The organism is Nostoc sp. DedQUE05 (assembly GCF_034530955.1).
Lineage (GTDB): Bacteria > Cyanobacteriota > Cyanobacteriia > Cyanobacteriales > Nostocaceae > Nostoc.
On record NZ_JAVRCB010000013.1, the window covers coordinates 59,791 to 117,461 of the forward strand.

The following is a 57,671-nucleotide window of genomic DNA, read 5'->3' on the forward strand; positions in this document are numbered from 1 at the left end:
TGCCAATACATCGGTCTGTTATGCCAATACATCGGTCTGTTATGCCAATACATCGACCTGTTATCTTAAACTATCCTTTATAACCTTGCTCTATCTGAAAATTTCATCTTACTGATAACTTTTTTTGTTGTAATGGGTACGTTAAATGTACAACTTACTAAGTATGCATATATGCCTCCCCAAAATACAACAAACCGTTTGCGCCCTCAACTGATTAGTCAAGATATTGACTCATTCCACGGTTTACAAACCGTCAGCACTTACAACACAACTCGTGCTGATGCTTCATCTGCTAATTTACAAGAAGCTTATCAGGCAATGTTAATTTCTCAACAAACCGAAACCGAGAAATTAGCTTTATACCGTGCTGCTGCTGATGCTGCGCGATTAGCAGAGTGGGAATTTCATAATGCCGTATTAGCGATGAAAGAAGTTGTACGCGGGCAATATGGTTCAGATAGCGATCAAGCTCAAGCTGTGGGATTGAAGAAAAAATCAGACCGCAAGCGTCCTTCCCGCAAAAAGCAAGTTGCAATAGCGTAACCGCCTGCTGGAAGCGATCGCATTTGCAGTATTCGGCGTTGTATGCAATTAATCTCTTGCGCTCATATCTTGCATTTGCTGATTGCTCGAACGCTCTAACTCCAAATCTTCCCAAGAAACTGGATCTTCTACAGGTTCCAAGTGAGTTGTAACGTGGGTTGAAGGCAGCACCCGAACAATCGCAAGCTCAATTGCTTCGCATAAATCATGCCCTTGTTGCACTGTCCAAGATCCAGGTACAAGAACATGAAAGGAAACAAAGCGACGGGTTCCAGCAGCGCGGGTTCGCAAGGCATGAAACTGGATGTCTTGACCTTTGTACTCGTTAAGGATGCTCTTGATTGCGTCAATTTCTTTTTTAGGTAAAGCTGCATCCAGTAAAGCGCTACTGGTTTCCCGCAGTATACGAAATCCTGTCCAAGTAATATTTGCTGCTACTATCAGTGCAATAATTGGATCGAATACGAGAGCGCCTGTTAGCTTGACGAGTAAGATTCCAACTACCACACCAGCCGAAGTCACCACATCAGTAAACAGGTGGTGAGCATCAGCCCTGAGTGTGATGGAACGCAACCGTCGCCCTGCCCGTAGCAAGATAAAGGCAACAACGCCGTTGATTGCGGTTGCAATGAGGGAGAGTGCCAACCCTAATCCCAACTGTGTTAACGGTTCTGGATGCAGCAAGCGTCCCCAAGCTTCAACAGCAATGCTGATAGCGGCTATTACAATCAACGCACCTTCTGCACCACTGGAAAAGTATTCGGCTTTAGAATGCCCAAAGGCGTGTTCGGCATCGGCTGGTTTATCAGCATAGGTCAATGCCCATAGAGCAACCAATGCTGCGACGAGATTTACAATTGACTCAATAGCATCTGAAAGCAAACCTACTGACCCGGTTAGCAGGTAAGCGCCAAATTTCAAGGCAATAGTGATGATTGCTGCTGCAATCGATAAGAAAGCGTAGGATCGGGCTGTTGGACTACTCATCTCGGTCACGGACGTAATTACAGTGATTCCGAGCTAAGAGTACCAAATTTTACTTGAGCGGTCATCAATCTTGAGTCTTCTACTGATTGGTATTTCAAGACGCGATAAATTTAAGACGCGATAAATCGCGTCTCTACAAGTGTTGCGATCGCCATATCTACAGCAGCTTGTCTAAGGTAATTGGTAAATCGCGGATGCGCTTACCGGTGGCATGATAGACAGCATTAGCGATTGCCGCCGCAGTGCCGGTAATGCCAATTTCACCAATTCCTTTGACACCGAGCGGGTTGATATGTGGATCTTGTTCATCGACAAACAACACTTCAATATCAGGAACATCTGCATTCACTGGTACGTGATACTCAGCTAAATCATGGTTGACAACGCGTCCTCGGTTGGGGTCTGTTAGCGTATGTTCCATTAACGCCATGCCAATGCCATAAATAATCCCACCGATCAGCTGACTGTTAGCTGTTTTAGCGTTGAGGATGCGTCCTACGCCAAAAGTTCCCACCCAGCGCGTTATTCGCACTTCGCCTAAATCAGGCTCAACGCGTACTTCGGCAAACTGCGCTCCAAATGAGTGCATTGAGAACTTTTTTTGTTCCTCTCCAGGCTTGGCATCTGCACGCGCTTCGAGCATTTTCATCCCATGTCGTGCCAAGATTGCCTGATATGTTTCGCTGGCGGAGGATTTATTTTTTAAGAAAAAGCTGCCATCTTGAGCAATCACATCCTCAGCCTTTGAACTATAAAGCGGCGATTTTTGATCGGCAAGTGCTAGTTGCAAAAGCTGACTGCGTGCTTGATTTCCCGCTAAATGCACGGCTGAACTGACACTGGCGGCAGTTTGGGAACCACCAGAAATAGGGGTTTGTGGCATCTTGGTATCACCTAGTTCAAACCGCACTTTCTCAACTGGTAAACCGAGTGCTTCAGCTGCAACTTGAGTCATCACAGTATAAGTTCCCGTACCAATATCTTGCGAACCGCTTCGCACCACGGCTGTACCGTCTGCCATAATTTGAGCGATCGCTGATGCTGGGGAACGGTTGGTAGGATAAGTAGCTGTCGCCATACCCCAACCAATCAAATAATTACCATCTCGCATCGAACGGGGCTGAGGATTGCGCTTTTGCCAGCCAAACTTTTCTGCCCCCAATTTGTAACACTCTCTCAGTGACTTGCTCGACCAAGGTATTTCTTTACTAGGATCGACTTCAGCATAGTTACGCAAACGCAACTCTACCGGATCGATATTGAGTGCATAAGCCAGTTCGTCCATTGCCGATTCTAAGGCAAACGACCCAGAAGCTTCGCCTGGGGCCCGCATATAGGTTGGTGTTCCTTGATCGACCTGAACCAGATGGTGGCTAGTTTCGATATTCGGGCTAGCGTAGAGCATTCGGGCGCTTTTACCAACAGGTTCGATAAATTCATCGAAAGTTGAAGTTTGCGAAATCCCGGTATGTCGCAAAGCAGTCAATTTGCCATCGCGGGTTGCGCCGAGAGAAACTTGTTGAATTGTCTCCGGTCGAAAGCCCACAGGCCCATACATCTGTATCCGTCCCAGAACTAATTTCACTGGGCGATTAACCTGTCGTGCTGCCATCGCCGCTAGCGGGACGTGCGACCAAGCCGACCCTTTGCAACCGAAGCCACCACCCACAAAGTAAGACATAATGCGAACTTTCTCAGGCTCAATTCCTAATACCCCTGCAACTTTTTGTTGAGCCTGAAAGATGCCCTGAGTTGCGTCATACAGCAGCAGTTCATCGCCTTGCCAAACTGCTGTTGTAGCATGAGGCTCCATCGGATTGTGATTTTCGACTGGCGTGGTATAAGTTTGCTCGACGCGGACAGCTGCCGCCGCTAGTCCCTGGCTGAGATTGCCATGCTCTAAATCGGGCGGTTCCTCTCTAGGGATTTTACCTTTAGGCAAGTATGCCTTAGCGAGATTGTCCCGCATATTAATGGTTGGTTTCTCTTCGTCATAGCGAACTTGCACCAGCGAAGCAGCATACATCGCTCGTTCAAAGGTATCAGCAACCACAACACCAATATGCTGATCGCTATACAGCACAATGTTATCTTGCAGGACTTGCAGCTTGCGACCGCCGCCCTTTTCTCCAGAAGCTTTGGGCGCGTTGAGGTGGGTAATTACTGCTAATACACCCGGTACTTGTTCCGCCGCCTTGGTATCGATTTGGGCTATTTTACCTTTGGCGATCGCACTTTGAATTGTGACGCCATAAGTCATTTTGGCGACCGGAAACTCAGCCGCGTAACGTGCGCCACCAGTCACCTTCAGGTATCCATCAACTCGATTTAGCGGTTTGCCGACAACTATATTTTTATCCCCAGTATTCATGCCATCCCTCCCACCGTTGCCAGCGCTTTAACAATTGTGCGTTTAGCCAGTTCGACCTTAAAGCCGTTGTATTTTTGAGGTTTAGCACCGGCGATCGCAGCCAATGCTGCTGCTTGAAATGTTGCTTGGTTTGCCGGCTTGTTCAGAAGCACTTTTTCCGCTTCCAAGGCACGCCAGGGCTTTGTGCCAACGCCACCAAGGGCAATGCGTGCCGAGCGAATAATTCCATTTTGAATATCTAATGCTGCTGCAACCGATGTCATTGCAAAGGCATAGGAGGCGCGATCGCGAACTTTTAAATAGTGCGATCGCCTTGCGAAGTTTAAAGCAGGTAAATCAACGGCAACAATTAACTCTCCGTGTTCTAAAACCGTCTCCCTTTCTGGCGTTTCGCCAGGTAGAAGATGAAAATCTACCAGCGGGATACTGCGCTCTCCTCTCGGCCCGCGGGTTTGCACAACGGCATCGAGTGCCACCAATGCCACAGCCATATCAGAAGGATGGGTGGCAATACAGCGATCGCTACCGCCAAGAATTGCATGGATGCGGTTATAACCCTCAATTGCCGGACAACCTGAACCAGGAACGCGTTTATTGCAGGGGAAAGCGGTATCGCGGAAGTAGTAACACCGAGTACGTTGCAGCAAATTTCCGCCGACACTTGCCATATTTCGCAGTTGCGGTGATGCCCCAGACAGCAACGCCTCCGCCAACACCGGGTAACGCTCCTGAATTATCGGATTATAAGCAACCTCGCTATTGCTTGCCATTGCTCCAATCCGCACACCGTTACCCTGCATTTCTATCTTGCTCAGTGGGAGTGGGTTAATGTCAACCAACTCTCTTGGATTCTGGACATTCAGCTTCATCAAATCGATGAGGCTAGTACCACCAGCGAGATACGAAGCTTGGGCATCTGGAGTAACCAACGCCACGGCATTTTCTGCCTGTCCTGCTTTCTTATAGCTAAACGGCTGCATCTTTTTTTCCCTCTAAGACATCGCGGACAGCAGCCACGATATTTGGATAAGCACCGCAACGGCAGATATTGCCGCTCATCAGTTCGCGAATGTCGGCATCTGACTTGGCGTGTCCCTCGTTGACTAAACCCACTGCCGAACAAATTTGTCCTGGCGTACAGTAGCCGCACTGAAACGCATCGCGGGCAACAAACGCGGCTTGCATCGGGTGCAGATTATTTCCTTGTTCCAACCCTTCAATAGTTGTGATTTTTGCGTCGGTGTGCATAATTGCAAATGTCAGGCAGGAATTAATTCGTTGCCCATCAACCAGCACCGTGCAAGCACCACACTGACCATGATCGCAACCTTTTTTAGTACCAATTAATCCTAGATATTCCCGAAGTGCATCAAGTAAGGTAACACGCGGTTCAATTTGCAAACTATGAGGTGTTCCATTCACTTGTAGCGTCACCTTCACAGTTTCAGAAGTGGAAGTTGCCAGCATTGGGGTAGTTTTTTTTACTTGAGTTTCTGCTACAGCTTTCTCTACAAAATTAGCGATCGTAGCCGCTACTGTGCTGAAGACCATCAATTGACCCAGCTTGCGGCGTCTTAAGACAAACCTCATTTGTTCGCTCCATTCTGTTTTTGTTAAAAATATTGAGTAATTATCTATGCTGAAATTATTGATAGAAAACCAGACTTACCAAAAAGCATTTTCTCTAAAAAGACATTGTTAATAGAATACAATTTCGTCTTGTTATGTCTCTCTATCAGAAGATTTATGCCATAAGAGGTTGTTTGAAAAGTCATAGTTGATGTATTGAATATTTTTACCCCACCCTAACCCTCCCCTTAGAAAGGGGAGGGAACTAGATTTCTTTTTCCCTCTTTCTAAGGGGGGATTAAGGGGGATAAAAATGTGATAAAATCATAGCCCAACACTTTAAAACAACCTCTAAAGTGCAAAGCACAGTAAAAAGGAGAACAATATTCTTGTTCTCCTACGAATGCTTTATATTCCATGTCATTGAAAGCGGCTATAGGTTTTTAGCGAGCGATCGCAAATCAGTTTTCGTCTCGCCCGTGAACTTGCGCAGGTGGACTGGTTGCTTCAACAGCAGTAAATGATTCTAAAATTTTATAAGTGTGGCTGGCTCCTTTTGGTACTATCCAAGAACTGCCAGGTTCTAGTAAAATCGTTTGCCCTTCAAGATGCAATTCTGCACGACCAGTAATTACATAACCAACAGTTTCATATTCTCTTGCTGTTGGCTCTTTAGGTTCGTTCGGTTCCTCATTTTCCCATAGGCGCATGGAAATGGTTTTGCCAGATGCAAGATATTTCTGACCAAGTTGGCCTTTAGGAGAATTGCTAGAGTCTACTTTGATAACGGTTGTATCAGACATATTTTTTGCCTCTTTTACTTTTAAACTTTGATTGTTTTGCCAGTGCGAGCTGCCTGGTAAATTAGTTGCATCAGCCTGACATCTTGCAAGCCTTCTTCTCCAGGAGTTTTGGGCTGTTTATTCGCCATGATGGACTCGGACAAATGATCCATCTCTAGGGCGAATTGGTTCTTTTCCTGAATATTCTGTTCTTCACTGCTGTTTTTGCGTTTGATTGTCAAGCGATGTTGGTAGTAGTCGGTAGCTGGATCTAACTCTAAGACTGCATCTGAACCAAAAACTTGGATACGCTTGGTATCTGCATAGCCGTAGCTTGACGTGCAGTTAGCAAGCACACCACTAGGAAAACGCAAAACGAAGTTGACATTTTCCTCAACTTCCCGAAAGCGGGGGTCGCCAGGGGTGCTGTACATCATGGCGCTAATTTCTTGTGGTTCCTCGCCTGTAATGTATCTAGCAGCATTCAAGCTGTAGATGCCTATGTCATAAAGAGAACCGCCGCCAGCTAGTTTTTTTTGTGCCCGCCAACGATCTGCGGGATCTTTGGGGTCGAGGTTGCGTCCGTGGTCAGAGGTTATGGTTTTTAGTTTACCGAGTTTGCCGCTTTGTGCAAGTTCGATCGCAGCCAGGTTGTAAGGTTCATATTGAGCGCGGTAAGCAATCATCAATTTGCGATCGCCTTTTTTGGCAGCATCAATCATTGCTTGGCATTCCTCGACAGTAATAGCCATTGGCTTTTCGCACATGATATGCTTACCAGCTTGGGCACCACGAATACTGTATTCGGCGTGTAACCCATTAGGTAAAATGATATAAATAACATCAACCTCCGGGTTATTGCGGATGGTGTCGTAGTTCTGGTAATTGTAGATATTTTTCGAGTTAACCCCGTATTGCTGGGCTATGCCTTCAGCTTTGGCGCGATCGCCACTGACTAGTGCTACCAACTTTGAACGCTTACATTCACCAAACGACGGAATAATCTGTTGCGTAGCAAATTTTCCCAAGCCAACAATAGCCCATCCTAACTTTTTTTCAGGAGACATAGATGGTTCTTTGCCTGGTGCTGGCCCAGCTTGGGCTAAGGTACGATTAGGTTTAAAAATAGTACCTGCTACCCCAAAAGTACTGAGTGTAATTAACCCAAAACCTGCTTTGTGTAATATAGTACGACGCGTAAATTGTGATTTTAGTAAATCAAACATGGAAGGTTAGCTATTGGGGATTGGGCAAGGGGCATTTGTACTGCCCTTCAACTACGCTCAGGAACCGCGACTTGTACTGAGCGTAGTCGAAGTATGGGGCATTGGGCATTGGGCATTGGGATACTCTTGCCCATTCCCTATTCCCTACTCCCCACTCCCTATTAAGGTTTGAGTACAACTTTGATGCAGTTATCTTTCTTGTGTTTAAAAATTTCGTAGCCGTGCGGCGCTTGTTCTAGAGGTAAAGTATGGGTGATAATAAACGTTGGATCGATATCACCGTTTTGGATGTGTTCTAGCAAAGGTTTTAGATACTTGTGGACATTCGTTTGTCCCATTTTGAAGGTTAATCCTTTGTTCATGGCAGCACCCATTGGGATTTTATCTAAAAAGCCACCGTACACACCCGCAAGTGATACATGACCACCTTTAGCAGCAGATACTATTACTTGCCGTAATGCCGTCGGACGGTCTGTTTCTAAACGTACTGCTTGCTTTACCTGGTCGTACATCGCCATAAAATCTGTGCCGTGTGCCTCCATTCCTACTGCATCAATGCAAGCATCGGGGCCACGACCGCCAGTCATTTCTTTGAGTGCTTCGCCAATATTCACTTCTTCGTAGTTGAGAACTTCAGCTTTGCCGTATTCTTTAGCCATTTGCAGCCGTTCGGGAACGCGGTCAAAGGCGATTACCCGTTCCGCACCTAGCATATATGCGCTTCTGATGGCGAATTGTCCAACTGGGCCACAACCCCAAACGGCGACAATATCGCCGGGTTTGATGTTGCAGTTCTCAGCTGCCATATAGCCAGTGGGAAAAATATCTGTTAGAAATAGCACTTGCTCATCCGTTAAACCATCGGGAATTTTGAACAAGCCTACATCGGCAAAAGGTACTCTTGCATACTCTGCTTGACCGCCAGCGTAACCGCCGAATAAATGAGAGTAGCCAAATAGACCTGCTGGCGAATGTCCCATTTGCTTTTCGACTAACCAAGCATTGGGGTTAGAGTTATCGCACAGCGACCATAAATCCCGATTGCAGAAAAAGCAGCTACCGCAAGATATAGTGAAGGGAACAACAACGCGATCGCCTACATTCACATTTTTAACTGCACTTCCAAGTTCTACGACTTCCCCCATAAATTCATGACCAAGGATATCGCCCTTTTGCATGGTGGGAATATAGCCGTCGTAAATATGCAAATCTGAACCGCATATTGCTGTGGAAGTAATTTTAACAATAGCATCACGTGGGTTAAGAATTTTAGGGTCGGGAACTGTTTCCACCCGCACGTCGTTTGCTCCATGCCAGCAAACTGCTTTCATAATTATTTAGTCCTTAGTTATAATTCCTGGATCGTTCGTATCAAGATAAATCCTGGATTTGTCTTAATTTTGAGACGCGATAACTATCGCGTCTCAATAACCGCTAAAAAGTTATTCAAGTATTCGACTCAAGATTTACTAACCGTTTAGCTGCTATCTCTGAGTTAGTTACTAGAAGGAGTGCGATAATAACCTTCTCTACTTCCTTCATATGATGAAGTTTTATCTGCACTTCTATTTGTACTAGGATCAAAAAACTCTTTTGTAGCTTCAGGAGGTTTTTCATCCAAGTTTAATTTTTCGCGGATATTATCAACAGCACCTTTTATTGGATTTTGTGATTTTTGGGTATTATTGATTTGGGTATCGTTTCTAATTTCACCTTGCCCATTTGGCGTTCCTTTGTAATAAGTACCCTCTGGACTTGTAACATCAGCTTGTGCTACATCAACGTAGCTAAAAGCCTGACCCAGTAAAAATATAAATCCTGCTAAGAAAACTACAAGGATTTGAGAAATACGAATATTTCGTAACCAAGAACTTAGTCGATTCATAAACAACCTCAATTGCATTATGTAAGGTGGACAAATTCAAAACACTGAATGACTATTTGCCATTTAGGGTTTAAGAACAACTTTGATACAGTTATCTTTTTTTTGTTGAAAGATGTGGTAGGCGTGGGGTGCTTGTTCTAGAGGCAATTGATGGGTGACAACGAAGGATGGATCGAGTTTTCCATCCAAAACCATCTGCAATAACAAATGCATATATTTCTGTCCATGCATTTGTCCCATTCTGAAGGTTAAGCCTTTATTAAAGGCTGCACCCAATGGTATTTTGTCTACAAAACCACCATAAACACCCATAATTGAAAGAGTCCCGCCTTTACGACAGGCGACCATCATTTCCCGCAGAACGTGGGGACGGTCGGTTTCCAATCTGAGCTTTTGTTTTGTCTGGTCGTAGAAGTCTTCTAAACCAACGCCGTGTGCTTCTAAACCAACAGCATCGATGCAAGCATCGGGGCCACGACCACCAGTCATCTCTTTCAACGCTTCGCCAGCATTAACTTCTTCGTAGTTAATCACTTCTGCTTTGGCAAACTTTTTCGCCATTTCCAGGCGTTCGGGAAAGCGATCTATTGCGATCACTTTTTCGGCTCCCATCATGTAGGCGCTAATCATGGCAAACTGTCCAACAGCACCGCAACCCCAAACGGCTACAGTATCACCCGGTTGGATATCGCATAATTCTGCACCCATATAACCTGTGGGAATAGCGTCGGAGATGAATAACAACATCTCATCCGGCAAATCTGGCGGAACTTTGACGACACCCACATCAGCAAAGGGTACACGGATATATTCGGCTTGTGCGCCTGCATAACCACCCAACATATGGGAGTAGCCATAAATAGCTGAGGTGATATTGCCAAACAATTTTTCTTGAATCCAACCTTTCGGATTGGAGTTATCGCACAATGACCACATATCACGTTGGCAATAATTGCAATTACCACAGCCAATTGTGGAAGGAACAACAACGCGATCGCCTATTTTTAAATTGTTGACTCCTCTGCCAACTTCCACGACTTCCCCCATGAATTCGTGACCAATAATGTCACCCTGTTGCACTGTGGGAATATAGCCGCCATAAATATGTAGATCGGAGCCACAAATCGCCGTGGAAGTAATTTTAATAATTGCATCACGCGGGTTAAGAATTGTCGGATCTGGTACTGTCTCTACCCGCACATCATTAGCACCGTTCCAGCAGACTGCTTTCATAATTATTAATCATTGGGCATTGGGCATTGGGCAAAGGACAAAGAACAAATAACTACTTACGTCCAGAAGGTTGACCTTCAGTTGTGGCGATTTCGCCTGCTTCCATTAGCATTTTGAAGCGGCGCAATTCATCACCAATTTGCTGTTCTGGTTCTTCACCAAAAAGTTTAGCTACGGTAGCTGCCAATGCTCCGCCTGGTGGGTTATACTCCAAAACAACCTTGACTTCCGTGCCGCGATCGCCTGGTGCTTTTTTGAAACGGACAAAACCAGAATTATCAATGTCTGCACCTTCTACTGAAGCCCAAGAAATAAATTCATTTTCCCGGTCTTCGAGAATATCTGCATCCCATTCTACGGTATTATCCAAAGGTGCATTGGCAATCCAATGAGAACGTTTTTCGTTGTACACCTTGACAGATTTGAGATGCTTCATAAATGTGGGCAAATTCTCAAAGTCGTGCCAAAAGCGATACAATTCTTCTGGCGATTTATTGATAGTTACCGTCTTTTCAACTTTGATCGGCTGGTTTAGACCTATTGCTTCCTGTGCTTTCTGGATTGTGCTTTGCTTGGTTGCACCTTGATAAACCAAACCACCACCAGCTAAAGCCGTCAGCGCTCCTCGCAATGAACCTTGTCTTAAACCCATCAGCACCATCGCACCGCCACCGATAAGGGAAGCCCAACGCTCTACTTCACTAGCCTCTGGCTGGTTTGTACTTGATTTATCCCCTGATGTTGAAGTCACTTTTTATATCTCCATTACTGTAAATTCACCATAGAGGCGCAAATACCCTCTTCTTTCTTGTGTGTTATTTGCGCCTTTTCGGTAGCCATCTACGTTCAAAAAACCTTACATTGACACAGCAGCCCCTGTTGTCGGCTTAGGAGGCTGAATCTGAGCGCCTATCCGCGCTCGATATAGTTCTACCAATCGTTGCTCATATTTCGATGAATCTTGGTAAATTTGTTTGAAAATAGCTGTTGCTACTGGGTCAGTGTACATTGCACACAAATTGCCAATATCGCCGATACCGGTTTGCACATCACCTAGAGCAGAACGTAACTGATATATATCATCACTTCCTGTCATGGCTGTTTTCACTTTGGCATACTGATTGGCAATATTTGCCCCTAAAGAGGGTTTTTCACCCAATCGGTCAAGATAAGTTTCTAGTTTTTCAATGTGGCGCTGTTTATGAGCAATTATTTCTTGGAAAACTGATTTTACTTCGTTATCTGATTCCTTTTCAAAGTAGTTCTCAAATGCTTCTAAAGAATAACGTTCACCAGCAAGAGCAGTATTTAAACCTTTGGCAATATCACCTTTAGTTGAGCCACCCCAAGCATCAGCCAACTTCCACCATTCAGCACTTGTGTCTTTTTCATTTGGCAATGCAGCATCTTTGCCACCATAACCCAAACGGCTCAAAATAGCTGTAGTGAAAATTGGCAAGTCTCCAGGTTCACGAGATGTAATCAAATTTCCGTCAACTACCACTGGCTCATCTAGATAATTTGCACCAGCGTTAATCATGTCTTTGGCAATAGCGCTAAAACCGGTGGCTTGCTTACCTTTGAGCAAGTCACCTTCAATCAAAACTTGTGGGCCGTGACAAACAGCAGCGACTAATTTTCCTTGTTGTATAGCTTCTTGGACAAAGCGGACTGTGTTGATGTTTCGCCGCATTTGATCGGGAGCCATACCACCGGGAATCACCACTGCATCGAATTGGGCTGCGATCGCTTCCGTTGTGGTACCATCGGCTTGTATGCTAAGTTTGCCGCGTTTCCCCTTATATTTTTCATTCATTCGGGAACCAAGGACTACTACCTCTATTCCTGCTTGTTTCAATCCATTATATGGAACTGTAAATTCTGCATCCTCTACTGCTTGTTCAATGAGGATAGCAACTTTTTTCTTACCGGAGTTATTGTTATGTTCAGTCATAAAATGGTATTACGTTTGTATTCTCTAGTCTTTAACTAACTACAACAAAAGTTAAATAAACAGATTATTTTTTGAATAAATAATCTTGAATTACTTATCATATTATCTGCCTTCACTACTCAAATAAGTTTGAGTATTCAATTGGTTATTTAGCATTCAGATATTTAAAAAGTATGAAAACGAGTTAAAATGCTAAACTTATCATCAAAATTTTATTTTGGTTGCCTATTTTTGCCAAACAAGAAATAGTTATGAGTGAAAAGTTCGCCAATGAATAATTTTGGTTTGATAACTTATAACTCATAACTTCAACTACAAGTTCCTTGACCATGAATTCATAGCTACAATCTTATGGCGCGATCGCTAGTTTAGCTTCGTACCCAGGGGATAGATTATTTTCTTAGCTATACACCTCTAGTTAGACAAATTGCTGACAAGAAAACGTTATTGTGAGAATGCAGAAAAGAGCTAGGATCATGGCAGAAAAAAATCATAATGACAAAATTAAAAGTAATGATTTGCCACAAGAGATTACCGAATCCTACGGTACTGGTGTAAAAGACTTGCCGGGATACAACATTGGCGGACGCTCAATAAAAGCAGAAAGAGACGAGTACACAGAAACTAGTCCTGAACTGACTGGTGGGGATGTTGATGCTTATTGGCAAGATGCAGATGCAGTTGGAGATGAAGCAGTTGGTGGTAGTACTTCCACTCCCGATCAAAATGTCACAGAGGACTTAGAAGCAGCAGTGGGGCTAGAAATGGCTGATTCTGAATTTCTGCATACCAACGATATTTTAGAGGATCGTGATGGCGATCGCTGGGAGTTAGATCCAAAATCTTCTGAAGATTATCAAGACCGAAGAGAATAACTACCAATTACAAGAAGCAACCAAATTAGCTACTATCTCAACTAGTTCTTCTGGAGCGATCGGTTTAGATATATGAGTGTCAAAGCCAGCTTCCAAAGCACGGATACGAGCCTCACTATCAGCAAAGGCTGTTAAAGCAATAGCCGGGACTCGTCCACAATTATTTGCTTTCAGCGCACGGAATTTGGAAATGAAAGTGTAGCCATCCTCCCCAGGCAACCCGATATCACTAATTAAAACATCGGGTTGCAATTCAGACAATACATTGCGTGCATCTGCTGCTGATATCACTGCTATAACTGTTGCTCCATCCATTTCCAAGACAGTAGTGATAAAAAAGCGAGTATCATCATCATCCTCAACTACCAAGATATCTAAACCAGTAAGAGTTCCAGAAGTTTGCATAATAAATGACATTTTATTTATCCTTACTTGCTATATTCGTAATTCGTAATTAAGAGAGTACAGAGCAAGCAGTGATTACAACTACGAATTACGTTAGCGAGTCCGCAAGCGTCATTATCAATTACGAATTATTATAACTTTTATACCCATTAGAGCTTCTTTTAGAGCAGATTTTAGATTTACAAAAGTAGATTGATGTGTTCAGAATATTGATGAGATACCGAAGCAGGCTCTTTTAACAAAAAATGATTTAATACCATAATTTCAAACATATAGCTTGATGGTTACTACTCCTTTATCTATTTTCCTACTGGAAGACCACTTCGCACAAATGAAATTCAAGTGTCGTTAGAAAAGTCCTCACTTATCTTGATTTTCAGCATAATTCAAAATTCAAGAGTCAGGAGCGATGCCCTGAGTCTGCTGTTCGCGGAGCGTCTGAACAAGAGGGTTTAAAACCCTTATTAAATCAAACGCGAACAGCGTCTCTAAAAGAGAAGATTTAGTCGTTTTCAATCAACGGCGGGTTTGTAGCGAGATCCCGCAGGGTATGCCCCACTCGTAGCGCGCCCATAGTCAAAGGCGGGCAAGATGCCCACCCTACAAGATTGGATAATTTATTTCTTGGAAGTCCCTTAAAAGATATATTTATGTTTATGTAGGTTGGGTAGAGTGAAACGCAACCCAACATTACCACCTTATTTATATGTTGGGTTACGCTATCGCTGCATCCAACCTACAAAACTATGGTTCTCAAGGTAGACAAGGTTTAGGAATTAGTGAGTTGAAGTAAAGCTATCCGTTTCAATCGAGGATAAAAATGATAAGGGCTGACTCATATTAGCAGCAAAGCCTAAAATTCCTGGATCTCGATGTTCGTAAAGTAACTGGCCTTTGGTATCAAACAGAAAAGTTCCACCACGCTGAGTTAAGTAGGCAGAATTAGGTACATAAGTATGCCAATTGCTGAGAACTTCAACCATATTCCGTAGCCGTAGAGTAGCCAATTCAAAGGGACGTTGAAACCCACTTCCGCCAGCTAATTGGAAAAACGAGCCTTTAAAAGCAGGTAGAGGAGTACCTTGAATAATTTCATCATCTTCAATAAGTTGAGGGGCTTGACGATCTCCCCTGTATCCCCGAAAAACTTCTTTTAGCGTTCCAGGACTTCCAAAGCCTGCACACATTAACACTAGATTTAGCCAAGCTTTCTGAGCAGGGGAAAGTCCAGGGAGAGGAAAATTGAGACCTGAATAAAGTTTGAGTTGGTGATGTAGTTCTCCATTAGGTTCAACAAATAAATTTTCCGGTGGAAATCCTGTATATTCACAAAATCTTATTCCAGAGGCGCGATTACCAATTCCCACTGCACGAATAGCGAGTTTTTCATCTGACAATTTTTTAGCTTCGCGCTGTAACCACCACGCATATTCAAGACTATCAAAATCCCCAAGTTGGGGCCAGACTAAAACCAGGGTATATGAGGCAGGCTCGCAATTTTCTAGTAGGGGGCGGATCATGCCATCACTAACACGCTGAAGTCCTGTCCGATCGAGGATAGTGTAAGGATTCATGACAAATGATTACTCGGATATCTGGGGTATCAGTGACACAGGATGTACTAAAGTATTAATATGCCATCATCTCAGGTTTGTGAATATTTTGTTATACTAGTTAACGGAAGTTCATATTTAGTTTGATACCGCTAAGTCAGGCAATACTTAGTAGGTCGCTTGATGAGTGTATTACTACTAACAGCAGCTAGGTATGAAAGCTTCTTCTAAAGATTGTCAACATTGACCGATAAGTAATCCCATCTACTACACCATAAGCATTTACTGATACCCCAGCCATTCTCTGTCTTGCCTAAATTCCCGGTATATTGGCGAGTCACGTAATCTGTTAATTTTCCCTTTTTCTTGTCTCCTATTTGTCAATAGATAAAATTATTTCTCTTTCTCCAATCAACATTTTTGTTAACCACAGCCTCATTTCTTTTAATTTTTTGATATTCCACAGTGCATCTCTGGTAAAAATGATGACGGGAATTGACCATCTTTTAATCCTGCTATTTTCGCTATCTCTGGTAGCGATTTGGCTCGGATTTCTGATAACATTCTCAAGTGTAAATACTTGAATGCCTCAAAATGTCTCACATCCTCAAATATTGAATAATAGTGTTGACAATAGTTATCTATGAAGCCGACTGTATTTACTGCTTCCCTGCGCTACGTAACCATCAGAGTTACTTACTGTTTCGGTTTTTCTTCCTGATTATACTCTCCCCGTAGTAACAAAAGAGGGATTAGTAATAATAGAATTTTTAACAGAGTCTATCAAAAATTAAAGAGGTTGATAGTCAAAGTAGGTATTTTTTGAGCGCTATTGATTGCCATGTTTATCTTCAATAAAAAATATTTTTACCTGACACTTTTACTATTTTTAATAGAGGTATGTATTGCAGTTTTTATAAATGATAGTTTTATTCGTCCTTTTATCGGTGATGTTTTAGTAGTTATATTAATTTATTGCTTTGTCAAAGCTTTTTGGAATATACACTCATCGATAGTCGCTTTATCAGTTTTTGCCTTTTCTTGTGCAATTGAGATTCTGCAATATTTTAATTTTGTAAATAATTTAGGATTACAAAAATACAAGATTCTGGCTGTTGCTTTGGGAAGTGTATTTGATTGGAAAGATATTATTGCTTATGCAATAGGTATCATAATAGTTCTATGGTTGGAAAATAGGACATGATTACTCGATCGAGTATTTCGCGGCGTTCAATAGGGAGAGTAAATTCACGAATAATATTCTAAATTCCATCATGTCCATCTCCAATACAGGTCAGTATAGGAGCTATGATTTGGCTGTTAACCAAATTAGACTACAAGATTATTTTCTTGGAATGAGGCTGCGTAGGCGCAGCCCGCCGTAGGCATCGCAACCAAGTTAGAAGACGTACAGCTTTATAATCTTTATAATCTTTCTAGTCACAGGGTTGTCCGATTACTCCCTTACCTCATATTTTTGTAACAATCTTTTGGTCTTACTTATTTATTATTTTTGGAAGAATAAAAATTGGGATGCGTTGATTTTCTTCGTTTTATTTGGAGATTATAAGGCATTTCAAAAACTAATTTATTACCCATCACATAGTATTGAAATCGACGTTTAATAATATTGTTACATCTAGAAATAAAATCATAAAAAACGCTCGGTTTTTTTGTGAGTTCTTTCAATGCTAATAACCAATTTCCTTGCTTGAGAGGCAATAAAACTTGATAGTAAGCTAAAGTTCTGTTGTAAACTGCAAGATTATAAGACAGAGCACGCATTAAAGCTGGATTTTTTTCCACAACTTTTTGCTGCATGAAAGAATCAGTAGATATGCAAGATTGATTTAGACGTTTTAATCGGCTTTCACGTACAAGAGAAGAAGAGCGTGAACGGTAGAAATAATAGGCTTCTGGCACTAGAAAAAAGCGAGCGCCATTAATTAAACATTTCATATCAAGCCAAAAGTCCTCAGCTATGCTTAGGCTTTCATCGTACTCAATGCTGTGTTTAACCAAAAATTCTCGTTTGAACAGGGGCTTGCTTAAACCAAGATGTAGTCCTGCTTTTCCATAAACATCAGTTTTTACAAAATAAACGATATCAATTTGGAGAATTTTATCTATATGTTCTCCACTTTCTTGAATCAATGTACTCCAAGGAGATGTTGCACCATCTTTGATAAAATAAACATCATCTGCAATCATATCTGCATTTGCTTGTTCTGCCAGCAACACAAGCTTTTCTAATCTTTCATGAGCATACCAGTCATCTGAATCAAGAACAGCAATCCATTCTCCTTGGGCTGCTTTGATAGCAAGATTACGCGCAGCAGAAACCCCAAGGTTTTGTGGATTAACTATCACTTTGAGACGTTCATCGGTAAAACTCTTTGCAACTTCTACAGTTTTATCAGTTGACCCATCATCGACAACGATAACTTCAAGCTCAGTGAGTGTTTGATTTAAGACTGACTCTATTGCCTTCTTAATATAAACTTCAGTATTGTAGGCAGGGATAATTACAGAGACTTTAGGATTCATCAAACTAAACTCCTGACTAATCGCTATATGCTTAGATTACAATGTTAAAATTCCAATGAAAATTTGTTGAAGTCAAAATTCAGAAGTCAAAATCAAAACACTTAAGGATTCCTTGGCGTTGCCTTAGTGTCTCTGAAAGAGAAGCCTTTCGTAGAGAAAGAGCTTCGTTATCAATCGGGGATTTAGACCCATTAATGAATTCTTGCATCACCAAATTTTCTTGTTTTGTGAGATTCTGAACCCGATGATTCCTCCGCTATTTGTACAGAATTCAGAATAAATTCTGACTTTTGACAAATGTATTCTGTTTAATAATTTATTTTTTCATAGCGTAATCATCAATGGTTTTTACTCATTTATATTGCAGATAGGTGAGACTTATTGGGATTTTCGTTTGAATGAACTACATACACGAGTTGTATAGTAGCACAACTATGACTGCTGTTGTGGAAATTAAAAATTTTGATGATGTACCAGTTGCTGTTGCACGCTTTCGGGAACTTTTATGCATGTTTTTCAGATTTTTATGTGTGTTAATAGCCTGATAATTGATGAATTGAACAAAAAGTAATGTTGGGCACATTTTCCACAGCTGCTTGTGTTTCGTTCCCTTGATGTACATACCATTCAAGAATTTTAACTCGCTTGATTTGTCCTATTTCTAAAGCATAAAGAGTAGCGTAGACGCTTTGCGGCTTGTCGCTAGACATCGCGGCATTACAGAAAATGCAAAATCCCATCCCTTTATCTTTGAGTGCCTTTAAAAAAGTGCTTGTCTTGCCTTTTTTGCTCTCTTCGGTGACAGCGCCAATCGTGCCTAATATTCGGTATAGCGACGCGGCGTATAAACCCAGATATTACCATCGCGGCGCTTGATAGTTCGGGTTTTTGTGGAACCAACGAGAATAATTGTCCGCATATCAGCGCTTGCTGGTGTTAACTGCTCAAGTGCGATCGCTTTTACCGTTTGTCCTGGCCGACCGAGATTCCGGGCCAATACTACTGGTGTATCTGGTGTTCGATGTCGCAGCAAAATATTTCTCGCTTCTGCCAGTTGCCAAGTACGCTCTTTGGAAACAGGATTGTAGAAAGCAATGACAAAATCAGCCTCAGCAGCAGCCGCAATTCGTTGGGCGATCGCAGACCAAGGTTTCAAGATATCGGAGAGGGAAATAGCACAGAAGTCATGCCCAAGGGGCGCACCAATGGCTGCTGCTGCTGCCTGCATTGCAGAGATGCCTGGGGCCACATGAATGTCGATACTGTCCCATTCTGGTTTAGCATAGCGATCGCATACCTCAAAAACTGCTGTTGCCATTGCATAGATACCGGGGTCGCCAGATGAAACTACAGCTACATATCGTCCAGATGCAGCCAAATCAAGGGCCATCTTTGCCCGTGCTTCTTCTTCGCGGTTATCAGACTCATGCCGTTGCTTGCCATCAGCCAGAGAACCAACTAAATCTAAATACGTTTTATAACCCACTAAGTCAGTTGCCGACTTGAGTATCTCCTTGACTTCGGGAGACATCCATTGCGAACCACCAGGGCCCGTGCCAATAATCGCTAATTTTCCGCGTGGTTGACCGATGGTGTTGGGGTCGATTGCTTGAGGAGCAATAGCGATCGCAATATCGGGAGATGGAGATAAGGGGGATGTCCCAGTGGCGGCGATCGCTGCGGCTTGGGCGGGGCTATAACCTTGTGAAAGTAGACTTTCTAACTGATTTGGGGTAAAAAAGCGGGTGGGCACTTTTAAGGCGCTAGCTACCGCGTGGATTGCGGGATCGGCGGCGGCGGCGATGGGTGCAAATATCCCGGCGACTGATGCTTTTTGTAGTTTGGCATCAGCTAGTAACTGTTGTACTAAAGCTACTGCATCATCAATCATGCCACTCATTGCGATCGCGATCGTTGCTGGGTGGTAGACAAGCCTGTTGGCTGTAGGAGTCACCAAGCGTTCCGTAACTTGGATGGTCAAATCTCCCTGTGGATCTATGGGCAGTTTACTATCGCTCAACCAAGGCGCTATTCCTTCGAGCTTAACTTGCGCCCCAGCTAACACATCTGAGATAAATTTCTTCGCATCGTCTGGGTTTGCTAAATGGTATCCAGGGGGAGGAGATAATAGCGTTGTGCCCAAACGTAAATCGCCTGTGGTCGTAATTGCAGCTTTGACATCCAGCGCTTCAGCAATGCGGCGTGCCAAATCGTTCACTCCACCAAGTCCGCCCAACAGGGGAACAACAGCACTACCATCTTCAGCCACAGCTAGCACTGGTGGTTCCTGTCGTTTATCCGAGATTACCGGAGCTAGAGTCCTAATTAAAATACCGGCGGCACAAATGCCAATTAGCGGTGTTCCTTGGGTAAATAACTCGCGCAGCGTCTCACCAAAGTTCGTGAAGCTGACATCAACTCCAGATGTGCGACCCTCTAGACCGTATAGCCTCGCCCCTGGTAAGACGCTGATTATCTTGCGTGCTACTGTCACGCTATTTTGACCTAGTACTACAATGGCAGGTGCAACATTCATGATCGTAAGTAGATATCTTGCAAAATTTGATATCCTTCAAATGAAACCATAGATTTAGACATACAGCGACTTTATGCGAGATGCGATCCCAAAAAAAACAATAAGCCCTGACATAATAGCTTCTATTTTTCGTCGATATAAAATCAATAGTAAAGTTATTATGTCTTTTAACAGCTTTTCTGAGGAAACGAAAGCTTATGTATTAGAAGGAGTAGCTTTAGCATCAGATGAAAAACCATGTATTTTGAGCTTTGTAAATTTGAACCATTGGTGCTTAATTACTAATGAAAGATTAATTTGGACAAATTATCAGGAATTTAATATTCTGCATTATGAGACTATTGAAACTGTAGATATAAATAAAGAAAATTTATTACGTTTAGGAGCATCCTTTAAAAGGCAGAATCAAGAAATAAATATAAAAACAGAATCAGGAAAAAACTTTATTGTTAATATAGGCGAAGCAGGTGGAAGTGTCTTTGCTTTATTAAGTGTTCTAGGCTGGGCTGTTGCTAAGAAAAAACACTGGCTTTAGCTGGCATTTGCAATTACCAATTCAACGTCTTCGGGTAGAGAACGTCCTTGTTCTTTGTATTCTTCCTGAATCATTTCAAAAACATAGACAAGTTCAGCACGAGCTTCATCTGGTGTTTGTCCCCAAGCATGACAACCGGAAATCGCTGGTATATATGCGACAAATGTACCATTGTTATCAGGACGGATAACAGTGGTGTAGTCTTGTAAAGAATTCATGGGTATAGCCGCAAGTTTGACTTATACCTTCAGTTTACAGCGATATATTAACCCAAGTTGCTGTGCGTCTACGCATTTGGGTAATTAGGGGTGCGATGTCTAGACGATCAGTTAACAGCAAGGCAATGTAGAGGCGATCGCATTCTCTCAAAAAAGTGCGATCGCTTATTAAATTGGACACTAGGGAGCAGGGCGAAAGGGGGAGAATAAAAAATTACCTCTTTCCCCTCTGCCTCTTGTGCCCAATCTCCAGTCTCAACTCAATTAGCTTTACGCTCTTTCAGCACTTGATCTAGCAAGTCTCTAGCAGGTTGTGCTTTAGCCAACGCTACTTGATGGTCATTATAAGCACGAACAAGCCGAGAAAGACTGCTCACACCTGTCTTGAGTTGCTCCAATTCTTCACCAGCAACTAGTTCGCCATCAAGCATCCGCCCAATTAACGGTTTAATATCGCCTACTTCCTGCCGGACTTTTTGGAGCTTTTCTAGAGAACTCAGTAAGGTTTTTAGTGAGTTCAATATGTCGTCAATATCTTGGGCATCCTCCACTGGCTCAGGTGGATTTTCAATTGCGATCGCATTTTTATCTGAAACTGTAGGCAATTCCTCTACAGACGTTTCACTTGTAACCCCATTTGACCGTGCCATCAACGCTTCCTCAAGGAATTTTCCTCAGTGTATCGCTGATTTCAAGTTGCCAAAGATAGTATTGTTATAATTCGTTAAATAAATACTTGTATAAATTCAAGTCTACGTTGCGATCGCGAAAGCAAAGAATTCTTTTAGCTACAGCCAACATATAAACACAGCAATAATGATTGATTTTGAACCTTGGGACAAGTTGTTGCGTCAATATGTCGATCGAGAGGGTCGTGTAAACTATATTGCTTGGAAAACTGAGCAACCTCAAGCGCTAGCTGATTGGTTGTCGAGTCAAAAAAATCTGGCTTTTACATCTAATAGCAACACTTCTGAGCAATTGGCATTGTGGATCAACCTTTACAATGCGTTCACCATTTCGGCAATTTTAGAAAGATACCCACTTGAGTCAATTCGTCCGCGAATCTTAGGCATTCCCAACTGGCTGGCTTTTTTGTGGTTCTTCCAACGTCGTGCTTATTATATATTTGACGAACATTACAGTTTAGCCCAAATAGAGAACCAAATTCTACGGAATCAATTACAGGAGCCACGAATTCATTTTGCAATTGTCTGCGCTTCAGTTGGTTGCCCGTTACTGCGGGCTGGAGCTTATTTTCCTCAACAAGTTACTCAGCAGTTAGATGAAGATACCCGTCGCTTCATTAACAATCCTGAAAAAGTCCGTTATGACTCAAATAGTAAAACGCTCTACTGTAGCAAAATCTTTAAATGGTATCGTCAAGATTTTCTTAAGGTCAAATCCTCTATTCCAGAATATATCCGCTCCTACCTAGAAACAGACCTGCCAATCAATGCCTCAACGCCGATTTCCTATCTCTACTATGATTGGAGCCTGAATCAGCGAATATCTTGATAAAATTGTTTGAGATAATTTGCATCAACGCCAATTCCCCACAAAAAACCGATATAAAGGTAGATTGCGTTTGCTTTCCAGCTACCCCATTTTGCGACGCGACGATCTGAAGAGTGAACAATGCGGTTCACCAGATAAATACGTCCTTTTTTAATCAATCTCAGGCATAAATCTCCATCTTCCATAATCGGTAATGCCTCATCAAATCCGTCGCAATCCCAAAAGTCAGTGCGACGACAAAACATTACCTGATCTCCGAACAACAGGCGCAATCCTCGAAAAAACAGGTGAGGTTTAAATAGCAGTGGTGCATAGTAGGTTTTTAAATAATTATGTAGAGAGATGCCCCAGCGAGTCGTTTGAGATCCACTCATCAGAGAAATGAACCCCCCACAGGCAATGGTTGGTTCGGCTAGAGTTTGCTCTATTACGGTGATTAAGTCATCCGGCACCCAAGTATCTGCATGAAGAAAGCAAAGAATATCTCCAGTTGCAACCGATGCTCCGTAATTCATCTGAATAGAACGCCCACGCTGTTCAGATGAGAGAACTTGTACGCATAGCGACTGATTGAATGACCCAAAGCATTGCTTTGCAACTGCCACTGTCTCATCTTCGCTGCCACCATCTACTACTATCACTTCAAAAGCAGGCGGATTAAGTAAAGTTAATTGGGCTAATGTACGCCCTAAGCTAACTGCTTCGTTTAAAGTAGGAATGACAATCGAAACTTGAGACATGCAGTATAAGTAGTTTTATCGTTGCTTTTATTCTACTTACTTAATGTTGACAAGCTCTTATATCATGTTCGCATAATTAGTTATGATTTCCACAGTCATTGCACCCCACACGCCAGATGCTCCACTTGGGGAGACCCCAAGACCGCACTGGCTCCCCTTAATCCCCTCCCCGCTCTTCGGGAGGGGAGACGAAGTGTAGCTTTGGCGGGGTAGGGTTCTTTGGGTTTAATAAGTAATGAAGCGAACATGATATTAGTCCAAAGGTCAATACTCCTGAGCATGGTAAATAGTTTTTAGCAGTTTTCCCCAGATTGCATTGTAAGGATGTACAACCTTTGTCGGATGCCTATTTTGAAAGATAGGCCTGTCTTCGTTTGCCCACTGAAAAATCCCACCACTCAAGTTATAAATGCACTTCATCCCGGCTTCATCAAGTTTTTGGGCTAATTTTGCACTCCGATAGCCAACAGCACAGTACACAACAATTGGTCTATCTTGGAAAATTGCAACTGCTGCTAAGTCCTCTGTGAGAGGATCTATGCGTACTGCTGTTTCGATATGACTAACTGCATACTCAGCTTGACTTCGTGCATCTAGCACTAATGGACGAGGCTTTGCAGAATCTGATAGTAATTGAGCTAATTGGTTGCAATCAATTTCCTCAACAGTAGGAAACTGAAATCTAATCAGAAGTTTAAGAAAGTTAAACGTGAGCGATCGCACTTGTGAAAAGACTCTTTGGTTGAGAAACAATACTTCTAATAGGAAAAAACTAGCAAAAAACAGGCGATCGCATTGGCATCAACTCTCCAAAACAAACAGATAACTCATCAAGATTAGCTTATTTGCAAGTAAATATACTTATAATAATTACAGCATTTACTAATCACCTGCGATTATTTATGGCAATTCTTCAACTGATTGAACCCGAAGTTAAAAATCTGGGTGGTTTTTCTGCCCGCCGCAGTTTGCCATATCCTAATCGCCAAACGGTTGGGCCGTTTATCTTTTTCGATCATCTTGGCCCGTCCGTTATGCCCCCAAATCAAGGCATTGATGTCCGACCGCATCCTCATATCAATCTGGCAACGGTAACTTATTTATTTGATGGTGCTTTGATGCATCGCGATAGTTTGGGTACTGTGCAGGAAATCCAACCAGGTGCAGTCAACTGGATGATAGCGGGAAAAGGGATTGTCCATTCAGAACGCTCACCTGACTTTGACCGTTACCAAGAAACTACTATTCATGGCATTCAAACCTGGGTTGCCCTGCCTGTTGAACACGAAGAAACCGAACCAACGTTCATTCACTATCCTGCTGAAAACCTTCCCACTTGGGAAGAGAATGGCGTTATCATCAAACTTATTGCTGGGCAAGCATTTGGCTATACCTCACCTGTAAAAGTTCTCTCACCTATTCTCTATTTAGATGCAGTGTTGTCTGCCAATACCCACCTCACTATCCCTACAGATTATTCACAAAGGGCAGTATACAGTGTCACAGAGGGATTGAGGATTAATGGTGAACCGATCGAGCAATATCGTCTCGCTATTCTAGAGTCAGGCGATCGGGTTGAGGTTTCTGCTACATCTGCTGCTCGATGTATTATTATTGGCGGTGAGCCGTTAGGTACACGCTACAAATGGTGGAATTTTGTCTCTAGCCGACCAGAGCGAATAGAGCAAGCGAAAGCTGATTGGCGTGACTATCGCTTTGCTAGCGTGCCAGATGAAACGGAGTTTATTCCACTGCCAGAAGTGGTAACAGAAGCTAATCCTTTTTCATAAGTGGGTCACACTTCGACACTCACTACCTCGCTTTAGCATGGCCAAGTTTAACCCAAGTTGCTAGTTACTCTTATGAGCGATCGCTTTGGGACAATTCCCCTCTGCCCCTCTGCTCCTCTGCCCCTAGAGCGGTCTTAATGATAAGTCTTTAACCAAACACGATCTCACTGGACAAGAGGGAGCAAATTGTTGAAACTCAGCGTCAGGAGTAGATAATTCAACTAAAGTTTTAGGTGTAAATAGATGCACAATGGTTTTAGGAGTAAACTGCCACTACTGCTGACATTCTGCTTATTTACTAGCTTTTTGTCTGCCTCTGGTTCAGTTTTATGTCCAGCCGTTGCCTCTGATGAATACTATAAAATAGCTAGAAATTATGGCAGAGATGGACGCGCCGGAACCGATGGGCGATCGGGTAGAGATGGTAGCAGCGGTGAAAACCAAAATATTTTTGTCAATGGTTCACCTGTAAATCTTGACTTGTCGGGTAAAGATGGTGAAGACGGGGAAGACGGGGAAGATGGTTATCAACCTGACTGTGGTTCCCAACGCGGCGATCGCGTCAGCCATGATATAAACGCACCAGATGGTGGTAGTGGCGGTAATGGTGGCAAAGGAGGAGATGGGGGAAATGGTGGTTCTTTGACAGTGTATTACAGCAATTTAGCAGACTTACGGAATATTTCTGTTCGGGCAACTAGTGGCGAAGGCGGGCGCGGTGGTAGAGGTGGTAGGGGTACGGAAGGCTGTAACTGTCACAGACGAAGATGGGAAGTAAAAACCTGCCAGGGAACTCCTGGTAGTCCTGATTATAAGTGTACTGAAAAGGTTTATCGATGTAGCGATGGTAGCGATGGGCGAGATGGCAGTGATGGTAGCGATGGTAGCCAAGGGCGCTTAGGAACTTTGAGTATTGTCAATAGCAAGGAACCTTTGGCCGCTGATACTCCAACTGTGCAGCTAGCAATGTCGGAACTGCTAAACAAACAGTTCCACCTCTCGAAGAATAAGTGGAATCAACGCATAGGGGCGGCTTCTCTACTTGCGCCTGGTTCTGCGATCGCCGATGATTATCGAGAGTTTGAACAGCGTCTAGAAGAGGCTTTTCAAATAGTTTGGCAAGAAAGACAACCTATTACCAGCTTTGGCAATCAAGCCGTAACACTAAATTTAACTGATAACAAACAAGTAGAAATTAATTTTTCTGAGGAATTATGGGTTGAAGGTAACAGCAAAAGTGAGGCTAACTTGACAACATTTACCGTTAACCATGCCATTCCCAAAAAAGATGTCACCCGGTTAGCTGTAGCAGAGTTTGCCGATGCCGGACAAAATCTCAACTTAAAAATAGTCGATTTGGCAGCCAAGTCTGATGCTATTAATACTCAATTTCGCGTGAAATTCCGCGCCCAAGATAGCTTGCACGGTTTTTCTGGCTACAAAACTGAATTTGAAGGCGATATTCCCACAGAACTTGTGACTCGTGACTACAACCGTTTTACTCTAGCTTTGGGCAAGCTCAAAATTCCTGACGACGCTTTACGCCCTGGTGTCAACGTTGATATTGAAGTCGTAGCAACTCGTTCTTTAGGAATACGTTCTGCCAAGCAAACTATTAGCTGGCAGGGTGCAATCCGCAAGCCTAAATAAAGAAGAATTCAGAATTCAGAATTCTGAATCAAAACGCTCTCTACAAAAAGCTGCGCGTAGCGTCTACCTTTGGGAGAAGAGAAGGCTAGGCTTTATACCAATTCGCAATTCGCAATGACGCTCGTTCCTCGCTAACGCAATTCGCAATTGAGAAATTTAGATGCAGCAAAGCTTTCAGAGGTTACATCTGTATCAGATTTTTCGTGAAATGGTATTACGCTGCGCTACCTGCCACTCGTACACAATTCATTCTGACTCCTGACACCATTTTGAAAAATGATTGCGACAGATGGATTCACACCAAGCCAGACGCACAAGGCAATTTCCAATCCAAAATCTAAAATCCAAAATCTAAAATGGTATGACTCCTGAATTCTGCTCGATAAAGTTTAAGAAGATTTTTTCCCATCTGAAACCATTTGCGAGAGAATATAGGCTGCGAAATCTAGTAACTGATCCAGCAAAAAGCCAATGATGCCGATGTATAATATTTCCTGGATTATATAATCAGTATTGCCAGCTTTATAAGCATCCCAGAGGGTAAAGCCAAGTCCTCTTGGGCCTGTTAACATTTCTGTGGCAATAACGATAAACCAGGCTACCCAAATACTAACTTTCAAGGCATGAAATATGTGAAAAATAGCTACTCGAAAGTTATTATTCTGTCTTTTGAAATGCCGCATCCCTATTGCTGTGTTAATAATCATTGTCCAAAGAGTTCCCACAAAAACTACTACAATAGCAGCCGAGTCGCTCTCTTGAAACGCAATTAGAGCAATAGGTAGCAAAGCGATAGGAGGGATACTATGTGGTATCTGAAATATCAGCCGAAATAGCTGATAAACCATGCTATTTATCCCGATTAAATATCCGATAAAACCACCCAATACAACTGCTGGAATATAACCAACAAATAACCGTTGCAGGCTAGCTAAAATGTCTAAAAACATATTATTTTCTCTGCCTCAGTTCTCATGGAAAACATTCGGTAAATACTGCGGCAACAACACAAAACAGGGCTGAGAAAAATGTATTTGATTACACATTCTATTTTGTTAATAAAAGATTTTTTATATCTTCTCCTGTTAATTATTAATTAAAAAACTTAGGTATTATTACGATGTGATAGGAGTAGTACAAAGAAGAGGTAAAGCTTGACTTGACTAAACTTTATCAGAAAAGCAAATTTTAATTAGTAAATTAAATACAATTTCGAGAATTTATCAAAGAAGGCAGTTATTGTTATATGTGACGTGCGTAGTTTACCGCACTTCGGCAAGGCTCAGTGACCACCGTAGGCATCGCTCCTTGACTATCTAAGCTGATGCAACCAGCCAGAAAAAGTCTTGAACGGCATGTAAAAATCAATTGGATGGGTATTCAAACCCCAACCAATTGTAGACAGTTGTAAATAATGACACAGTTCGCTAGTTATCTTTAATAAAAGACGCGATCGCCTTTTTTATCGGAGAACCGGAATCGTCTCTGGTATAGTACGTAAGACCTTCCTCAATGAATGCAGAAGTAGTATCTATTAACTGCTGAAGAATCACGGAATTAGTATTATCTATTTCTTCAGTGACTTTTTCCCCTGTAAATTTATTTTTCCGCTCTTCTGGAGGTAAGACAATGCGAGGATCTTTATAAGTCTCTTTTGGTTTGGGTTTAAATGTTTCATTTAAGTCAAACTGAAGACGTAAGTAACGTTTAGACTCATATCCACCCATAATTTGTCGGCAAATCGTACTATCAATCTCAGATGTAGGTTCCATGAATATGTTAGTAAGATTTTTGATCCAGTCTAAACCTCTCCATTTGCTTATTTGCTTATATTGATATGGTTGACCAGTTTGACCTGTGCCAATAGAAAGGATAGAAATATCTTCTAATCGCAGATTATTTAGTTTATATTGTTGCTTGATTTCTGGAGATACTGAAGACTGACTAATCCTCATCGCTAGACTCAAAGCTGCCAGAGCAGGGTTATTAGCAGAAACTCCTCCATCAATGTGGGGGAATTCCCAGTCACCAAATTTTTGTTTATCTACAGGTTCTAATTTATATGGTGGAAAAAAAGTAGGTGCTGAGGCAGAAGCGGTACATATTTCCCATAAATAACAGTCATCGTACCATCTGTCTCCTAAATCAGGATGACAATTTGTAAAAAAGGTGGTGTTGCGATATAGCGTATCGTAAGCAAGAATCAAAAGAATGGGTTTTTCGATATCCTTGATTCTTGTGGATTTATAAGCATCTTTGAGTACGCTAGTAATTCCATCATGAGAATATTTAGATGGGGAAAATACATCAATAATTGATTTGATGATGGACGGAAAGTTTTTGTAGCGCTCTTTTATTTCCAGAGGGAATATATCTTTACCTCTATTTTTATACATTTTAATAAGTTCATCACTTTCCTTTCCGGTAGCAATCCCTCCTGCTAATATCGAACCAGTAGAAGTACCAGCAACCATGTCAAAATATTCGTGTAAAAACTCTCCTTTTCCCTGATTTCTAATTTCTTGTTCTACTTGTTGAAGTATTCGTGCTGCAACAATTCCACGAATACCGCCACCGTCTAAAGCCAAAATTTTGAAGGACATAGCAATTCTTTTTGATTATTTTTTTGTGGACAAGGATCGTGAGATGAACCACAATACAATTCCATTAGCTTGTTTACTCTTATCCGACTTATCCGATTTATCCGACTGGAAGAATACCTAAGTTTTTTTTTAACGAATTCCCTTCTCTACGAGACACTACCTATAGCTTGCTTATCTGTAGAGGGCGGTATGCGTAGTATTGGTGTCAACTTAACGTGAAAGCCAGCCTCAAAACCAGCTTTTAAATATTATCTCGTTCCCAGTCTTCGACTGGGAATGCCGTCCTAGAGGCTCCGCCTTGCGCAACACTGTTCGGTTAAGGCAAGAGACGCGATGAATCACCGTCTCTACAATAGTCAATCTTTCGTAGAGACGGCGATTTATCGCGTCTTTGCGATCGTTTAACTTGAAACACTTAGAAATACAGCAAAATTCTACGTTGTGAGTTATGGAAATACCCCACCTGCACAATCTGGCATGAAGGTTGGGGAGGAATATATCTTATGTAGTTGCTGTAAATTCAAGGTTTCAGTAAAGTTAAATAAATATTTGCTACAAGAAAGTTAAAGCTTGACCCCGCACTTGCGTATTTACCTGGCCTTTGTCATAAACTATTTCACCGCCGACAATGGTGGTTTTAGCCCAGCCGGTGAGGTTCCAGCCTTCAAAAGGACTCCAATGGCATTTGGTTAAAAGTTCTTCGCGCTGGACTGGGCGGTATGTGTTTAAATCTACAAGCACCAAATCGGCATCGTAACCAGGGGCGATCGCTCCCTTATTCGGAATACCATAAGCCACAGCTACAGCTTTAGACATCCAGTTTACAACTTGAGCCACAGTACACTTGCCCTCCATTGCCGCAGTTAACATCAAAGCGAGGGAAGTTTCCACTCCAGGCATTCCCGAAGGAGTATTGGGGTATTCTTGAGCTTTTTCTTCTAAGGTGTGCGGCGCGTGATCTGTGGCAATGAAATCAATCACACCATCACGCAAAGCTTGCCAGAGAACTTCGTTATCGTGGGGCGATCGCAAAGGTGGATTCATCTGTGCTAATGTGCCAATTGTTTTATAGGCACTAGTATTTAATAACAAATGCTGTGGTGTCACCTCTGCTGTCACCCAACTCGGTTTCTCCTGACGCAGCAAATCTGCTTCTTCGGCAGTTGACATATGGAGAATATGCAACCGACGTTGATATTTTTGAGAAAGTTTTAATGCTAGTTGGGTTGCCAGCAACGCCGCTTGATTATCTTGAATTTGCGAGTGAACGGCTGGATCGTGAATATTGGCAAATTCTTGGCGGCGTTGGTTGATTCTAGCTTGGTCTTCGGCATGAACGGCAATTAAGCGATCGCCTTTGGCAAATATCGCCTCCAATGCTGTTTCGCCATCAACTAGCAACTGACCATGCATCGACCCCATGAAAATCTTAATTCCCGGTGTTGGCTTTGCTAAGAGCAAATCTGGTAAACTCTCTGCTGTTGCCCCAATAAAAAAGCCATAATTAACTAAGGATTTGTGTGAGGCCCGTTCTAGCTTGTCGTCTAAAGCCTGTTGTGTCGTAGTTAGGGGGCGCGTATTGGGCATTTCTAAAAAAGAAGTGACTCCCCCTTTAGCACAGGCACAACTAGCGGTGAATAAATCTTCCTTGTGTTCTAGTCCAGGTTCCCGGAAATGCACCTGCGGATCGATAACTCCTGGCAACAAAGTTAAGCCTTCTGCGTCAATTTCAGTGGCTAGTGCTGTTTGGGAGATTTCTGGCGCAACTTCGACTATTTGGCGATCGCGCGTCAATACATCCCCAACCATCAGTTCACCATCGGGTAAGATTATGCGAGCTTGGCGAATCAGTAACATTTTTGGCGATGACATAGGGATAACCAAGTTTAAACAGCGAGCTATGTATTACAGAGAACCATGCTTTTAGGTTAAACTTATTCGCGATCGGAGTAACCAATTTTTGCCGCACCTTAAAAAAAAGTTTATTTTTAACAAGAGAGGCAGCAGGAGTTTAATTCCGCCACAAAATCTCCGATTTGGTGGACTGCAATTAGATAAGGTTGAACGCGAAAGCGTCTGTCTTATATAGAAGCCTCATCTAAATTGAAACCTACTCCTGCCCCCTGCCCCCTGCCCCCTGCCCCCTGCCTCCTATCTCCTTCCCAATCCACAATCTCAAATTGGTAGTCAAGATGCAAACATAATTAGGAAATTAAAATTTTCCCGTTAAGATTAACAGATAAAGTCTCACTAGGCGAGTTAATTACCTACGTCTTTCGTTAAGTTAAGTAATTTCATGCATAATCAAGTGTCTGATAACAACTCTAGTCAACAACCCGATAATTCCTGGATCGCAGAGCTAGGTAGAACAATTGTATTGAGCATCGTTCTAGCTCTGGGAATTCGTACCTTTGTTGCTGAAGCACGCTGGATTCCTTCTGGCTCAATGGAACCAACTCTGCATGGTACGCCAAACCAGTGGGAGGCAGACAAAATTATTGTCGATAAGTTGAAGTATAAATTTGCTGACCCACAGCGGGGAGACATAGTAGTATTTTCACCTACGAAAGAGCTACAAAAAGAACAATATCAAGATGCTTTTATTAAACGTATAATTGGCTTACCTGGAGAGAAAATACAACTTAAGGATGGCAAAGTCTATATCAACGACAAACCTCTGCCAGAATCTAATTACCTCAGTTCTGGGCAGACTACAGTTATTGATGTTTGCCAATCAGGGCCACAGCCACCTTTTTTGGCCAAACCCCAGACTATACCAACCGATTCATATTTAGTACTGGGTGATAATCGTAACAGTAGTTATGACAGCCGCTGCTGGGGTGTTGTCCCTCGCCAGAATATCATTGGACGTGCTGTAGTTCGCTTCTGGCCTTTAAATCATGTTGGCGGAATCGATAAATCGCCAGTATATCCATAAATTAACAAACAATATTGCTCAAATAGCTCATTAACAAAAGAATTTTAGATTTTAGATTGGGGACTACTAAATCACCAATCTAAAATCCAAAATCCGTGTTGAAAAGTTCAGTTCGCTCTTTGCGAGATACTGCGACTTTTCGCCAAATCTCAAATCCAAATATTTCTATGACCGAAGACGAAGAGGGAAAGGGGCAAAGGGGCAGGGGGCAGGGATTGCTCCCCCTGCCCCGAAGCCGTGAAGCAAAGCGGAACATGGGTATCAAGCCCCGTCATAAAGGACGTTCTTGATTGGTCGGAGTATCAAGCTCAAGCTCCGTCCAATCCTCCCCCTTGCTCCCTGCTCCCTGCTCCCTGCTCCCCTGCCTCTTTTGACGGGTGTCTAAAATGTTTGTATTTTGAATTTTGAATTTTGAATTTTGAATTTTGAATTCGGAGCGAAGCGACGTGACGCCTTACCTAGCTAAGATTTTACTGTATCCAGTTAAATCACTGGATGGTGTTGAAGTTGAGAACGCTAGAGTTCTTGCCAGTGGCGCACTACAGTATGACCGCGAGTTTGCCCTTTTTGACGAACAAGGTAGATTTGTCAATGGTAAGCGTCATGCTAAAATCCATTTAATAAGGGCACAATTTGCACTCTTAAATAGAACTATCTCGTTGCAAATTCCCGATCGCAACTTACAACAAATTTTTCATCTGGATGAGGAACGGCAAGCATTAGAAGCAACTTTGAGTGATTATTTTGAGTTTGCTGTCACATTGAGACAAAACTCTTTGATGGGTTTTCCTGACGATACACACTCACTTGGCCCAACGGTAATTAGTACGGCCACATTGGCAGAGGTAGCTTCTTGGTTTCCTGGTTTAAGTGTAGATGAAATGCGGCGTCGGATGCGTGCCAACATCGAGATTGGGGGTGTACCAGCATTTTGGGAAGATCAGCTATTTAGCGAACAAGGTGATTTAGTCTCTTTTCGAGTGGGAGATGTAGACTTTTTTGGGGTTAACCCATGTCAGCGTTGTATAGTCCCAACACGCAATTCTTATTTAGGGGAAGCTTACCCAAACTTTCAAAAAATCTTTACAACCCAGCGACAAGCAACTTTGCCAAATTGGGTTGCTTCATCGCCTTTTAATCACTTTTATCGATTGAGTATCAATACTCAACTACCCCCATCATCAGCCGGAAAAATTTCAAAAATTGGCGATCGAGTCGAAATTGCCATATAAGAAAATTAACATTTTGTCAATATAAAAAATACAAAGTAAATTTTTTCTATTTTTTTTTGTTTCTGCTGTGTATTTGCATAACAATTCTAAAATTGCTGTAATTAAATATAAGTTCTTGTGCAAATCCAGAGGTTTCCAGACCAGAAAATCAACACATCAGCAATTACAAATTAAATTTAGGATTGGGTGCTAATGGCGACCTGAATTTTAGAATGGCATACTGGAGCTTATTGGTTAAATTTCAGTTCATCTGAGAAAATTTGTGGAAATAATTGCCAGATAAAATTGAGCAAATTCAAGTGCGATGGCGTATCCACATAGACGATTTCTATAGTGGACTACTCCTGTGCAAAGTTTGAAAATTAGGCGTTGGAGGAAGTTAGCCAGTCAAACAATTATAAGTATTTCGTACGATTTTATACTAAAAATATAAAATTTTCATAAAGAGCGATGTCTGCCGTAATTATACTTATATAGAATGTAGCTAGCACGGCAAAATGCACCTAGTAGATGCTGGGGAAGAATAAAACTACAATGTTATCCAAACTTCAGCCCGTCAAATCATTTAATCGCTTAATTGGCAAAGTTTATGCCAAGATGCCCCTGAGATATGTTCTGATTGTGCCCTTTATCTTGCAAATTTGTGGTGCGGTAGGACTTGTGGGCTATCTTTCGTATCAAAACGGGCAAAAAGCGGTAAGTGAGCTTGCTAATCAATTAGAAAATGAAATCTGCGATCGCATTGAACAGCATCTCGATCGCTATTTAACAACTCCAAAGCAAATCAATCAAATCAACTTAGATGCGATTGAGCTAGGTTTGCTCAACCTTTCGGACTTTCAAACCACCGGCAATTACTTTTGGAAACAAATGCAGGTTTTCAATGTTGGCTACAACAGCTTTGCCAATTTCAAAGGTGAGTTTATTGGTGTTGAGCGTCTAGATAATGGCCAGCTCTTAATTAATGAAGTTAGCGCCAAGCATGGTGTAGGCAAACTCTATGTTTATCCTACAGACAAGCAAGGAAATCGCCGCCATTTACAGCAAGTCAAAAATTACGATCCTCGCCTAGAAGCTTGGTATACAGATCCAGTTAAGAGAAGCAAACGAGTTTGGAGTCAAATTTATCCATGGGAAGATAAACCAGAAGTTTTATCCATATCTTCCAGCTATCCTGTTTACGATAAAAATCGCAAATTTGTTGGGGTGATTAGTGTTGATTTGCTCTTATCACAAATTAGCAAGTTTTTAACTAAGTTAAAAATCAAAGAGTCGGGTAAAACTTTTATTTTAGAGCGTTCTGGGTATATAGTGGCTTCTTCTACTAGCGAGCCACCATATACGATCGTTAATGGTAAAGGAAAACGTCTATCAGCATTAAATAGTCAAAATTCTTTAATTAAACTCACTACACAGTCTTTGATCGAACGCTTTGGTAGTCTAAAGTTGATTGTGGGGAAGCAACAGCTAAGTTTTACCGCCGATGGAATGCGTTATTTTGTACAGGTAAAAAGCTGGAGGGACGAACTGGGTTTAGATTGGCTAATCGTGGCGGTGATTCCCGAAGGCGAATTTATGGAGCAAATTAATGCCAACACCCGCATCACTATTTTGCTGTGCATAGTTGCTTTTTTAGTGGCTACAAGAATTGGGATTTTGACTGCTCGTTGGATAATTAAACCGATTTCACAATTAAACAGAACGGCAAAGAAAATTGCTGAAGGTGAATGGGAGGAAACACCAAACATTCAGCGTTCCGATGAACTGGGAGAACTAGCTAAATCATTTGAAACTATGGCAAAGCAACTCCAAGCATCCTTTAGCGCTTTAGAAGCAAAGAATGCCCAGATGCAAGTTTTAAATGAGGCACTATCTCATAATCAGAGTCAGCTAACTCAATTTTTAGAAGCCATACCGGTCGGTGTATTTATCATCGATGCTGAGGGTAAACCTTATTATACAAATCAGATTGGGCAGCAAATTCTCGGTCAAGGAGCGATCGCAGAAGTCACAGTCGAAGAATTGCCAGAGATATATCAAGCTTACCTTGCCGGGACAGATCGACTTTACCCCAGCGATCGCTTGCCGATTTTGAGAGCATTGCTTGGGGAAAGCATCAGAGTTGATGATATGGAAATTCGCTATTGTGGCAATATTACTTGCATTGAGGTTTTAGGAAAGCCAATTTATGATGAATCAGGGAACGTGGCTTTTGCGATCGCCACATTTTTTGATATCACCCAACGCAAACAAACAGAAAAGTTATTAGCGGAATACAATCGCACCTTAGAGGCTCAAGTAAAAAAACGTACCCAAGAGTTTCAGCAAGTTATTGAGCAACTGCAAACCACCCAAGAAGAACTGATTCAATCGCAAAAAATCGCTGCACAGGAACAACAAGCAGCCGTTCGAGAAGCCGCGCGGAGTGCTGCCGCCAACCTCGCCAAAAGCGAATTTCTGGCTAACATGAGCCACGAACTGCGTACGCCACTCAATGCCATTCTTGGTTTTACCCAAGTCATGAGTCGAGATTATTCGCTATCTAGCGAACATCAAGAAAACTTGGCAATAATTAATCGTGCTGGCGAACATCTACTCAAATTGATTAATGACATTCTCGAAATGTCTAAAATCGAAGCTGGCAAAATCACTTTAAATTCCAGCAGCTTTGACTTAATTCATTTGTTGAAGAATTTAGAAGAGATGTTGCACTTGCGTGCTGCATCTAAAAATTTAGAATTACTGTTTGAATATGCGCCAGATATTCCTAAATACATAGAAACTGACGAAAATAAATTGTGTCAAGTATTGCTCAACCTCTTGGGAAATGCGATTAAATTTACCGAAAAAGGGAGTGTGACGCTACGGGTGAGACTAGGGGCTGGGGATTGGGGACTGGGGGCTGGGGACTGGGGACTGGGGACTAGAGAGAGCGAGGAAAAATTGAATTTTTCGTTTTCACCCTTACCTCATGCTTCCTACCCGTCTGCTTCTTCAGCCCAATCCCCAATTCCTAATCCCCAATCCCTCATCTTCGAGGTACAAGATACTGGCTGTGGTATTGCCCCACAAGAACTTGACTTGCTGTTTGAGGCTTTTGAGCAAACTGAAATCGGCAGAAAATTCCAACAAGGGACGGGACTGGGTTTAGCGATTAGCCGTAAATACGTGCAACTGATGGGAGGAGATATTACTGTCAGCACGATGCCTGGTGTCGGTAGTACATTTGCCTTTGATGTTGAGATTGCTCTAACTTGCCCCAGAGAAATCCCGATCGACCAAATAAAATCACAAATTAGAGCTTTAGCACCTAGTGAAAAAGTATACCGTATCCTAGTAGTTGACGATTCCAAAGAAAGTCGTATATTGCTAGTTAAAATTCTCACATCTCTTGGCTTTGAAGTTAATGAAGCTACAGATGGTAGTGAAGCGATCGCTAATTGGGAATCTTGGCAACCACACTTGATTTTTATGGATATGCGAATGCCAGTTATGGACGGTTACGAAGCCACAAGAATTATTAAAGCTAGAGAAATCGGGCATGGAACAGCCAATACGTCGCGGAGGTTCCCAAAATTGAAACAACTGGTATCATCGGGGAGCCAGTACCTTGCAGAGGAGTTAACCGATTCCGGCGAGGGTGAGGTTCTGAAAGTTGTATGCAAATCTTCTACACCCGAAACAACTGGTGCGATCGAAAATGATGCTTCTGGTGCGTCCACTTGGTGTAAGCGAATGCCAACAGCCTTGGCTCCTCCTGACGACTTCTCTAGAACAATGCCAGATCGCTCCAATACCAATACAATCATTATTGCCCTAACTGCTAGCGCCTTTGAGGAAGAACGCCAGAAAATTTTGTCCATTGGCTGTGATGATTTTATTCGCAAGCCATTCAAACAGGAAGTATTATTGGAAAAACTGAGCAAACATCTGGGTTTAAAATATACCAATCAAGTAGAAACCACAAACACAGTAGTTGCCGATCGAGGTACACAGATTTTTGTAAGTGTTGCCGAACTCCTGGGTCATTTATCACAAATGTCACCTGAGTGGCTCCAACAGATTCACTATGCCGCAGCTAGCTGTAGCGATGAACTGATTTTAGAGTTACTCAAAGAAATTCCATCAGATAATGCTCAAGTTTTCCAAGTTCTCAGGGATTTAGCAAATAACTACCAGTTTGAGAAAATCATGGAATTGACTACAACAAACTTAGAATGAATTACGAGCATTTAGACCCTAATAAAAAAGATATTTTGATCGTTGATGATATGGCGGATAACCTCCGGGTTTTATCCTCCATATTGACAAGAGAAGGGTATAACGTTCGTAAAGCTTTGAACTGGCAAATGGCACTGACAGCGACTCAAACATTATTACCTGATTTGATTCTACTCGATATCATGATGCCAGAAGTAGATGGATATGAAATTTGCCAGACCTTTAAAGCTTGGGATTTAACAGCCGATATTCCAGTAATTTTTATTAGCGCTTTAGACGATGTTTTTGACAAAGTTAAAGCCTTTAAAGTAGGTGGTGTAGACTACATCACCAAACCTTTTGAGTTTCAAGAAGTTTTAGTGCGCGTGCAAAATCAACTGGCATTGAGATCGGCGCGATTAGAAATACTGAAACTAAATGTTGAACTTGAAGATCGGGTAAAACAACGGACTGGAGAGCTAGAAAAAACTCTCCAAAAACTTCAACAAGAAATCGATTCCCGCCAGAAATTGCAAAGTCAACTGCTAGATATAGCACTGCATGATTCCCTGACTGGATTATCAAACCGAGTTTTGTTTATTAGGCGACTAGAAAATGCTCTAAATCGGGCGAAACAAGAATCTAATTATCAGTTTGCAGTACTTTTTTTGGACTGCGATCGCTTCAAAGTTGTTAATGATTCTCTTGGTCATCTGGTAGGAGATGAATTGCTGATAGCCATTGCTCACCGCTTACAAGGATGTATCATACCTGTTGATACTTTAGCACGATTGGGCGGGGACGAATTTGGAATTCTCCTAGAAAATATCACAGATGTCAATATAGCAATCCAAGTTGCAGAAAGGATTTTGCAACAGTTATCACTTGCTTTTCAACTGTCAAGATATGAAGTATTTATGAATGCCAGTATTGGCATTAGTTGGGGCAATAAAGATTACGATCGCCCAGAGTATTTGCTGCGAGATGCTGATACGGCAATGTATCGGGCTAAGGCTCAAGGAAGAGCCAACTATCACGTTTTTAATCCAGCGATGCATCAGGAAGCTATTCAGCTTTTAGAGTTAGAAAATGACCTGCGGAGGGCTGTGGAAAGGCGAGAATTTCTCGTTTACTATCAGCCAATTATTTCCCTGGTTACAGGTAGAATTTCTGGATTTGAAGCCTTGGTACGCTGGCAACATCCGATCCGTGGTTTGGTTTCTCCTATAGAATTTATTCCTGTGGCCGAAGAAACGGGTTTAATTAATGCCATCAATACTTGGGTATTACAGTCAGCTTGTCATCAATTAAGCATCTGGCAACATAATCCAGTCACACCAGAACCTCTAACTATAAGCGTCAATTTGAGTGCAAGGTTATTTTTACAGCCAAATTTGGTAGAGCAAATTGACCGAATAATTTATGAAAATCAAATAAATCCCGCATATTTAGAATTAGAAATTACCGAAAGTGTAATTATGGAAAATACTGATGCAATCAAAGGAATTCTTGAACAACTAAAGCAGCGAAAAATTAAGTTGATTATGGATGACTTTGGTACAGGATATTCCTCTTTAAGTTACCTGCATAGCTTCCCTTTGAATGCACTCAAAATTGATAAATCTTTCGTCAAGCGGATGCAGGAGAATAAAGAGAATATGGGGTTAGTACCAGCAATGATTGGCATTGCCAACTCAATGGGGATGAGTGCGATCGCTGAAGGTGTCGAAACACAAGAACAGTTAGCCCAATTGAGAAGTTTAAACTGTAATTTTGCTCAAGGATATTTATTTTCTAAACCCGTAGAACAACGACTGGCTGTTGAGTTGCTCGCTTCAGCACCTCAATGGTAGCTATCAAGTAGCACCTGGAAAAAATTTCATTTCGATCCTTGGCTAGATAATCTGTGAGTGCTATTTATTACAATCGTGACAACAATTCATCGTGTTGCCAAAGGTGATAAGTGGCTAATAGCTTCGATAATCTGCAAAACTCTCCAGCCACGTGAGAGTTAAACTATAAATATAAATATTTCGGTGAAATCGGTCAACAAATTTTAGGGTGATTTCAAACAAGGATTTACTATCCTCAATAATTATACGCGTAACTTTGATCAATAATGCATTTTAATCAAACTAACCATCAGAAAAGAAATATTTTGGTGGTCGATGATACCCCAGATAATCTGCGGCTTTTATCAGCGATGTTGACTGCACAAGGTTTTGAAGTTCGCAAAGCCTTAAACGGTAAAATGGCACTGACTGCATGTCAAATGGTTTTGCCCGATGTGATTTTGCTGGATATCAATATGCCAGGTATGGATGGCTACCAAGTTTGTCAACAACTAAAAGCTGACGATAAAACTAGTGAAGTCCCAGTAATTTTTATTAGCGCTCTGGATGATGTTGTCGATAAGGTAAAGGCATTTGATGTTGGTGGTGTAGATTATATTGCCAAACCTTTTCATGGTGCAGAAGTGGTATTGCGTATTGAAAATCAGATTAATTTACGCTTGCTCCAAGTTAAACTGCAAGAACAAAACTTTTTACTCCAACAGGCTCTTGACAACTTGAAAGCCTCTCAAGTTCAACAAATTCAGAACGAAAAGATGGTGGCGCTGGGACAGTTAGTAGCTGGACTAGCTCATGAGATTAATAACCCGATCAGTTTTATTTATGGAAATCTCCAATATGCTGGTCAATATGTGGAAGACCTAGTGAAGATGATTGAGGTCTATCAGCAAGAATATCCCAAACCCACACCAAAAATTCAGCAGATAGCCAAAGATATAGACTTGAATTTTATCATTAAGGATCTGCAAAATCTGATAGGTGCAATGTATAGAGGCTCCGATCGCATTCAGGAAATTGTACTGGCGCTACAACATTTTTCTCGGCATGATGAAGCAGAGATGAAACGAGTCAATATCCATGAAGACATCGAAAACACTTTAGTGATGTTACAACATCGGCTCAGGGAAACAGCCAATCGTCCGGCAATTGTTGTAGTGAAAGATTATGGTAACTTGCCCCTAGTCACTTGTTATGCGAGTGAACTAAATCAAGTATTTATGCATTTGTTGAATAATGCTATTGATGCAATAGAGGAGGGAGTAGAGAATGGAAAGTGGGGAGCAGGTAATCAATTTCCAGATGAAGCAATGGGAAATGAAGCATGGGGAATAGGGAATCAATCTTCTCCTCCCCAAATTTGGATTCATACAGAGGTGACAGACTTGAACCTAGTCAAAATTGCGATCGCTGATAATGGTCTTGGTATTGAAGAGTCGTTGCGATCGCGTTTATTTGACCCATTTTTTACCACAAAACCTGTGGGTAAAGGTAGTGGACTAGGATTATCCATTAGCTATCAGATTATCGTCCAAAAACACCGAGGAAATATAAGCTGTAACTCATCTGTGGGCAAAGGAGCAGAGTTTGCGATCGAAATTCCCATAGAGCAGCCTAATATCTCATCGCAATTTTCAAAATCGGAAAAGGGATTAGGGATTAGGGAGTAGGGGAGAAATCAATTCAAAATTCAAAATTCAAAATGACGCTCGCGGACTCGCTAACGCTGCGCTAACAAAATTCAAAATTGAAGATTCAATGCCCAATGCCCCATTCCCCATGCCCAATGCCCAATGACAAATGACAAATGACAAATGACAAATGCCCAATAAATCTAATTAATCAACAATTCTGGTGCTACCAATCCTTTTTGAATAGCTAAGACTGCGGCTTGAGTGCGATCGCGTACTTCTAGTTTTTGTAAAATAGCATGGACATGAACCCGCACTGTACCAGGGGCAATGTAGAGAATTTCAGCAATTTCTTGATTGCTTTTGCCAGCTGCTACCAGTGCCAAAATTTCTTGCTCCCGCTTCGTTAAAGGATTTTCTAAAGATTCCTCAGTTTTTCCAGACTGCACCGCTATCGAATTACCCTCAAAAGCGGCTCTAATTTCAGTTGTTGCCGTTTGATCCCACCAAGAAGCGCCCGCAGCAACCGATCGCACTGCTAATATCAAAGACTCAGCCGGAATACCTTTAAGGCAGTAACCTTGCGCCCCAGCGGCAATTAACCGCGAAATCAGGGGTTTTTCAGAACGAGACGTTAAAACGAGAATTGGTAAATTTGGGTGCTTCTGCTTGATTTGACGACAAGCTTCAATCCCGCCAATCCCTGGTAAACCTATATCCAGCAAGACCAAATCCAGAGGATAGTGATTGGCTAATTCTACAGCTTGTTCCCCATCTTCTGCTTCTGCGACAATCTCCAAACTGGTTTCTTGTTGTAACCGCATTCGCAAACCAAGCCGAAATAATTCATCATCTTCAACTAGTAAGATTTTTGTCATTTGTCATTTGTCATTTGTCATTTGTCATTTGTCATTTGTCATTTGTCATTGGTCATTGGGCAGGAGGCAGGGAGCAGAAGTTCTTTAATCCATGAATTTTGTTAGCGCAGCGTTAGCGAGTCCGCGAGCGTCATTTTGAATTTTGAATTTTGAATTGATTTCTCATCTTCCCGGTGGCGGACAAGCTGGGAGTCGGAAACCAAACAGTGCGCCGCGTGGTGAGCGATTCTCTGCCCAAATTGTACCCCCATGAGCAGTAATAATTTGCCTGGTCAAATAAAGTCCTAGCCCAGAGCCAGTGACGTGGCGATCGCTATTTCCTTGATAAAATCTCTCAAATAAGTGAGGTAACTCTTTTTCGGTAATCCCGGAACCAGTATCGAGTATTTTTACCACTTGATCGCTAGAATAACCTTCAAATACTACTTCCACTTTACCGCCACGAGGGGTATGGTTAATGCCATTACTCAGGAGATTGCTGAAGACTCGCCCAAGTTGCAAAGAATCGCCATTTACCCAGAGAAAGCTGCGAAAATCTGATTCGCCATAGTGCAGAGAAATATAAACCTGGCGTGTTTTCGCTAGTTCTGTTAGGGTAGCAACGATTTCTTCCGCTATTGTCACCAAGTTAACTGGTGATATCTGTAGTTTCAGTCCTTCGGCATCATTGCGGTACACATCTAAAAGCGTTTGGACTAATTGCAGTGTACTCTGATGACTGCGAGCCATTGTTTGTAATACTTTTGCTTGCATGGGCGTGATTTTACCGAATTGCTCATTTTGAAAATATTTCAGCGTTTCAATTGCTCCTAATAAAGGTGTTTTCAAATCATGCGTTAGGGTAGAAACAAAATCTTCACGCATGATCGCTAGTTGTTCTTGGGAGCGTAATTGTGCTTGGGTATAAGCGATCGCTTCTTCATTGCGGTGGTTGCGGTCACTTAACCAACCCGTTACCATCAACGCCAACACTGCAATCAGCCTATTTGCCAATGTTGAGAGATAAAGTATTTCTCTTCCGGGAACAAGCAAGTCTAATAATGTTAATCCTGTAGCTGCAAGAGTGATCCCCAACACAGCACCCCGATTCAATCGTGAATTTGCTAACAAAATCGTCCCTGTGTAAAGGTAGCCAAATACGTACTCAGGTGGTGTTGAAAATTCCAACACTATCACGATCGCAAAGGCGATCGCTATTAGCCCATAAGTCTTTCCCCGCTCATTTATCGCTTCTTTCATAGTCAATAATCGACTTAACATCGTCATTTATGATTTACTAAAAAATTTTGATTTTCCAATCTGTATAACTATTTAATTGACCAATTATGAGTTATCTGCAATCTATATCTGCAAATGCCAACTTAAGAATTAACCCGAAAATTACGATTCTCCAAATGCAATAAAGAAGACTGGATAATGGAAACTGGGTAGTTGCCCACAAGAAGCGGCGTCTCTACCACTATCTTCCAAAACCCTAATCCCATTAAGAAAATACTTTATGATATTTATATTCTTTGAAAGTAGCAAACTTGCAAAATGTATTGTATAAACAAATAGTCCTAAGTAGTGAGATAGATAAATTAAGAGTCAAAATTAAATATTCTTAACGAAAACTTTAATAAGTATCTAGAAAATAGTCATAACTGAAAATATTCAGGAGTTATCTTAGCCGTAGTGGTACGTTCAGCCAGTATTGAGTAACAAGTTATGAGTAAAAATTAGTACTTATGAATCTTACTACTCTCAGCCGAGGCACTTAATACTCGGAACTGATTTGATGCTGAGTGCAATTATTGCTTTTTGTACTCAGTACTGTTTAGGAAAATCCCTTGAAATCAAATACTCCTACAGTTAATCTATTATTTCTAAGAATTGGCTTGCTACTACTTAAATTTAATTTAGCGCGAAATATATGGGACAAGGTTTTTTGCAAATTGGCTTAACGCTATGTATTGTCATAGCAATCACTCCATTATTCGGAAAATACATAGCTCGTGTCTTTTTGGGAGAAAAAACACTGCTTGATTTTTTAATGAACCCCATAGAGCGGAGTATGTTCGTATTTGCGGGTGTTCGGAGAAAAGATGACATGACGGTTTGGCAGTATATCCGGGCCATACTCTGTTTTAATTTGATTATGGGTATTTCAGTGTATTTCTTGATCTATTTTCAGAGACTCTTACCCTGGAATCTAAACGGCTTCGGTTCGCCCAGATGGGATGTATTGCTGCATACAACAATTTCATTTGTAACGAATACTGACCAACAACACTATGTAGGTGAGACAACCTTAAGCTATTTTAGCCAGGTAGCAGCTTTAGGCTTTTTGATGTTCACCTCCGCAGCCACAGGTTTAGCTGTGGGAATTGCCTTTATTCGCGGGTTAACGGGTAAAAGATTGGGAAACTTTTACGTCGATCTCGTCCGTGGAATTACGCGAATATTGCTGCCGATTTCAATTATTGGCGCGATCGCCTTACTTATAACAGGTGTACCACAAACCTTAGCTGGAACTATGGATGTGCAAACCTTAGAAGGCGGGACGCAATATCTGGCCAGAGGCCCGGTGGCATCCTTTGAAATGATCAAACTTTTGGGCGAGAACGGTGGCGGCTTTTTTGGCGTCAACTCAGCACATCCCTTTGAAAATCCCAATGGCGCTTCTAACTTGATAGAAATGCTCGCCATGATTTCTATACCAGCAGCCTTGATTTACACCTACGGTATATTTGCCAATAACATCAAACAAGCTTGGCTACTTTTTTGGATGGTGTTCGTGATTTTTGTGATTCTCGTGGGAGTGACAGCCGTAGGAGAACTGCAAGGTAATCCCCTGGTTAATACCGCCTTTGGATTAGAACAGCCCAATTTAGAGGGGAAAGAAGTTCGATTTGGTTGGGCACAAACAGCATTTTGGGCAGTGATGACTACTGCTACTATGTCTGGTGCTGTGAACGGGATGCACGATTCTTTGATGCCGCAAGGAATATTTTCGACTCTCTTCAACTTATTTATCCAGGTTATCTGGGGTGGTCAAGGAACTGGAACAGCTTACTTATTTATTTACTTAATTCTCACAGTGTTCCTGACTGGACTCATGGCAGGACGTACTCCAGAGTTTTTAGGACGCAAAATTGAAAAAAGGGAAATCGTTCTCGCCAGCGTAGTGCTGTTGATTCACCCAATTCTAGTTTTGATTCCCAGTGCGATCGCTTTGGCTTATCCCATCTCCCTATCTGGAATTAGCAACGCTGGCTATCACGGTATTTCTCAAGTAGTTTATGAATATGCCTCAGCAGCAGCAAATAATGGTTCGGGCTTAGAGGGTTTGGGGGATAACACCCTGTGGTGGAACTTGAGTACAATAGTTAGCCTAATCGGAGGACGTTACATTCCGATGATTGCTATCTTGCTGCTAGCTGACGGGATGTCTCGCAAACAACCAGTAGAAGAAACTCCTGCTACCCTAAGAACTGATTCTTTGGTATTTACTAGTATCACAGCTGGGGTAACGCTGGTTTTGGGAGTATTAACTTTCTTTCCCGTTCTGGCTTTAGGCCCCATAGCCGAGGGTTTAAAACTAGCATCTGGCAGTTAGAAAAGTTATGAGTTATAAGTTTGAAATTAAGAAAATATCAAAAAGTAATTCAGGAGGCAGGAGGAAGGAGTAACCCAGACTTAAAAGTGTGAGATTTAAGCAAGAAAGGTTATATAGCTGTAGTCAGATATGATGTTAGAACAGTGTTGATTGCTCAAAACCTGGAAGCAACTAGTAGTCTGCCAAGCCAAAAATGTGCTTGTGAGGGCTGGGTAAGGGGTAAAGGGGAAAGGGTAAGGGCAGGACTTACGCACTGAAGCCTGAAACCTAGATCCCCCCTAGCCCCCCTTAAAAAGGGGGGAACTTCTAAAGCCCCCTTTTTAAGGGGGTTGGGGGATTTGAGTGCGTAAGTCCTGAAGGGATTTAAAACCTTTCTCCCTTTACCCCGCCAAGTTCATGAGAGCAAACTACTAGGTTTACTCAGCACGGGATCAACGCCTCGCTAACAGCACTCAGCTATATCTTGCACTATGCGTCTCGTACCAGTATCTTATTTTTAACTGGGTAATTACTCAGAACTAAAGTTTTCATTCATACTTATTTCCTCCTGGCTCTTGCCGTTATCTTATAAATTATTCGGTTTCGTAGGATGCGTTAGTAACGCATCCTACAGGTTGGATATTTTTTTATTAGAAGTTCCTATAACTCCTAACTTCTCACTGCTAACTTTATTTATGAATCAAGTGGCAACTAACTTCAAAGCTAGACGCCCAAGTTCTCGTTCTGGCGATCGCCGCCAAAAACGTAAAAAGACTAGGGCAAATAATAAGTGGCTGTACTTAAGAGCAATTAGAGATGCTTTTGTCAAGCTCAACCCTAAGTATGCAATCAAAAATCCAGTAATCTTTGTGGTTTGGGTAGGTACAATCATCATCCTATTGCTAACGATCGATCCCAACCTATTTGGCCCAACTCTTCAAAAGAACCCACAAGGTTTCAACGCCTTGTTATCGGGGATTTTATTCTTTACAGTTTGGTTTGCCAATTTTGCCGAAGCAGTGGCAGAAGGGCGGGGTAAAGCCCAAGCCGATGCCTTGCGGTTAACAAAGTTAGAGGCGATCGCTAAAAAACTTGCTGCCGATGGCACACTTAGCGAAGTTTCATCCACCAGCCTTAAACAGGGCGATACCATCTACGTCGTTGCTGGCGATATCATCCCCGCCGATGGTGAAGTCATCATGGGTGTTGCTTCAGTGGATGAATCGGCAATTACTGGAGAATCTGCACCAGTATTAAAAGAATCAGGCTCCGATGTTGCCAGTTCCGTCACTGGTGGAACGCGGATTATCTCAGATGAACTAATTATCCGTATAACTACTGACCCAGGTAAAGGCTTTATTGACCGGATGATTGCCTTGGTAGAAGGAGCAGAACGCAGCAAAACACCCAATGAAATTGCCATCACGGTATTGTTGGCAGTTCTCAGCTTAGTGTTTTTGTTAGTCGTAGTCACCTTGCCTGCACTTGCTTACTATGTCAACAGTCCAGTCAGCGTCCCAATTTTAATTGCCCTATTAGTAGCGTTAATTCCTACCACCATTGGCGGCTTACTAAGTACCATCGGTATTGCTGGTATGGATCGAGTTGCCCAATTTAACGTCATTGCCACATCAGGACGAGCAGTCGAAGCCTGTGGTGATATCAATACTTTACTTCTCGACAAAACAGGTACAATTACCCTCGGCAACCGTCTGGCGGAAGAGTTTATTCCCCTCAACGGTCATTCAATGTCAGAAATTGCTAATGTTGCTTGGGCGGCTAGTGTCTTTGACAATACACCAGAAGGAAAATCCATTGTCCGACTAGCAGAACAGTTAGGCGCACGGTTTGATTTTGATTCCACTCAGGCAGAAGGAATCAGTTTTTCTGCCAAAACTCGGATGAGTGGCACAAATTTACCTGGTGGGTATGAGGCCAGAAAGGGAGCAGTAGAAGCCATTAAAGGATTTGTCCGTTCCCGCAACGGACGCGATACGCCAGAATTGGATGCTGCCTACGAACGAGTTTCCCGCTTGGGAGGTACACCCCTAGCAGTTAGCTTAGATAACGAAATTTATGGGATTGTTTATCTCAAAGATATAGTTAAACCTGGTATCCGCGATCGCTTTCTTGCACTGCGACGGATGGGAGTACGTACCATCATGCTAACTGGAGACAACCGAATTACCGCTTCTGTCATTGCTAAAGAAGCTGGGGTTGATGACTTCATTGCCGAAGCCACACCAGAAGACAAAATCAGTATCATTAAACAGGAACAAGCCGCAGGCAAACTAGTTGCCATGACGGGAGATGGAACTAACGATGCACCAGCATTAGCTCAAGCTAACGTCGGCGTGGCGATGAATACAGGAACGCAAGCTGCAAAAGAAGCCGCTAACATGGTCGATTTGGACTCCGATCCGACAAAGCTACTCGATATCATTGGTATTGGTAAGCAATTGTTGATTACTCGCGGGGCATTGACGACATTTTCCATCGCTAATGATATTGCTAAATACTTTGCAATTATTCCAGTGATATTTGTCGCTGCTAATTTGCAAAGCCTGAATATTATGAATTTGACTAGCCCTAAATCTGCTGTACTCTCAGCATTGATTTATAATGCTTTGATTATTCCTGCTTTGATTCCCTTGGCATTAAAGGGTGTGAGGTTTAGACCGCTGACAGCTAATCAGTTACTCCAACGCAATATCTTAATTTACGGCTTAGGTGGCGTGATTGCACCGTTTATTGCAATTAAGTTGATCGATGTACTGATTACACTTGTAGGTTTAGCTTAAGGATAGCAAAAGTAGAGACGCTGAGAAACGATCGCATCTTGACCAAAGTAAAATAATAAACATTTTTACTTTTACCTGTTGATAGGAGGGACAAGAAGAATATGAATAAATATCGTTTTCATTCAGCACTGCTTTGGCGATATCCTTTGTTTAGTCGCAATGGCATAAACAACATCTACCACTCGCTATTTTTATCTTGCTGTGCTTGAATGTGGTAACTGCCCCAGTTGTTTATGCTGTTGCTAACAGCATCTTGTAACATCCTGCTAGGTGGGCAAAAGAATTAAAAATTAAAAATTAAAAATTAAATTCTAGGCGCAATTGGAAAACTTTTTATGACTATTATTCGAGAAACTATCAGAGCAATTTTTATAACTCTAATGCTTTGGTTGTTGACTGCAATCATCTATCCGCTGATAATTCTTGTAGTGGGTCAAGTTTTTTTGCCCTATCAAGCTAATGGCAGTATCGTGTGGAATCTAAGTAATGAACCAATTGGTTCGGCTTTAATCGGTCAGGTATTCACATCTGAGCGATATTTCCATTCTCGTCCTAGTACTGTTAGATATAGTCAAGGAAAAAAAGCCAAGCCAACTGGCATATCTGGAGCTAGCAATCTCGCTGCCAGCAATCCAGAATTACTGAAGCGGATTTTAGAAGAGGCAGATAAATTGCGAGAGGAAAATCTTCAACCGATAGCTGATATAATTTATACTTCTGGTTCGGGTTTAGATCCGCATATTTCCTTGAAAGCAGCACGGCAGCAATTGACACGGGTTGCTGGTGCGCGGGGAGTAAAAGAAGATGAGATTTTACGTTTAATTAATAAGTATACTGATGACAGATTTTTATGGATTTTTGGCGAACCAGGAGTCAATGTTCTGCGATTGAATTATGCTCTTGACTTGCAAGATATTAATCGTCAGCAAAATCAGTAAATGGGCATGGGGCATGGAGCATTGGGCATGGGTAAAGCGCTGTTTTCGTTTCCGATGAAGTAGGAGTACTAAGTAAGTGGGCGGGAATAAACCAAATTATGCTACGAAACGAAAATAGGCTTAAAATCCTTACCAATGACAAATGACCAATGACAAAGGACAAATGACCAATACTGGTTCGGCTGGCACACCTTTAAATTCTGCAAGTTACTCGCTTTATCCGGCACGACGGCGGGGTAAGCATAAAATCTTTATTGGTATGGCTCCTGGAGTAGGCAAAACCTACCGAATGTTGGAAGAGGGACACGCACTCAAACAGGAAGGAATTGATGTTGTCGTTGGGCTTTTGGAAACCCACGGACGCAAGGAGACGGCTGAAAAGGCAGAGGGACTGGAAATTATACCCCGTAAGCAATATCCTCGCGGTGAGTTGACGCTAACGGATATGGATACAGATGCTATTTTAAAGCGATCGCCGCAATTAGTTTTAATCGATGAACTTGCCCATACCAATGTCCCTGGTTCTGCACGTGAAAAGCGCTACGAAGATGTCGAAGTAGTTTTGACAGCTGGGATTGATGTCTACTCCACCATGAATGTGCAACATTTGGAAAGTCTCAACGACTTAGTAGCCAGAATTACAGGTGTGGTAGTCCGGGAGCGGGTTCCTGACAGGATTATGGATGAAGCAGATGAAATAGTGGTAGTAGATGTCACACCAGAAACACTGCAAGAACGGTTATTAGAAGGGAAGATTTACGCGCAGCCAAAAATCCAACAATCCCTCGATAATTTTTTCCAACGCCGTAACCTGATTGCTTTGCGGGAGTTGGCTTTGCGGGAAGTGGCAGACAACGTAGAAGAAAATGCGATCGCCTCTACTCCCAACGGACAATTTTGTAATATTCACGAGCGGGTTTTGGTATGTGTATCTACTTATCCCAACTCAGTGCAGCTGTTACGCCGGGGTGCAAGGTTGGCTAACTATATGAATGCGCCGCTTTATACCTTGTTTGTTGCCGATCCAGAACGCTTCCTCACCAAAGAAGAAAGCTTGCATATCCACACTTGTGAGAAACTTTGTAAAGAATTTGAAGGTACTTTTCTTCGTGTTACCAACAGTAATATAGCTAATGCGATCGCCCAAGTCGCCGAGAGACACCGGATTACTCAAATTGTAATCGGTGAAAGTCAGCGATCGCGCTGGCAAATGCTCCTCAAAGGATCTTTGACGCAAAAATTGGTGCGCTTGCTCAAAAACATCGATTTGCATATTATTGCCAGCGAAAAAATGGTTTCACCCAAATAGGGGATCAAATTTCCCCAAAAACCTCAGAAGTAAAGCTTCCATGCAGACCATAGGGGATATGATGCTTCAGATGTAACCGTGCAATTACTCCTTTAGAGAAATCACTAGCATCCAAAATTACCAAATCTGAGCGGTGATGAGCAGCATCATAAACCAAAGCTAATATCCAACCATCATCTTCCTTTTCGGAATTTGGGCGCGGGACAAAAATCGGTTCACCTACAAAACCACGGGGTGCAGCACTCCAAAATTGTCTTTCTCCAGACTCTAAATCAATTTTCAACAATGCTTGTAAGGGAGCATTACCAGTTTCTGCATGAGCCGCACCTATATATAGATATCGATAAGGGCGTCCCACATTCGCCGGATGTATACTGGGAAATTCACAACATCGGCTCTCAATCAATTCCCGCCGTACTATCCCATCCTTTAAATTCAGAGAAAATCGCCAAAGTTGCCCAGGTGAAGAAGCTTCAAAATCAACTTGTCGAAAATCGCTGTTGGGTTTCACTTCTGGCAAATTTTGGTAACAAATGGAGTCAATCAAAACTTCTCCTCCTACCTCAAAAGCATTAATGTGGTGGAAGACAAAACCCGACTGAGTTTCCAGAAATTTTATCTCTTCTTCCCCTGCTTTGGGGAAGCGGGGAATAATTAAAATTTGAGTTGGCTGATTTGGCTGAAATTTGATACATTCTCCCGCCGCACGTATTCCCAAAGCGAAAGGTATGGGATTAAATTTAACAGGATTTTGAAAGAAGATGCAGTAATTGGGAGTAATGACAAAATCGTGAATGAAACAGAAACCTGGAACCTTATGAGCGTGCTGTCTGACAATTTCACCCGCTGGGTTTAGCTCAAAAATAGTAATTGTGGTAGATAATCCCGGCTTAATCGAGAAGTTGACTAGGCAAGGTGCGCCTCCATCTTGCTCACAATTATTTTCCAAGCGGGGATGTGCAGCGAAAGCTTCACCTGCTGACAAAGCACCATTAAAATATTCATTTCCTAGCGTTTCAAGAGTATAAGGATCGAGACGATATGCTTCAGCCGCTTCCCACATTGCTAGCAGTTTACCGCCCCAATAGATAACATTTGTATTGGCGATATTTTTGAGTTTAAAGTTAAAAATATTAGCTAACCAACCGCCGGGTTTTTGAGTACCAAAAGTACCGCGATAGAGAATTTTTCCCGCCTTTTGCTCTGCCAAATAGCCAGTTGTGCGGACAAAGCGATTGCGAAAATGAGCGCGATCGTTTGTAAAAGTAATTTTGCTAATCATCCCATCCCCATCAAAGGGGTGATGAAGAGGTTGCCCATTCACATCCAGCAAACCAGGGCCATTTCTAAACAGCGTACCTTGTAATTCTCTGGGAATTTGCCCTTCTATATCATCAATCCAATAATCAAACTCTTCGGTGAGAGATTGATATCCTCCTTGCCAGTCTGCACGGGTGTAGGATTTTTCTGTAACTAAGCTTTCTTGAATTTTCAAATGCATATACTTGGTTTTTTCTGGTTGTTTTGCACGAAAATATGTAGCCACTAATAGTTTTTTTGCGGCTTTACTATGCCAGTTGCTAACACGGCAAGGCAGCGCAATGGCTTGAATTGGCGTGAGATTTATTACACTATTCGACTATTTTCGACTCTGGTTCTCTCAGTACCAACTCAGACATCAAATCTGGCAAAAACGCTTGTTCCTCATCTTTGAGTGTCTCAGTTTGCTCTTCAGCAGCAGGTAGCCATTTGATAAATGGTAAGGGTAATAGGGTGCTGAGGTTAGTAATTAACACCAAGAGCCAAAGTGACTCAAAGTTTGTTGCGGTGATCCCCAGCCAATAAGTGATTAATGCTCCGATTGCATGGGAAACCGTTCCAGCTGAATTATAGACTGACATTAACAAGGCAAATAATGTTGCTTCCACACCAGAAGGACAAAGCCTTGCTGTTAGCACCATCACTTGCATAAAGGCAATTTTTCCCATCACAGTCAAAATCAGGCTATCACCCAAACTAAACCAGTGGTCATCTATACCCAATAGCCTGTTTGTGTGAGTTACCAACAACAGCATCGTCATCCCCAAAAGTGACGAAAGCACAGTACTCCAAGCAAAAATCACGCGAAAAGGGATGCTTTTGAGGAAACGTTGAAAAATCCAAACACCTGCCAAAGAAGCGAAACTTCCCACCAAGTTTACTCGCCCCAAAAATTCTGGTTCAAAGTGGAGTTCGTTGGTAGCGAAGTAGAAAAAGGCTGAGTCAGCATTTGGGGTAGCTTGCCAGATGAAGATAAACGCCGTTGGTAGCCAAATTGTTTTTTGGCTAATGGCTTGGCGTAGCTGTTCCAGTTGATGTTTGATTGGTACAGAGTTGGTCTGATTACTATCTTCAGGATCTTTGCTAACGGGAGACTCAGCAATTAACCAAGCCACCCCTGAAACGATCAGAGGAAATAAAGCGGTAATCCCAAAGACGGTACGGGTAGTAAAGTATTGAAGTAGTAGACCGCTACAGTAGGCTGTTATTAAACCTCCGATCGCAGAAGCACCCCAGCACAGAGATTGTAATGAACCGGCTTTTGCTTGCGATTCGCCTCTGGCTCGTTCCACAACCAACGAGTCAACGATGACATCACTCATAGCGACACTAAGAGAACCAAGAGCGATCGCTAAGGTAGCTGCCCAGCTAGTATGAACTATTGTGGCCAGACTCATCCAAGAAGCAGTTCCCAGTATCCCGGATAAAATCAAGTAAGGACGGCGACGATAGCCAAATATAGGCAAGCCATCAGAGATGAAACCAAACACCGGCTTGATCATCCAAGGTAGGAAGACAATTCCCAATAGCGCCGATACCTGGACTGGACTCAGGAGTAGTTCATCTTTGAGAAAAAAGCTAACGGCTAGACGCGATAGCCCTAAAATTCCTTGGACAAAGTAAACGGTGAGAATTGCAATTAACTCCGCATTAGGTTCATTACCCAAGAAGAGTTTTTGTGTTATTGAGTCTTTGACCTTGGACAAGCCAGATGATTGATCTACCATTCGATAAATATTTTTTAAATTTTGTTTACTTGTCTATCATATCGATTCTTAAGAGGTGGGTTTTTTCTCACCTTTTCCTTTGGTTTCTTCTTTGAGTATTATTTAAGGCTTTACTAACAACTTTTCTTTCTTATAGCAAGATGTTCTCGTTTCTGAACGGCTATTCGCCTTTGAATTTGGGACATCAAATACAGTTCTATCTACTGCGATAATTTGCTCTAGTTGCTTGTATGAAAAAACACATACAAACTGATGTTACTGATTTGAGAACAATAAATTTAGAAATCACCAGGGTTTAGCAGTATGGTCAGTATTCCTGGATACGACATAAGTAAAGAAATCTACAATGGTTCCAGAACTCTAGTTTCTTGTGGGTACTGAGAAACTGACTCATTACCTGTAGTAATATAAGCTGCTCAAAAATTCATATCTCAGTTTCAGCGATCTGTTGCAGTTTTGCAATCAGTACACAATTGCCAAAAATCTTAACTCAGCTGCGATCGTCCAAATCTACAGTCTGGAAGCGTATCAAAATAGTTATGCGTTACAAGGGTTTTTAACCCTCTGCGAAAGTAGGTTTTGATTGTGTAGGCGTGATTTCCAATCACTTAGGCAAGTAATAAATGAGACTTTTCAAACAACCTCTAATAGCAAGAATTGGTTGAAACGGACTAATAAAGTATTTTTAGTCCGTTTCAACCAACTTGAGCTAATAGCCAGAAAATAAATTTTCTGGCGTTTTTTATGCTTTTGTAACAGCTTTTAAGATGGTGGTTCTACACATATTTACATCGGGAATTAGGAATACTTAACATCTAGAAAAGGTAGTTGCTTGGAACCATTAGCGCCAATAACTTCAATACCTTGTTTGCCACGAATGCCGTCTACTGGCAGAGAAACTATATAAGGTGCGATCGCTGGTAGTCCAATTCCGGGCAAAGTACCAACGACCTCAACTCCCCAATATTCAGGTTGCTGGACGTATACAAGTGGCACAAGATTCACTTCCAAATTCAAGTATGGTTTCGTTCCTCTGACAACTAAAATATAAGTGTCATTTACTATACCAGGACGAATTTCTGCTTCTTCAAAGTCAATTAATCGAGATGACTCTGGTTTTGGTAAAGCTCGGAATTGACTAAGACTTTGCTCTAATGTACTCATTTTTTCTCCTTTAGAAGAACTATGTTGTTGAAGCAACTAATTAAGGAGATAACAAGATATTTTCAATCTTGTACCTTCAACTTTTTAGTTTCTTAGTTAATTCATCAAGCTAGAAAGCAAAGTTTATGCAATGCCAACTTATTCTTTACATTTATTTATCAAGCTTAGAAATTACCATACAAGGTGGTTAATCTAAAAGAATCCTTGCATTGACAGTGATGTACCATCGATCTCTTCGTTTGCGATCGCACGATCCTTGAAATCATCAGAGTTCCTACATTATCCGAATAACGTTCTCGAACAGTTCGCGTGCAGAGATACCATTGGGGGTGAATTATATGCAGCTTCACAAATAAACGGTATTACAGCAGTTTTCATGTATTTGAATCATATCTGTCGTAGGGACGCAAGGCTTTGTACCCCTACCGCGTGGTCTATTTACCTGAAAATAGCTGTAAACAAAAAGCACATACTACGTTAAATCGATACACAAACAATTGTAAACGCATACAATACTGATTTTATGAAGAATCAATGAAGTGAAGAGGAATAAATTTATATATCTATAAGTACTATAGGACTCATATTTGATTGCGTGAAAAAAACTCAGTACAGCTTTATTCCTTCTTCCCAGTCCCCAGTCCCCAGTCCCCAGTCCCTAGTCCCTACGATTAACTCAGAAATCAAATCAGATTGCTATAGTTGACCTTTACTGTCATCTATATGAATACTATACTGATGCCAATTTAAAAAATTTTTGCTAATCAGAACGCACACTCGCACACTCTCTTATATCTATATATTGATATTGCATTCTTTTTTCAAATTGGCATGGTTTAAGAAATCCACTATATTAATACGCCTTCATTTCCTGACTACTGTTTTTTTGAATAAAAATCTATTTTTGTCCAAAACTTCCTAATATAATCGAGTTTGAGATTCACCGTCCTCAGTAATTTCTTGGCTATGGTTAGGACGGGCTACGCCTACGCTACGAGAGTATGTTTGGTGGAGGTTATTCTTAAGTAGCTCTTGATAATATGGCAATCCTTTGGAGCGATCGCTTTCAACTCCTGTAACTTATCGTCATAAACTCACAGTATAACCCCAGATTTCAAAAACTCTTACAGCTTGCTTGTTTACTAAGGGCAACGACACGCTACACGAGCAAATAAAACAACTGTTTAGCTGCTGTTTAGCTGCTGTATTCTGGATTATTAGTGGTTTTCAGACATGAAGAATATATAAAGATAAGTACTGAGATTATACCGATCGGCAAATAATGTAAAGAGTATGCAAAGATATGTCTATAAGTGTGGACATCTCAGTAAATCTTCAGATATGGTTATCAAAGTGTTATTTAGATGTTCCCTATTTTTAAGCTACACACTTACGGGCAATAGCCCACAACAACTGCATAAAAATTATTTCCCTATCGAAAGTGAATTATTCTCTATATTTACCACAGTAGGGCTACGCTTTGAGAAGAAATATGAAGTGTGGGTTTTAGGCATTCAAGCTTGATTTTTCGACACTTTGTCAGTGATGGCTAGGTTGATCTGCGGATCGAGAATGATAAAAAAGTGTGAAACCATCTGTTTTCCTAAATACACGCTCATAAATATGTACAATGCTAAGACTTAGATAGTCTTAACTAGCATTATTAACGGGTACACAAATAACGAATGAAAAAGGAAATAGGGAATAGGCAAAGAATTTAACTTTGAATCTCCTGCCTCCTAACTTTTTCAAGTCAGTTAGATAAGTCCTACTTACAAGCTCATCAATAGGGTAAATCTTCGAGAAAATGCTAACCCTCAAGGGTGACATAACAGTGTGTCGAAAGCGTCAACTCTCGGCGATTTCCGTGTGTCCTCAAACAACATTAACAACAAGTTAATAGCTGAAGTTACTCAAAATATCGATTCAGGAAGGTAAGAGTTATGGTGAATATCATTGGAACCAACGGTAAAGATACTCTATTGGGTACTCAGGACACAGATACAATTAACGCTAAAGTGGGTGATGATATCATCGATGGCAAAAATGGCAACGACCTTTTAAGCGGTGATGCCGGAAATGATACCCTCATTGGTGGTGCAGGCAATGATACTCTCCTTGGTGGTACGGATAACGACTCCCTCCGTGGTGGTACAGGTAACGACTCTCTCCGTGGTGGTACTGGTAATAATCTGGTGCGGGGTGATGAGGGAAATGATACCCTTGATGCTTCCTATTCTTCTGGAAATAACATCCTCAGTGGAGATGCAGGAGATGACTACCTTGATATTAGCTATTCTGCTGGCAACAATACGGTTTCAGGCAAAGACGGCGATGATTCCTTTTACGCCGATGAAGTCCGGGGTAGAAACACTCTAAATGGAGGCGCTGGTAATGATGACTTCCATTTGTCCGCCTCAAAAACTTCCCCCTCTTCCTTAACGACTCAAAGTGTAAATGGAGAAACAGGTCAGGATTCTTTGTCTGTATATTACACACGTGCTACTAAAGGAATCACTTCGAGTTTCGATGCTGCTACTAACACTGGCTCAATTCAGGCTGGCACAAATCGGATTAACTACACCA

The 57,671-nt window shown here is 41.9% G+C and carries 46 protein-coding genes and 2 pseudogenes (1 of these 48 running past the window's edge); 18 read left to right on the top strand and 30 right to left on the bottom strand.

All coding sequences use genetic code 11. From position 1 onward, the window contains the following. Positions 1 to 171 precede the first annotated feature (171 nt). Positions 172 to 543 carry a hypothetical protein gene (locus RMZ42_RS11785; RefSeq protein WP_322671613.1) on the top strand — a complete coding sequence of 124 codons (372 nt, stop codon included), beginning with the start codon at positions 172 to 174 and terminating at the stop codon, positions 541 to 543. 48 nt (positions 544 to 591) lie between these two features. Here RMZ42_RS11785 and RMZ42_RS11790 read toward each other — a convergent pair whose 3' ends face one another. From RMZ42_RS11790 to RMZ42_RS11840, 11 genes are all read right to left on the bottom strand, one after another. Beyond that, positions 592 to 1,530 (bottom strand): cation diffusion facilitator family transporter, encoded by a 939-nt coding sequence (locus RMZ42_RS11790; RefSeq protein ID WP_322671614.1) that lies wholly within the window; start codon positions 1,528 to 1,530, stop codon positions 592 to 594. A 157-nt stretch (positions 1,531 to 1,687) separates the two neighbouring features. Continuing rightward, the gene (locus RMZ42_RS11795; protein WP_322671615.1) at positions 1,688 to 3,901 is read right to left on the bottom strand and encodes a xanthine dehydrogenase family protein molybdopterin-binding subunit; all 2,214 of its coding nucleotides are present in this window, start codon (positions 3,899 to 3,901) and stop codon (positions 1,688 to 1,690) included. After that, positions 3,898 to 4,881, bottom strand: coding sequence for a xanthine dehydrogenase family protein subunit M (locus RMZ42_RS11800; protein ID WP_322671616.1), 984 nt, complete (start codon positions 4,879 to 4,881; stop codon positions 3,898 to 3,900). The genes RMZ42_RS11795 and RMZ42_RS11800 overlap by 4 nt, the downstream gene beginning before the upstream one ends. Beyond that, positions 4,868 to 5,491, bottom strand: coding sequence for a (2Fe-2S)-binding protein (locus RMZ42_RS11805; protein ID WP_322671617.1), 624 nt, complete (start codon positions 5,489 to 5,491; stop codon positions 4,868 to 4,870). The genes RMZ42_RS11800 and RMZ42_RS11805 overlap by 14 nt, the downstream gene beginning before the upstream one ends. Positions 5,492 to 5,931: 440 nt before the next feature. Next, complete coding sequence (locus tag RMZ42_RS11810) at positions 5,932 to 6,273, bottom strand: cupin domain-containing protein (protein ID WP_322671618.1); 342 nt, start codon at positions 6,271 to 6,273, stop codon at positions 5,932 to 5,934. A gap of 20 nt (positions 6,274 to 6,293) precedes the next feature. Then, positions 6,294 to 7,478, bottom strand: a complete 1,185-nt coding sequence (locus tag RMZ42_RS11815) for a Gfo/Idh/MocA family oxidoreductase (protein ID WP_322671619.1) — start codon at positions 7,476 to 7,478, stop codon at positions 6,294 to 6,296. 161 nt (positions 7,479 to 7,639) lie between these two features. Beyond that, on the bottom strand, positions 7,640 to 8,809 hold the full coding sequence (locus RMZ42_RS11820) for a zinc-dependent alcohol dehydrogenase (RefSeq protein ID WP_322671620.1): 1,170 nt from the start codon (positions 8,807 to 8,809) through the stop codon (positions 7,640 to 7,642). A 164-nt stretch (positions 8,810 to 8,973) separates the two neighbouring features. Continuing rightward, a complete protein-coding gene (locus RMZ42_RS11825) occupies positions 8,974 to 9,363 on the bottom strand; it encodes a hypothetical protein (RefSeq protein ID WP_322671621.1) in 390 nt (129 codons plus the stop codon). 63 nt (positions 9,364 to 9,426) lie between these two features. Further along, positions 9,427 to 10,596: a zinc-dependent alcohol dehydrogenase gene (locus RMZ42_RS11830; protein WP_322671622.1), complete on the bottom strand. Its 1,170-nt coding sequence runs from the start codon at positions 10,594 to 10,596 to the stop codon at positions 9,427 to 9,429. Positions 10,597 to 10,648: 52 nt separating this feature from the next. Next, positions 10,649 to 11,347 (bottom strand): SRPBCC family protein, encoded by a 699-nt coding sequence (locus RMZ42_RS11835; RefSeq protein WP_322671623.1) that lies wholly within the window; start codon positions 11,345 to 11,347, stop codon positions 10,649 to 10,651. 105 nt (positions 11,348 to 11,452) lie between these two features. Next, positions 11,453 to 12,550, bottom strand: a complete 1,098-nt coding sequence (locus RMZ42_RS11840; protein ID WP_322671624.1) for a DJ-1/PfpI/YhbO family deglycase/protease — start codon at positions 12,548 to 12,550, stop codon at positions 11,453 to 11,455. Positions 12,551 to 13,026: 476 nt separating this feature from the next. Between RMZ42_RS11840 and RMZ42_RS11845 the strand changes: the two genes are divergently transcribed. Continuing rightward, positions 13,027 to 13,425 carry a DUF6335 family protein gene (locus RMZ42_RS11845; protein WP_322671625.1) on the top strand — a complete coding sequence of 133 codons (399 nt, stop codon included), beginning with the start codon at positions 13,027 to 13,029 and terminating at the stop codon, positions 13,423 to 13,425. Here the strand turns inward: RMZ42_RS11845 and RMZ42_RS11850 are convergent, their stop codons facing one another. After that, positions 13,426 to 13,842: a response regulator gene (locus tag RMZ42_RS11850; protein ID WP_322671626.1), complete on the bottom strand. Its 417-nt coding sequence runs from the start codon at positions 13,840 to 13,842 to the stop codon at positions 13,426 to 13,428. 764 nt (positions 13,843 to 14,606) lie between these two features. Next, positions 14,607 to 15,404, bottom strand: a complete 798-nt coding sequence (locus RMZ42_RS11855; protein ID WP_322671627.1) for a peroxiredoxin-like family protein — start codon at positions 15,402 to 15,404, stop codon at positions 14,607 to 14,609. An 820-nt stretch (positions 15,405 to 16,224) separates the two neighbouring features. Between RMZ42_RS11855 and RMZ42_RS11865 the strand changes: the two genes are divergently transcribed. Next, positions 16,225 to 16,587 (top strand): DUF2809 domain-containing protein, encoded by a 363-nt coding sequence (locus tag RMZ42_RS11865; RefSeq protein ID WP_322671628.1) that lies wholly within the window; start codon positions 16,225 to 16,227, stop codon positions 16,585 to 16,587. Positions 16,588 to 16,648: 61 nt separating this feature from the next. Here the strand turns inward: RMZ42_RS11865 and RMZ42_RS11870 are convergent. The 4 genes and pseudogenes from RMZ42_RS11870 to cobJ form a co-directional block, all read right to left on the bottom strand. Then, positions 16,649 to 16,754, bottom strand: a pseudogene (locus RMZ42_RS11870) (ISKra4 family transposase); the annotation flags it as partial. A 129-nt stretch (positions 16,755 to 16,883) separates the two neighbouring features. After that, complete coding sequence (locus RMZ42_RS11875) at positions 16,884 to 17,930, bottom strand: glycosyltransferase family 2 protein (protein WP_322671629.1); 1,047 nt, start codon at positions 17,928 to 17,930, stop codon at positions 16,884 to 16,886. Between the two features lie 533 nt (positions 17,931 to 18,463). Beyond that, positions 18,464 to 18,784, bottom strand: coding sequence for a hypothetical protein (locus RMZ42_RS11880; protein WP_322671705.1), 321 nt, complete (start codon positions 18,782 to 18,784; stop codon positions 18,464 to 18,466). Then, positions 18,748 to 20,466, bottom strand: a complete 1,719-nt coding sequence (gene cobJ, locus RMZ42_RS11885) for a precorrin-3B C(17)-methyltransferase (protein ID WP_322671630.1) — start codon at positions 20,464 to 20,466, stop codon at positions 18,748 to 18,750. Before cobJ ends, RMZ42_RS11880 begins: the two co-directional genes overlap by 37 nt. 73 nt (positions 20,467 to 20,539) lie before the next feature. On the opposite strand from cobJ, the gene RMZ42_RS11890 reads away from it, so the two are divergent. Beyond that, positions 20,540 to 21,001, top strand: a complete 462-nt coding sequence (locus RMZ42_RS11890; protein ID WP_322671631.1) for a PH domain-containing protein — start codon at positions 20,540 to 20,542, stop codon at positions 20,999 to 21,001. On the opposite strand, the gene RMZ42_RS11895 is transcribed toward RMZ42_RS11890, so the two are convergent. From RMZ42_RS11895 to RMZ42_RS11905, 3 genes are all read right to left on the bottom strand, one after another. After that, positions 20,998 to 21,219, bottom strand: coding sequence for a type II toxin-antitoxin system HicB family antitoxin (locus tag RMZ42_RS11895; protein ID WP_094351377.1), 222 nt, complete (start codon positions 21,217 to 21,219; stop codon positions 20,998 to 21,000). The two genes, RMZ42_RS11890 and RMZ42_RS11895, sit on opposite strands and share 4 nt — an antisense overlap. Positions 21,220 to 21,253: 34 nt before the next feature. After that, positions 21,254 to 21,400: a hypothetical protein gene (locus RMZ42_RS11900; RefSeq protein ID WP_322671632.1), complete on the bottom strand. Its 147-nt coding sequence runs from the start codon at positions 21,398 to 21,400 to the stop codon at positions 21,254 to 21,256. Between the two features lie 79 nt (positions 21,401 to 21,479). After that, a complete protein-coding gene (locus tag RMZ42_RS11905) occupies positions 21,480 to 21,869 on the bottom strand; it encodes a hypothetical protein (protein ID WP_322671633.1) in 390 nt (129 codons plus the stop codon). 166 nt (positions 21,870 to 22,035) lie between these two features. Between RMZ42_RS11905 and RMZ42_RS11910 the strand changes: the two genes are divergently transcribed. After that, positions 22,036 to 22,737 (top strand): DUF547 domain-containing protein, encoded by a 702-nt coding sequence (locus tag RMZ42_RS11910; RefSeq protein ID WP_322671634.1) that lies wholly within the window; start codon positions 22,036 to 22,038, stop codon positions 22,735 to 22,737. On the opposite strand, the gene RMZ42_RS11915 is transcribed toward RMZ42_RS11910, so the two are convergent. Both RMZ42_RS11915 and RMZ42_RS11920 read right to left on the bottom strand, forming a co-directional pair. Next, a complete protein-coding gene (locus RMZ42_RS11915) occupies positions 22,722 to 23,477 on the bottom strand; it encodes a TIGR04283 family arsenosugar biosynthesis glycosyltransferase (RefSeq protein ID WP_322671635.1) in 756 nt (251 codons plus the stop codon). The two genes, RMZ42_RS11910 and RMZ42_RS11915, sit on opposite strands and share 16 nt — an antisense overlap. A gap of 264 nt (positions 23,478 to 23,741) precedes the next feature. Beyond that, positions 23,742 to 24,230 carry a rhodanese-like domain-containing protein gene (locus RMZ42_RS11920; RefSeq protein WP_322671636.1) on the bottom strand — a complete coding sequence of 163 codons (489 nt, stop codon included), beginning with the start codon at positions 24,228 to 24,230 and terminating at the stop codon, positions 23,742 to 23,744. Between the two features lie 149 nt (positions 24,231 to 24,379). On the opposite strand from RMZ42_RS11920, the gene RMZ42_RS11925 reads away from it, so the two are divergent. Together RMZ42_RS11925 and RMZ42_RS11930 are read left to right on the top strand one after the other, a co-directional pair. Continuing rightward, positions 24,380 to 25,267 (top strand): pirin family protein, encoded by an 888-nt coding sequence (locus tag RMZ42_RS11925; protein ID WP_322671637.1) that lies wholly within the window; start codon positions 24,380 to 24,382, stop codon positions 25,265 to 25,267. A 243-nt stretch (positions 25,268 to 25,510) separates the two neighbouring features. After that, positions 25,511 to 26,917 carry a collagen-like protein gene (locus tag RMZ42_RS11930; RefSeq protein WP_322671638.1) on the top strand — a complete coding sequence of 469 codons (1,407 nt, stop codon included), beginning with the start codon at positions 25,511 to 25,513 and terminating at the stop codon, positions 26,915 to 26,917. A gap of 389 nt (positions 26,918 to 27,306) precedes the next feature. Here the strand turns inward: RMZ42_RS11930 and RMZ42_RS11935 are convergent, their stop codons facing one another. The 3 genes from RMZ42_RS11935 to RMZ42_RS11945 all read right to left on the bottom strand — a co-directional run bounded on the left by RMZ42_RS11935 (position 27,307) and on the right by RMZ42_RS11945 (position 31,392). Continuing rightward, a complete protein-coding gene (locus RMZ42_RS11935) occupies positions 27,307 to 27,867 on the bottom strand; it encodes a nitrate transporter (protein WP_322671639.1) in 561 nt (186 codons plus the stop codon). A gap of 477 nt (positions 27,868 to 28,344) precedes the next feature. Further along, positions 28,345 to 29,520 carry a patatin-like phospholipase family protein gene (locus RMZ42_RS11940; protein WP_322671640.1) on the bottom strand — a complete coding sequence of 392 codons (1,176 nt, stop codon included), beginning with the start codon at positions 29,518 to 29,520 and terminating at the stop codon, positions 28,345 to 28,347. A 552-nt stretch (positions 29,521 to 30,072) separates the two neighbouring features. Next, positions 30,073 to 31,392 (bottom strand): dihydroorotase, encoded by a 1,320-nt coding sequence (locus RMZ42_RS11945; protein WP_322671641.1) that lies wholly within the window; start codon positions 31,390 to 31,392, stop codon positions 30,073 to 30,075. A gap of 424 nt (positions 31,393 to 31,816) precedes the next feature. On the opposite strand from RMZ42_RS11945, the gene lepB reads away from it, so the two are divergent. From lepB to RMZ42_RS11970, 5 genes are all read left to right on the top strand, one after another. Further along, on the top strand, positions 31,817 to 32,458 hold the full coding sequence (lepB, locus tag RMZ42_RS11950; RefSeq protein ID WP_322671642.1) for a signal peptidase I: 642 nt from the start codon (positions 31,817 to 31,819) through the stop codon (positions 32,456 to 32,458). Positions 32,459 to 32,904: 446 nt separating this feature from the next. After that, positions 32,905 to 33,690 carry an MOSC domain-containing protein gene (locus RMZ42_RS11955; RefSeq protein ID WP_322671643.1) on the top strand — a complete coding sequence of 262 codons (786 nt, stop codon included), beginning with the start codon at positions 32,905 to 32,907 and terminating at the stop codon, positions 33,688 to 33,690. Positions 33,691 to 34,224: 534 nt separating this feature from the next. Continuing rightward, a complete protein-coding gene (locus tag RMZ42_RS11960; protein ID WP_322671644.1) occupies positions 34,225 to 37,911 on the top strand; it encodes an ATP-binding protein in 3,687 nt (1,228 codons plus the stop codon). Further along, entirely contained in the window at positions 37,908 to 39,743 is a 1,836-nt protein-coding gene (locus tag RMZ42_RS11965; RefSeq protein WP_322671645.1) for an EAL domain-containing protein, read from the top strand. The genes RMZ42_RS11960 and RMZ42_RS11965 overlap by 4 nt, the downstream gene beginning before the upstream one ends. 266 nt (positions 39,744 to 40,009) lie before the next feature. Beyond that, positions 40,010 to 41,410, top strand: coding sequence for a response regulator (locus RMZ42_RS11970; protein WP_322671646.1), 1,401 nt, complete (start codon positions 40,010 to 40,012; stop codon positions 41,408 to 41,410). A 164-nt stretch (positions 41,411 to 41,574) separates the two neighbouring features. On the opposite strand, the gene RMZ42_RS11975 is transcribed toward RMZ42_RS11970, so the two are convergent. Further along, a complete protein-coding gene (locus tag RMZ42_RS11975; protein WP_322671647.1) occupies positions 41,575 to 42,249 on the bottom strand; it encodes a response regulator transcription factor in 675 nt (224 codons plus the stop codon). 162 nt (positions 42,250 to 42,411) lie between these two features. Next, the gene (locus RMZ42_RS11980; protein WP_322671706.1) at positions 42,412 to 43,509 is read right to left on the bottom strand and encodes a HAMP domain-containing sensor histidine kinase; all 1,098 of its coding nucleotides are present in this window, start codon (positions 43,507 to 43,509) and stop codon (positions 42,412 to 42,414) included. A gap of 652 nt (positions 43,510 to 44,161) precedes the next feature. Here RMZ42_RS11980 and kdpA point away from each other — a divergent pair. The 4 genes from kdpA (at position 44,162) to RMZ42_RS12000 (ending at position 50,874) form a co-directional block, all read left to right on the top strand. Beyond that, positions 44,162 to 45,847 (top strand): potassium-transporting ATPase subunit KdpA, encoded by a 1,686-nt coding sequence (kdpA, locus tag RMZ42_RS11985; protein WP_322671648.1) that lies wholly within the window; start codon positions 44,162 to 44,164, stop codon positions 45,845 to 45,847. Positions 45,848 to 46,521: 674 nt separating this feature from the next. Then, positions 46,522 to 48,627: a potassium-transporting ATPase subunit KdpB gene (gene kdpB / locus RMZ42_RS11990; protein ID WP_322671649.1), complete on the top strand. Its 2,106-nt coding sequence runs from the start codon at positions 46,522 to 46,524 to the stop codon at positions 48,625 to 48,627. A 335-nt stretch (positions 48,628 to 48,962) separates the two neighbouring features. After that, positions 48,963 to 49,565 (top strand): K(+)-transporting ATPase subunit C, encoded by a 603-nt coding sequence (gene kdpC / locus RMZ42_RS11995; RefSeq protein WP_322671650.1) that lies wholly within the window; start codon positions 48,963 to 48,965, stop codon positions 49,563 to 49,565. Positions 49,566 to 49,728: 163 nt separating this feature from the next. Beyond that, a complete protein-coding gene (locus RMZ42_RS12000) occupies positions 49,729 to 50,874 on the top strand; it encodes a universal stress protein (RefSeq protein ID WP_322671707.1) in 1,146 nt (381 codons plus the stop codon). Positions 50,875 to 50,878: 4 nt separating this feature from the next. Here the strand turns inward: RMZ42_RS12000 and RMZ42_RS12005 are convergent, their stop codons facing one another. Next, positions 50,879 to 52,375 (bottom strand): carotenoid oxygenase family protein, encoded by a 1,497-nt coding sequence (locus tag RMZ42_RS12005; protein WP_322671708.1) that lies wholly within the window; start codon positions 52,373 to 52,375, stop codon positions 50,879 to 50,881. A 130-nt stretch (positions 52,376 to 52,505) separates the two neighbouring features. Then, the gene (locus tag RMZ42_RS12010) at positions 52,506 to 53,921 is read right to left on the bottom strand and encodes a folate/biopterin family MFS transporter (protein ID WP_322671651.1); all 1,416 of its coding nucleotides are present in this window, start codon (positions 53,919 to 53,921) and stop codon (positions 52,506 to 52,508) included. Between the two features lie 303 nt (positions 53,922 to 54,224). Between RMZ42_RS12010 and RMZ42_RS34695 the strand changes: the two are divergent. After that, a pseudogene (locus RMZ42_RS34695) lies at positions 54,225 to 54,468 on the top strand (hypothetical protein); the annotation flags it as partial. A gap of 251 nt (positions 54,469 to 54,719) precedes the next feature. Here the strand turns inward: RMZ42_RS34695 and RMZ42_RS12015 are convergent. Next, the gene (locus tag RMZ42_RS12015) at positions 54,720 to 55,085 is read right to left on the bottom strand and encodes a hypothetical protein (protein WP_322671652.1); all 366 of its coding nucleotides are present in this window, start codon (positions 55,083 to 55,085) and stop codon (positions 54,720 to 54,722) included. Between the two features lie 1,943 nt (positions 55,086 to 57,028). Here RMZ42_RS12015 and RMZ42_RS12020 point away from each other — a divergent pair. Further along, on the top strand, positions 57,029 to 57,671 hold the 5' portion of the coding sequence (locus RMZ42_RS12020; RefSeq protein WP_322671653.1) for a calcium-binding protein. The gene runs 2,165 nt beyond the window's last position; 643 of the gene's 2,808 nt are visible here — the first part of the coding sequence; the start codon lies at positions 57,029 to 57,031; its stop codon lies off the right edge, out of view.

Bases quoted from the DNA above. Each gene is read 5' to 3' on its own strand.
- RMZ42_RS11785 (WP_322671613.1), top strand. From the start codon at position 172: ATGCCTCCCCAAAATACAACAAACCGTTTGCGCCCTCAACTGATTAGT.
- RMZ42_RS11790 (WP_322671614.1), bottom strand. From the start codon at position 1,530: ATGAGTAGTCCAACAGCCCGATCCTACGCTTTCTTATCGATTGCAGCA.
- RMZ42_RS11795 (WP_322671615.1), bottom strand. From the start codon at position 3,901: ATGAATACTGGGGATAAAAATATAGTTGTCGGCAAACCGCTAAATCGA.
- RMZ42_RS11800 (WP_322671616.1), bottom strand. From the start codon at position 4,881: ATGCAGCCGTTTAGCTATAAGAAAGCAGGACAGGCAGAAAATGCCGTG.
- RMZ42_RS11805 (WP_322671617.1), bottom strand. From the start codon at position 5,491: ATGAGGTTTGTCTTAAGACGCCGCAAGCTGGGTCAATTGATGGTCTTC.
- RMZ42_RS11810 (WP_322671618.1), bottom strand. From the start codon at position 6,273: ATGTCTGATACAACCGTTATCAAAGTAGACTCTAGCAATTCTCCTAAA.
- RMZ42_RS11815 (WP_322671619.1), bottom strand. From the start codon at position 7,478: ATGTTTGATTTACTAAAATCACAATTTACGCGTCGTACTATATTACAC.
- RMZ42_RS11820 (WP_322671620.1), bottom strand. From the start codon at position 8,809: ATGAAAGCAGTTTGCTGGCATGGAGCAAACGACGTGCGGGTGGAAACA.
- RMZ42_RS11825 (WP_322671621.1), bottom strand. From the start codon at position 9,363: ATGAATCGACTAAGTTCTTGGTTACGAAATATTCGTATTTCTCAAATC.
- RMZ42_RS11830 (WP_322671622.1), bottom strand. From the start codon at position 10,596: ATGAAAGCAGTCTGCTGGAACGGTGCTAATGATGTGCGGGTAGAGACA.
- RMZ42_RS11840 (WP_322671624.1), bottom strand. From the start codon at position 12,550: ATGACTGAACATAACAATAACTCCGGTAAGAAAAAAGTTGCTATCCTC.
- RMZ42_RS11845 (WP_322671625.1), top strand. From the start codon at position 13,027: ATGGCAGAAAAAAATCATAATGACAAAATTAAAAGTAATGATTTGCCA.
- RMZ42_RS11850 (WP_322671626.1), bottom strand. From the start codon at position 13,842: ATGTCATTTATTATGCAAACTTCTGGAACTCTTACTGGTTTAGATATC.
- RMZ42_RS11855 (WP_322671627.1), bottom strand. From the start codon at position 15,404: ATGAATCCTTACACTATCCTCGATCGGACAGGACTTCAGCGTGTTAGT.
- RMZ42_RS11865 (WP_322671628.1), top strand. From the start codon at position 16,225: ATGTTTATCTTCAATAAAAAATATTTTTACCTGACACTTTTACTATTT.
- RMZ42_RS11875 (WP_322671629.1), bottom strand. From the start codon at position 17,930: ATGAATCCTAAAGTCTCTGTAATTATCCCTGCCTACAATACTGAAGTT.
- cobJ (WP_322671630.1), bottom strand. From the start codon at position 20,466: ATGAATGTTGCACCTGCCATTGTAGTACTAGGTCAAAATAGCGTGACA.
- RMZ42_RS11890 (WP_322671631.1), top strand. From the start codon at position 20,540: ATGCGAGATGCGATCCCAAAAAAAACAATAAGCCCTGACATAATAGCT.
- RMZ42_RS11895 (WP_094351377.1), bottom strand. From the start codon at position 21,219: ATGAATTCTTTACAAGACTACACCACTGTTATCCGTCCTGATAACAAT.
- RMZ42_RS11905 (WP_322671633.1), bottom strand. From the start codon at position 21,869: ATGGCACGGTCAAATGGGGTTACAAGTGAAACGTCTGTAGAGGAATTG.
- RMZ42_RS11910 (WP_322671634.1), top strand. From the start codon at position 22,036: ATGATTGATTTTGAACCTTGGGACAAGTTGTTGCGTCAATATGTCGAT.
- RMZ42_RS11915 (WP_322671635.1), bottom strand. From the start codon at position 23,477: ATGTCTCAAGTTTCGATTGTCATTCCTACTTTAAACGAAGCAGTTAGC.
- RMZ42_RS11925 (WP_322671637.1), top strand. From the start codon at position 24,380: ATGGCAATTCTTCAACTGATTGAACCCGAAGTTAAAAATCTGGGTGGT.
- RMZ42_RS11930 (WP_322671638.1), top strand. From the start codon at position 25,511: ATGCACAATGGTTTTAGGAGTAAACTGCCACTACTGCTGACATTCTGC.
- RMZ42_RS11935 (WP_322671639.1), bottom strand. From the start codon at position 27,867: ATGTTTTTAGACATTTTAGCTAGCCTGCAACGGTTATTTGTTGGTTAT.
- RMZ42_RS11940 (WP_322671640.1), bottom strand. From the start codon at position 29,520: ATGTCCTTCAAAATTTTGGCTTTAGACGGTGGCGGTATTCGTGGAATT.
- RMZ42_RS11945 (WP_322671641.1), bottom strand. From the start codon at position 31,392: ATGTCATCGCCAAAAATGTTACTGATTCGCCAAGCTCGCATAATCTTA.
- lepB (WP_322671642.1), top strand. From the start codon at position 31,817: ATGCATAATCAAGTGTCTGATAACAACTCTAGTCAACAACCCGATAAT.
- RMZ42_RS11960 (WP_322671644.1), top strand. From the start codon at position 34,225: ATGTTATCCAAACTTCAGCCCGTCAAATCATTTAATCGCTTAATTGGC.
- RMZ42_RS11965 (WP_322671645.1), top strand. From the start codon at position 37,908: ATGAATTACGAGCATTTAGACCCTAATAAAAAAGATATTTTGATCGTT.
- RMZ42_RS11970 (WP_322671646.1), top strand. From the start codon at position 40,010: ATGCATTTTAATCAAACTAACCATCAGAAAAGAAATATTTTGGTGGTC.
- RMZ42_RS11975 (WP_322671647.1), bottom strand. From the start codon at position 42,249: ATGACAAAAATCTTACTAGTTGAAGATGATGAATTATTTCGGCTTGGT.
- RMZ42_RS11980 (WP_322671706.1), bottom strand. From the start codon at position 43,509: ATGTTAAGTCGATTATTGACTATGAAAGAAGCGATAAATGAGCGGGGA.
- kdpA (WP_322671648.1), top strand. From the start codon at position 44,162: ATGGGACAAGGTTTTTTGCAAATTGGCTTAACGCTATGTATTGTCATA.
- kdpB (WP_322671649.1), top strand. From the start codon at position 46,522: ATGAATCAAGTGGCAACTAACTTCAAAGCTAGACGCCCAAGTTCTCGT.
- kdpC (WP_322671650.1), top strand. From the start codon at position 48,963: ATGACTATTATTCGAGAAACTATCAGAGCAATTTTTATAACTCTAATG.
- RMZ42_RS12000 (WP_322671707.1), top strand. From the start codon at position 49,729: ATGACCAATACTGGTTCGGCTGGCACACCTTTAAATTCTGCAAGTTAC.
- RMZ42_RS12005 (WP_322671708.1), bottom strand. From the start codon at position 52,375: ATGCATTTGAAAATTCAAGAAAGCTTAGTTACAGAAAAATCCTACACC.
- RMZ42_RS12010 (WP_322671651.1), bottom strand. From the start codon at position 53,921: ATGGTAGATCAATCATCTGGCTTGTCCAAGGTCAAAGACTCAATAACA.
- RMZ42_RS12015 (WP_322671652.1), bottom strand. From the start codon at position 55,085: ATGAGTACATTAGAGCAAAGTCTTAGTCAATTCCGAGCTTTACCAAAA.